Raw genomic sequence first — 55800 nt, 5'->3', positions numbered from 1 at the left:
CGCGAGGCCCAGGTGCAGGGCGTGCTGCCAGAGCCGCGTCCGGGCGGGCGAGCGGAGGGCTGCCACGAAGGCCACGGCGAGCACGAGGACGGCCGCCACCGGGAGCATCCACCAGGCCCTGGAGTCGTATGAGGCGAGGGAGGACAGGTCCACCGTGGAGAGGCCCTCGGTGTCGGTGCGGAGCACCGCGTCGAGGATGGGCGGCATCGGCAGCCCGAACGGCCCTTCGACCGTGCCCTGCCAGGAGCCGCCGATCCCGACCCCGAGGGCGAGCCAGCTGACATTGGGCAGCCCCAGCAGGATGACCGCGAACGTCTCGGCCGCGTGGCCCCGCATGGCGGCCACGACGATGCCGATGACCAAGCCGATGACGACGTACGCGAGGACCAGGAGCAGCATCGCGGAGGCGACCGGCCGGACGGCTTCGTGGTAGCGGACCAGACGCGGCGGGAGCGGAGTCGCGCGCGACACCAGGAGGGCGATCAGGAGCACGCCGAGGATCCACAGGAGCCCGTAGAGCAGCGTGGGGCCGATTTCGGTGCGGAAGCCGACGGTGGGGTTCACCGCGTCGAGGAGTTCGCCGAACAGGTCGGACATCGGGTCCTCGCTCTGTCCGCCGGGGAGCGTGACGGGGAAGTCGCGGCGGGCGAGGGCGGAGAGCCCGGCGAGCGCGGCCAGCCAGAGCACGACGGTGCGCGCGACACGGGCGAGGAGGTCACCCGTCCGGGCGACGGCGTGGTGGCGGAGCGGCAGGAGGAAGCAGAATCCGGTGACCAGTGCGCCCACCAGGGTGACGGTGAGGGGCATGGCGGTCAGTTCGGCGTTCGTACCGGCGAGTGCGCTCGCGTCGCCGGAGAGGCTGATCTGGCCGCCGACGGCCATGACGACGACCGCGGCAACGACGTTGACGAAGCCGCCGGGCAGGTCGGCGGCGCCCGCGGCCCAGAGGCCGAGTGCGGCGACGACGGCCATCGCGAGGAACCCGGCGAGGACGGCTACCAGGGCCTCGCCCCAGTGGCGGGCGAAGTGGCCGGTGTCGTGCGCCGGGCGGGACGTGGTGGGGAGCCGACTGCTCACGCTCACCACGCTAGTACCGGAGGTTCCTGCTCGCAGGGCCTGTGGACAACGTCCGCTTGCGGGCAGGGCCCGTTCCGCGCACACAATGGGCGCGGAACGGAAGAAAGGGAAAAATGTGACTTCCCACCCGCCCTCCGGCCGCCCCTCGGTTCCTCCCTCAGGTCCTCCTTCGGGTCCCCTCTCGGGCCCGAGCACCAGCCCGGGGCAGGCCGGTCCCCCACCACCCCCCGGACCCCCGCACGACGGCTCGGGGGGTGGCTCCGGCGGTTCCGGCGGGCCCGGGGGCGGCGGCGGTACGGGGGGCGGCCAGGGCGAAGGCGGTGGCGGCGGCCCCTGGTGGCGCTCCGTCCCCAAGGTCGCCTCGGTCACGGCGGTGCTGGTCGCGGCCGTGGCCCTGGTGGTCGTCCTCACCCGTCCGGACGGCAACGGCGGTGACACCGGGGGCTCCGGCGGCGGCGAGGTGTTCCTGCAGAATGCCTCGGCGACCGGCCCCGACCCGTTCACCAAGTCGACGGCCCGCGCCTCCAATGCCGCGCAGTCGCCCACCCCGCTGCCCAGCCCGACCGCCACCGGGGACGTCACCGCCACGCGCAGCGTGTCCGGTTCGGCGGCGGGCCTGTACGGCGGTACGCAGAACACGGCGAGCTGCGACGTGGAGCAGCAGGTCCGCTACCTGTCCACCGAGCCGGCCAAGAACGCGGGCTTCGCCCAGGTCCTGGGGATCTCCACCGGCGAAGTGCCCGGGTATCTGCGCTCCCTGACCCCGCTTCAGCTCCGGGTCGACACCCGAGTGACCAATCACGGCTTCCGGGACGGTGCCCCGACCTCGTACCAGGCGGTGCTCCAGGCCGGTACGGCCGTGCTCGTCGACGACCGGGGCGTGCCCCGGGTGCGCTGTGCCTGCGGAAACCCGCTGAAGCCGCCGGTCGCCCAGAAGGATCCGAAGACGACGGGGACCAAGTGGGCGGGCTATCAGCCCTCCCAGGTGGTCGTCGTGACGCCCTCGGTGACCGTGGTGAACGTCTTCGTGGTGTACGACCCCGAGGACGACGGCTGGTTCGCCCGCGAGCCGGGCGACACGGGGAAGCAGGACAAGCCGACGAAGCCGCCGACGGCGCCCCCGTCGCCCTCCGTCTCGGGCTCGGTCACCGACTCCCCCAGTTCGCCGTCGACGTCTTCGCCCACGCCGGTGCCCTGCGTGACGGTGACGGGCAGGGAGCCGCCCGGGCCCAGTGGTGGCGTCACTCCTCCGGCTTGCCCGTCGGCGCCGTCGTCGTCCTCGCCGGCTCCAGAGTCGCCCGCGTCGCCCGAGTCGCCCGCCTCACCGGATTCGCCGAGCCCGCAGTCGGAACCGGCGACCGACGACACGACGGCGACGAACGGAACGCCCTCGGACGACACGACCGGCACCACGGAGCAGTCGGCGTCGGTGAGCCCGCAGTCGGCGGAGATCTCGGATTCGAGTTCCGGGCCGGCCCCGCAGCCCGGGCCGAACGTCGCCGGGCACGTCCTCGCGAACGCTCAGCCGGTCTCCTGAAGGCGGGCGCAGGACGGGGCGGCGGCGGACTCGGCTCTGTCGCCGCCCCTGCGGCGTCGGCCCACCACCGACACGGCCGCGCCGAATTTTCGGATCCAATATCCGATCGGCAGTGGCTCCGCGAGACGTTCCTCCGCCCGCTTCTGCCACAGCCTCTCGTCACGGTCGGTGAGGCGTGCACCCATCACTGTTCCCCTCTCCGCGGCCGCCGGGCCACTGAGACGGAGTCTGTAGCCTTATTGGACTGGACAGCAGAGCCAATGAGGAGTGATTGGCATGGCAGAGGGTCGAGTGGTCCGCAGTGTGGTCCGGACAGTGGTCCACACTGCGGACCGCACCCTGACCGGCCGCCAGCTGGCGGCGCTTCTGACGCGGCCGCCGGAGGGCAGATTCGGCTACCGGGAACTGGCGCGGGCCGTCAGGGAGACCCTGCTCGACGGCCGGGTCGCACTGCGCATGCGGCTGCCCGCCGAGCGGGAGCTCGCCCAGGCGCTCGCCGTGAGCCGTACGACCGTGACCGGTGCGTACGACCTGCTGCGGGAGAGCGGGTACGCGCACAGCCGCCGCGGCGCGGGCACCTGGACGGCGCTGCCCGACGGCCAGACCCCGGTCAGCCTGGCCGCCTTCCACGGCGCCCCCGACGCCGCCATCGATCTCGCGCTCGCCGCGCCCGAGGCCCCCGCCGACGAACTGGCCCGGGCGCTCACCGCCGCCTCCGCCGAACTGCCGCGCTACGCCCGCTCCCAGGGGTACCACCCCTTCGGCCTCCCGGAGCTGCGCTCCGCGATCGCGGACCGCTACACCCGCCGCGGGCTCCCCACGCTCCCCGAGCAGATCCTCGTCACCACGGGAGCCCAGCAGGCCCTCGCCCTGGCCGTGGCACTGCTCGGCGGCCCCGGCGACCGGGCGCTCGCGGAGAACCCCTCGTACACCAACGCCCTGGACGCGATGCGCGGCCGGCGGCTGCGCCTGACGCCCGTACCGGTCACCGAGTCGGGCTGGGACAGCGGGCTGATCGACGCGGCGCTGCGGCAGACCGCACCCCGACTCGCCTACCTGATCCCGGACTTCCACAATCCGACCGGGCAGCTGATGCCGGACGCGCAGCGCCGGGAGGTGACGCGCTCGGCGCGCGCCACCGGCACCTGGCTGGTGGTCGACGAGACGCTCACCGACATGGCCCTGGACGTGCCCGCCCCGCGACCGTTCGCGGCCGCCCCGGCGACCGGCGAGAGCGAGCAGATCATCAGCGTCGGCTCGCTCAGCAAGAGCTGCTGGGGCGGTCTGCGGGTGGGCTGGGCCCGGGCGGCGTCACGGGTGATCACCGAGCTGGCGCGGGTCCGCATCACCGCCGATCTGTCGGGTTCGGTCCTCGACCAGCTGCTGGCCGTCGAGCTGCTCGGCCGTCTCGACACGATCCTGCCGCGCCGCACCGAGGAGCTGCGGGTGCGCCGCGAGGCCCTGACGACGGCGCTCGCCCGCCATGTCCCTGAGTGGCGCTGGACGCTCCCGCCGGGCGGTCTGTGCCTCTGGGTCGACCTGGGCCGCCCCATCGCCTCCGCGCTGGCGGCACGGGCGCTGCGGCACGGCGTACGGGTGGAGGGCGGCACCCGGTTCGGCGTGGACGTGGGCACGCACGAGCACCGGCTGCGGATCCCGTTCGCGCTGCCGCCCGAGGTGTACGACACGGCCGCCGAGCGGCTCGCGGCGGCCCTCGCCGGGGCTCCGGCGCGGTTCTCGGACCCGGATCTGCCGGACTGGGTGGCCTGAGGCGGCGGCCGGCCCGGAGGGAAATCCGGATGCCCGGGCGGCGCGATGTGTGTACGGTCCACCGAGTGGAACCTCTCACCGACCAACAGATCCGCTCGTCGTTCGTGAACTGCACGAAGGGCGAGGCGAGCAGACTCAAGCTCCCGCTGGACTTCGCCGAGCTGCCCTGGCAGGACCTCGACTTCCTCGGCTGGGTCGACCCGGGCGCGCCGCTACGCGCCCACCTCGTCGTGCCGCGCGAGGACGGCCCGCTCGGCATCACCCTGCGGGTGCCGGCCACGAGCCGCACGAGCGCGGTCAAGTCCAGCCTGTGCCAGGTCTGTCTGACGGCGCACGCCTCGTCGGGCGTGACCCTGCTGGCGGCGCCGCTGGCCGGCGCGCGCGGACGCGAGGGGAACACGGTCGGCATCTACGTCTGTGCCGACCTGGCCTGTTCCCTGTACGTCCGCGGCAAGCGCCAGCCCAAGCTGCGGGCCGGCCGCCAGGAGGAGTCGCTGACGGTCGAGGGCCGCGTCGAGCGGATGACGACCAACCTGGACGCGTTCCTCGCGAAGGTGACGGCCGGCTAGGCGCACGCCGTGCCGGTCAGCGGAAGGCCTGTTCGCCCGTGAGCGCCTTGCCGATGACGAGGGAGTGGACCTCGCTGGTGCCTTCGTAGGTGAGGACCGACTCCAGGTTGTTGGCGTGGCGCAGCACCGGGTATTCGAGGGTGATGCCGTTCGCGCCGAGGATGGTGCGGCACTCACGGGCGATGGCGATGGCCTCGCGTACGTTGTTCAGCTTGCCCACGCTGACCTGTTCGGGCGTGAGGCCGCCCGCGTCCTTGAGGCGCCCCAGGTGGAGGGCGAGCAGCATGCCCTTGCCGAGTTCCAGGGACATGTCGGCGAGCTTCTGCTGCGTCAGCTGGTAGGAGGCCAGGGACCGTTCGAAGACGATGCGGTCGCCCGCGTACGCGATCGCCGATTCCAGGCAGTCGCGGGCGGCGCCGAGCGCACCGAACACGATGCCGAAGCGCGCCTCGTTGAGGCAGCCGAGCGGGCCGGAGAGGCCGCGCGCCTCGGGCAGCATCGCGTCGGCCGGCAGGCGGACGCCCTCCAGGACCAGTTCGCTGGTGACGCTGGCGCGCAGGGACAGCTTCCGCTTGATCTCGGGCGCGCTGAAGCCGGGGGTGCCGGCGGGCACGAGGAACCCGCGGACGCCTTCGTCGGTACGGGCCCAGACGACGGCGACGTCGGCGACCGAACCGTTGGTGATCCACATCTTGGTGCCGTCGAGCACCCAGTCGTCGCCGTCGCGGCGGGCGCGGGTGCGCATGGCTCCCGGATCCGATCCGGCGTCCGGCTCGGTGAGTCCGAAGCAGCCGATGTACTCGCCGGCGGCCATCCCGGGCAGCCACTGCTGCTTCTGCTCCTCGGAGCCGTACTTCCAGATCGCGTACATCGCGAGGGAGCCCTGCACGGAGACGAGGCTGCGCAGCCCGGAGTCGACGGCCTCCAGTTCCAGGCAGGCCAGTCCGTACGCGACGGCGTTGGTGCCCGCGCAGCCGTAGCCCTCCAGGTGCATGCCGAGGACGCCGACGCCGCCGAGCTGCCGGGCGAGTTCGCGGGCGGGGATGGCGCCCTCCTCGAACCAGTCGGCCACCTGGGGGCGGAGTTCCTTGTCCGCCATGGTGCGCACCGTCCGGCGGATCTCCCGCTCCTCGTCGGTCAGCAGGCCGTCGATCGCCAGCAGATCGAAGGGGTGGACGGGGGACGACTTCGACGCGGGCGACGGCTGCGACGACTTCACGGACGGCCTCCAGGCTGGTGCGACGATGCGGCGTGCCGAGCGTAGCGGGAGATTGGATTTTGGATCCAGTATTGAATATCTCTTCTCCGATCCCTACGTTCACAGGGGATCCCATCACCGGCGGAGGGCTGCGAGATGCACGCGGATCAGCGGGAATCGTCCGTCCCCGGCGCCCTGTCCGGCATCGTCGTGGCCGACTTCGGGCGCGTCCTCGCCGGGCCGTACATGACCATGCTGCTCGCCGACCTCGGCGCCGATGTGATCAAGATCGAGCGGCCCGGCTCCGGTGACGACACGCGCGCGTGGGGTCCCCCGTTCGCCGACGGCGAGGCCACGTACTTCCTCGGGGTGAACCGGAACAAGCGCTCTATCGCCCTCGACCTCACCGACCCGGCGGACCGCGACACCGCCCGGGCGATCGTCGACCGGGCCGACGTCCTCGTGGAGAACTTCCGGCCCGGCACCATGGAGAAGCTCGGCCTCGGCTACGAGGACGTCCGCGCGTCCAACCCCGGGCTCGTCTACTGCTCGGTGACCGGCTTCGGCGCGGCCGAGGGCGCCCATCTGCCCGGCTACGACCTCCTCGTCCAGGCGATGGGCGGGCTGATGAGCGTGACCGGCGAGCCCGGCGGCCAGGGGACGAAGACGGGCGTCGCGCTTGTCGACGTCATCACCGGTCTCCACGCGGGCCTCGGGGTCCTGGCCGCGCTGCGGCACCGGGAGCGTACGGGTGAGGGCCAGCGGGTCGAGGTCTCGCTGCTCACGTCCCTCCTCTCCGCGCTCACCAACCAGTCGGCCGCCCACCTTGGCGCCGGGATCGTCCCGCGCGCCATGGGCAACCGGCATCCGAGCATCGCCCCGTACGAGGTCTTCGAGGCGCGGGACCGGCCGCTGGTCCTCGCCGTGGGCAACGACCGCCAGTTCCGCGCACTCTGCGCGCGTCTCGGGCTGCCCGCGCTCGCCGACGACGCCCGCTTCGCCACCAACGCGGCCCGCGTCGCCCACCGCGAGGAGCTGATCGCGGCCCTGTCGGCGCCGCTCGCCGAGCGGACCGCCGACAGCTGGTTCGACGAGCTCACCGCCGCCGGCGTGCCCTGCGGCCCCATCAACGACCTCGCCGCGGCCTTCGAGTTGGCCGACCGACTTGGCCTCGCGCCCCGCGTCCCGGCCGACGCGGCGGGACCAGGCCAGGTCGTCAACCCGGTGACGCTCGGCGCCACCCCGCCCTCGTACCGCACCGCGCCCCCGCGTCTCGGCGAGCACACCGCCGCCCTGCTCGACGAGCTGGGACGGGCGCCCGGCGCCCCGTAGGAAGATGTCCGGACACCGGATCGGCGCCCGGCACGGGCGGCCGGCCGGGCAGGAATCAAGGAACGACGAATCCAGGAACGACGGGTCCAGGAACGACGGAAGGGTCACAGGCGATGAGCAGCGCGGTGCAGAAGGAGCGGCCGCCGACCGCCCAGCAGTTCGTCCTCAAGGAGCTGCGGCGCGCGATCTCCGCAGGCGAACTGCGGCCCGGCGGACAGATCCGCCAGGACGCGCTCGCCGCCCGGCTTGACGTCAGCCGTGTGCCCCTGCGGGAGGCCCTGAAGATCCTGGAGGGCGAGGGTCTCGTCGTCCACCACATCCACCGGGGCTACTTCGTCGCCGAGTTGTCTCTCGCGGACCTCGAAGAGGTATACCGGATCCGGCAGTTGCTGGAGACGGAGGCGGTCAGGCTCGGCGTCCGGCGCGCGAACGACGGGCTGCTCGCCTCGCTCGAGAAGATCCAGAGGGAGGTGGAACGGGCCGCCGCGGCCGGGGACGTGACGGCGATGGGCGCGGCCAACCGCCATTTCCACTTCGCCCTGATCGAGGCGTCCGGGATGCCGCGCCTGGTCCGCCTCGTCACCACCCTGTGGGACGCCACCGACGCCTACCGCTCGCTGTACTACACCGAGGTGCCGAACCGGGAGCTGGCCGTGCGCGAGCACCGGGCGGTCATCTCGGCCGTCCGCAACGGCGACGAGGAGGCCGTGGTGCGCGAACTCGACGCGCACCGTGCGCACGCGGTCGCGGCCCTGCACGAGACCCTCGACCTGGAGTGAGCCCCGCGCGGGGCCCAGTCCGAGACGGTCGGGCCCCGCGCCGCCGGGTCCCGTGCCGCCCGCCCCTCGCGCCCTCGCCGGCATCCGGATGCCCCGACGTCCCGGCATCCGGACGTCCCGGCATCCCGACGTCCCGACATCCCCGAACGTCCGAAGCATTGACAGGGTCATCACATCCTCACCATTCTGAGAGCGCTCTCAGAGCGCTCTCAGTCCTCGTTCCCCCACCCCGAGGAGCCCCCACGTGCCTTCCCACCGCCGCCGTCGCGGGCAGCTCACGCTGCTCGCGTCCGTCACCGCCGCCGCCCTGATCGGCACCATAGTGACCCTGGCCGGCCCCTCCCCCACGGTCCAGGCCGCGCCCGCCGGGACCGCCGCCGTCCCGGCCACCATTCCGCTCACGTTCAAGAACAACTCCGGCCGCTCCGACCGGATCTACGTCTACAACCTCGGCACCGAGCTCTCCACCGGCCGCCAGGGCTGGGCGGACGCGAACGGCACCTTCCACCCCTGGCCGGCCGGCAGCCCGGTTCCCGTCCCCGCGCCGGACGCCTCGATCGCGGGCCCCGCGCAGGGGCAGTCCATGACGATCCGGCTGCCGAAGTTCTCCGGCCGGATCTACTTCAGCTACGGCCAGAAGCTCGACTTCAGGCTGGCGACCGGCGGCCTCGTCCAGCCTGCCGTCCAGAACCCGAGCGACCCCAACCGGAACATCCTCTTCAACTGGTCCGAGTACACGCTCAACGACGCGGGCCTCTGGCTCAACAGCACCCAGGTCGACATGGTCTCCGCCCCGTACGCGGTCGGCGTCAAGCGACCCGACGGCAGCGTCGCCACCACCGGCCGGCTCAAGCCCGGCGGCTACCGCGGCTTCCTCGACGGGCTGCGCGCCCGGCCGGGCGGCTGGGCGAACCTGATCCAGACCCGCACCGACGGCACGGTCCTGCGCGCCCTCGCCCCGGGCCACGGCATCGAGGCCGGCGCCCTCCCCGCGAACGTGATGGACGACTACATCAACCGCGTCTGGACGAAGTACACGAACTCGACGCTCACGGTGACGCCGTTCGCCAACCAGCCGTCCGTGAAGTACTTCGGCCGCGTCTCGGGCAACGTCATGAACTTCACCAACAGCGCGGGCGCGGTCGTCACGTCGTTCCAGAAGCCCGACTCCGACAGCGTCTTCGGCTGCTACAAGCGGCTCGACGCGCCCAACGACCAGGTGCGGGGCCCCATCTCCCGTACCCTCTGCGCCGGTTACAACCGCTCCACCCTCCTCACCAACCCCAACCAGCCGGACACCTCCTCGGCAGGCTTCTACCAGGACGCCGTCACCAACCACTACTCACGGGAGATCCACGCACGGATGGCGGACGGCAAGGCCTACGGCTTCGCCTTCGACGACGTCGGCGCCCACGAGTCCCTGGTGCACGACGGCAATCCGCTGCAGGCGTACGTCACTCTCGACCCGTTCGACTAGGAGCTGTCCGGCCGATCACCGCCGTGGGCGGGGTGTGAAGCACCCTGGGTTCATGCCTCCGTGCCGCGGCCGCTCGGGTGCCACTCGCTGAGGAGGATCGTGGCGTCGTCGCGCAGCTTGTGGTGCTGGTGCTCCCGGAGGCCCTGGACGAGGCGCCGGAGGGCTTCGGGAGCGGGATGACCCGCCGCCGTGGCACGGATGACGGTGTCGCCCAGCCGTTCCTCGCCGTACAGGTCCCCCTGGGGCGAGCGCGCCTCGGTGACGCCGTCGCTGTAGAGGAGGATCCGGTCACCGGGCTGGAGACGCTGGGAATGCTCGGTGGGCGGTGATTCGGCGAGGAACCCCCACCCGAGCGGCAGATCGGGCTCCCGGGCCAGCGCCTGCGGGAGGACTCTTCCGTGGCGGATCAGCAGGGGTGGCGGGTGCCCGCAGTTGATCCAGGTCAGCCGTCCCTCGGAGGTGTCCAGATGGGCGACGACGGCAGTCATGAGCCGGTCGGTGAACCACTGGTCCAGGATTCCGTCGATCGAGGTGACGATGTCGGTCAGCGAACCGCCGGAGCGGCGGGTCGCACGGCAGGCGGCGAGCCCCGCGGCGCTGGCTCCACCGGAGGCGAGATCGTGGCCCATGGAGTCGATGACTGCCAGGTGCAGGCCGCGCTCGTCCAGGGTGTGGTCGAAAGTGTCGCCTCCGATGTCGTACGCGGGTTCGAGCACCGCCGAGGACGTCACCTCTGCCGTGCCGATGGTCCGCGGCGGCAGGAAGGCCCACAGCAGTTCGGCCTGCACCGTCATCGCCCGCGAACGCTCCGCCTCGACCAGAAGGTCGCTGTGGGACGACATCGACACCACGAGCAGGGCGGCCACCCCGGCGAGCGTCTCGCTGCGCCTGAGCAGAGCGCCGTCCAGCGAGGGCGCCTCCACCATGAGGACACCGAGGCGCTCGACTCCGTCGATCATCGGCAGCCAGGCGGTGACGCCGTCCCGCGACCGCTGCACCTGCTGCGTACGGTAGGCCAGGCCCGCAAGGGACGAGTCGACTTCCAGTGTTTGGTGCTGCGGGGCATTGGGCTGGGGCAGTGCAATCAGCCGGATCTGCTGCAGATCCGCCACGTACATGGCCGCCCCCTGGAGCCCGATGCGCCGGCCCGCCTCGTTCACGAGGGCCGCGAGCTCCCGCCCGGACACGAGGTGGGAGCGGGCCAGCAGATCGGCCAGTACGTCGTCGTACATCGCCACACGACCTCCGCGGCTCGGGGCTGCTCGCGGCCGGGCGGGGAAAGCCACCCGGGCTCTCTCACAGATGCCCCTGGAGTGGCTCTCAGGCTACGCAGCCCCTCCGGTGATCGCCTCCTCACGGGCGGGCCGGATGCCTCTTCATTCGCCGGCGGTGTCCTCGCACTCCCAGCGCAGCAGGTCACCCGGCTGGCATTCGAGCACCTCGCAGAGCGCGGCGAGCGTCGCGAACCGCACCGCCTTGGCGCGGCCGTTCTTCAGGACCGCCAGGTTGGCGGGCGTGATCCCCACGCGGTCCGCGAGCTCGCCCACGGACATCTTCCGCCTGGCCAGCATCACGTCGATGTCGACGGCGATCGGCATCAGATCACCTCGTCCAACTCGGCCTGCATCTGCGCCGCTTCGACGTCGCGCGCGACGGCCTGGGCGAGCAGCATCCGCAGGAGGAGCACGATGAGCGCGACACCCAGGATGGCCAGGCCGATCCCGGCCATGATGACGGTGACGCCCGGGTCGTCCCGCTGGTCGGGCGCATTGATGGCCGTGACCGTGAACCACAGGAGGGCGGCCGCGACGATCGCGCCGATGATGACGTCCACGTACCGGAAGGCGGCGTGGGAGAAGACGGTGCCGCGTCGCACCATCGTCACCAGGCGCCATACGCAGACCAGGGCGACCTGGGCCGTCCCGATGCCCAGGACCGTGATCACGCGCAGCGGGGTGAGCGGGAGCGACCCGTCCTCCGGGTCATTCCCGCTGACCAACACCCACACCATCAACGCCTGTACGAGCACGCTGCCCGTGAGCACCACCACGAGCACGGCGCGCAGCGCGCCCACCGTCAGCTTTCCCATGACCCATCCTTCGATCGAGCTACGATGGGAATCTATCGACTCTCGATAGATGAAGCAAGGGAGCGGAACGACGGAGCGGAAGGGGTGGACCGCCGCGCTCCGGGCACACGCGGGGCATGGACGTGTTCACGCTGCCGGGTGTCTACGCCCCCCAGGCCGATACGGAACTCCTGCTGGCGCGACTGGGCCGGGAGGATCTGCTCCCCGACACGCGTTCGCTGGATCTGTGCACCGGTACGGGAATCCTGGCGATCGTCGCCGCCCTCAACGGCGCACGGGCGACCGCTGTCGACATCTCACGGTCCGCGATCGCTGCCGCTCGCCTCAACGCGCGCCGGTACGGCTGCCGTGTCCGACTGCTGCGAGGGGACCTGGACACGCCCGTGGCGCGGGAGCGCTTCGACCTCGTGACGGCCAACCCGCCGTACGTACCGAGCGTCCGGCCGGAACAGCCCGCCCGCGGCTCCGAGCGGGCGTGGGACGCCGGGCACGACGGCCGTCTACTCCTCGACCGCATCTGCGCCCGGGCCCCGAGGCTGCTGACACCGACCGGCGTGCTCCTGCTCGTGCACTCCTCGCTGTCCGACGTCTCGACGAGCGTGGAGGCGCTGCGACGGGGCGGCCTGCACACGACCGTCGTCGAGCGCCGTGTCCAGCCCTTCGGCCCGGTGATGTCCGCTCGCGCACGGTGGTTCGAGGCGCGGGGACTGATCCCCACGGGCGCGGACACCGAGGAGCTCGTCGTCATCCGGGCGTCCGCCGGCGCGCATGGGCCGTCGTGGCCCGGGTACCCGCCCGCTCGACAGTTGCGGCACACGCCCGGGAACCGGAACCGATCGGCTGGTCCGACATGACCCTTTCCAAGGAACGTACGACAGGGCCCACCGGCACGGTTGCGCGGGTGAGGCTTCTCGCCGAGGGGCCTCTCCTCGTCGAGGGCCCGGTCGAGATCGTCATGCCGGACGGGACGGTCACGCTCTGCGAACGGCCGATGGTCGCACTCTGCATGTGCCGCCGCAGCTCGCGATCACCCTTCTGCGACACCAGCCATCGCACCCACCTCCGGCGAGCCCGGCCCGCCTCGGGGGAGGCAGGGTGACCGCGTCAGGGCACGCGATGAGGGGCCTCGCGGGGCAGCCGGGACTGCCGGACTCCCGTGGCCCCCTGTCCCACGCTGTGCGCCGCCAACTGCTCGACGGCGCGACCCGTCTGCCGGACCATGCGGCCGTGAGGCGATCCGATCCGTACGGAGAGGACGTCCAACTGGCGCTCCACCTCTGCTACGAACTGCACTACCGGGGGTTCGCCCACGTCCCCGACGACAGGGAATGGGATGCCGGTCTCCTCGGGTTCCGGGCGCTCCTCGAAGCCCACTTCGAAGGCAGGCTGCGCCGCGACTGCCGCCGCTTCCACGACGCGGACGAGGCGTTCGCGGACATCCTCGTGGAGCCGGTCGGGGGAAGCGGCGTCTCCCACCACCTCGTCGAGCAGGGGCAGTTGTGGCAGATGCGTGAGTACGCCGCGCTGCGGTCGATCTACCAGCTGAGGGAGGCCGATCCGCACCTGTGGGTGGTCCCCCGGCTCCAGGGACGCGCCAAGGCGGCGATGGTGGCGGTGGAGTACGACGAGTTCGGGTGCGGCCGCGCGGAGCGCATGCACTCCCAGTTGTGGGCGGACCTGATGAGCGACCTGGATCTCGACCACGCGTACGGACGGTATTTGGAGTCGGCCGGCTCCGAGACCCTGGCGACCGTGAACCTGATGTCGCTGTTCGGGCTGCACCGCCGTCTGCGCGGGGCGCTGGTGGGACACTTCGCGGCCGTCGAGGTGACTTCGTCACCGGGCGCGGCGAGGCTGGCGACCGCACTGCGCCGCCTCGGCGCGGGGCCCGCGGCTCAGCTCTTCTACGACGAGCACGTGGAGGCGGACGCCGTCCATGAGCAGCTCGTGCGCCGGGAGGTCGTCGGAGGACTACTGGAGGAGGAACCGGGCCTCGCCGCGGACGTCACCTTCGGCATCGAGGCCACGGGTTTCCTGGAAGACCGGCTCCACGCGCGCGTGGTGGGCGCCTGGCTCGCCGGCCGATCCGCGCTCCGTACGCCTCTCGGTACTCCGTAGGGCGGCGTGGGACGGGCGCCGCCGGCATCAGGCTCAGGCCGGCGGGTCTCAGGCCGGCAGGTCTCAGGCGGGATGGCCGGGAGAGAAGCCTGCGGCGTCGCTGAGGCTGAGCAGACCGGGCGGGCCGGGTGCCGCGTCCTCCGGATCGCTTTCGGCGATCGGGGCGAGCAGGAATCCGACGTGGTCTCCACCGTCCCACCGGGTCTCCACCTGGCCCACGAACCAGGCGGAGGCATCGGCGAGTACGGGTACGCCGCCGGGACCGGACGTCCAGTCCACGCGGGCGAACTTGTCGATCTCGTCGCCGGTCTCCTCGCCGAACAGCCGCGCCGTGTCCATCCGGTCACGGCCCAGGACGTGCACCGCCAGGTGGGAGGAGCGACAGGCCACACCGAAGGTGTGGTTCCGTCGGGACAGCCACACCGTGAAGCGCGCCGGGCTGATCGAACACTGCGACGCGAACCCCACGAGACACCCCGCCCGCTCACCGTCCGCGGCCGCAGCCGTCACGACGTACAGGGGGTGATCGAGCAGCTCCGTGAAGGCGTCAAGGCCCGACATGGGCGACTCCCCTGGAAGACGCCGCCGAGTTCCCCTGCCCTGCTCCCACGCTCAACCGGGGGCCTCGGCGTCGCCGTACGTGTACGCGGTGCGGACGTGACCGTCGCGGGCGTGGACGACGACCTGCGCGGGTGTGTGGTCCTTGGCCCGGTCGCGTGCCGCGTCGATCGCGTCCTTCTGCGTGCGATGCGGCACGTGCAGCATCCGACGGCCTTCCCTGCCCTCGACCTGCCACTTCACGCCCGCGGCCGCCGCCCGCTCTCCGGACGGTGTGACGTGGTAGACAGTCCGTTTCGCTGCCATGATCCTTCTCCTCGCCGTTGGGGCGGACTCGCTGCGCCGCCGAGAACCCCACCTCTCCTACCAATAGTGCCGTCGGCCACCCACCGCGTGTCCGAGCGCGCCGAGGATCCAGAGGACGGCGCCGAGGACCACGAGAACGATCCCGATGGTCCACAGGACGGCGATGCCTGCGGCGAAACCGATGACGAGCAGAATCACTCCGACGAGGATCATGATCTCGTTCCTCCCTGCGTTGCGTCCGGGGGCGGCCGAGTCGTGCAGCAGCCGTTCACCCTTCACCTACGCACGTCGACTACCCGCATCCCGCTGCCGTATGGGTGGCCGAGGCCCGATCGCGCTCGAAGGTGCCTCTCTCGGCAACCGAAAGGGTGCGGCGCGTCACTCGCTGTGTCAGCGTGACGGGGAACGTTCGGGTACGTCCGCAGCAGGAGAGAAGAACCCGGTACGTCGAGCTGTACCTGCCGGCCGCCGAATGCCCGCCTCGTGCCCGGGTAGGCGCGGTGCACACCGTGGACGGGCCGCCGCACCAGAAGCAGCACGTTCCTTCCTCATCCACACCGCAGACCGCCGACCAAGGAGTGACCATGCCTCGCGGTTCCAGCGCAAAGCGTGAGCGCCAGTACGAACACATCAAGGAGAGTGCCGAGCAGCGCGGCGAGAGCACCAAGCGGGCCAAGGAGATCGCCGCGCGCACCGTCAACAAGGAACGCGCCCGCGCGGGAGAGTCGAAGACCGCGAGCCGCTCGTCCATCCAGGACATGTCGTCCTCCAAGCGCGGCGGTCAGCGCTCCCACAGCCGCTCGCAGGGCCCCACGAAGGAGCAGCTCTACAACGAGGCGAAGCAGCGCAATGTCGAAGGCCGTTCGAAGATGGACAAGGCCGAACTCAAGCGCGCCCTCGGCCACTGAAGCCCGTTCCGGACACTGTGAGGCCCCTCCCATGAACCGCGCGGCGCTCTTCGACGTGGACGGCACCCTGGCCGACACCAACCACCTGCACGTGACCGCCTGGTGGGAGGCGCTCCGGCAAGCCGGGCACCACGTTTCCACGCACGCGATCCACCGGGCTGTCGGCCTGCCCGGCGAAGACCTCCTCGGCCACCTGCTGGGGGAGGACCGCGACCACGGGGACGATGATCGGTTGAGCACCGCGCACGACACCCTGTACGCAACCTACTTCGACCGGCTGGCCGCCCTGCCCGGAGCCGCCCCTCTCCTGCGCGAGCTGGCGGGCGCGGGCTGGAAGATCGTGCTGGTCACCTCGGCCAAGGACCGGGAACTCACGGCCCTGCGCCAGGCCATCGACGCGGACGACGCCATCACCGACACCGCCACCTCGGACGACGTCGAGACCGGGAAGCCGGCGGCCGAGCCCGTCCGGCACGCCCTGGAGCTCGTACATGTTCCGGCCGAGCGAGCGGTGTTCGTCGGCGACACGGTGTGGGACATGAAAGCCGCCACCCGCGCGGGCGTGACCTGCGTCGGGCTGCTCTGCGGCGGGATCCCCCGCGCGGACCTGCGGGAGGCGGGCGCTGCCGCCGTGTACAGCGATCCGGCGGACCTTCTGGCGCACCTCGACACCAGCCCGTTCTCGGCGCGGTGACCGCGACGGCCGAGGAGGGGTGACGACGCGAGCGGTGGGGACAGACCAGCGGGGGCGGTTCGGTGACCGGTCGCCCGGGCCCGACACCGCCCCGCGCTGAAGCGCTGAAACACCGAAAGTGGCGCTAGTCCTTCATCGCGTCCTTGATCTTCTCCTTGGCCTGACGAGCGTCTCCCTTGGCCTGCTCCGCTCGGCCTTTCGCTGTGAGTCGCTCGTTCCCGACGGCCCGGCCGGCCGCTTCCTTGGCCTTGCCCGTGGCCTGCTCCTTCTTGGCACGCATCTTCTGCTCACCCGACACAGCTGGGCTCCTCTCGTGCGACATCGTTCACTGTGGAGCGGCTAGCCCGTTCCGGTGGCCCGTAAACGTGCACGGGCGGCACGCTGGAGATCGCCGGAAGACGGCACGGCACGCTGCCGGGCCCGCACCGCGCCCGCCGTGCCCTGCCGCTACATGTGCGGCTGCCCGTAGTACCGGGCGAACTGCTCGAGATAGGTGGGCTCGCCGGTGTACTTGGCCGCGTCGAACTCGGGGGCGTCCTTGATCTGGTCCTTCGTCCGGTCGACGTAGACCGTCTCCTCCGTGATGTCGATCAGCTTGATCGTCCCGGCCGGCAGGAGAACATGCTTGCCGAAGATCCACACCCCGGTGTCGACGACGATGTGGGAGGCGCCGACCTCCTCGGAATGCTTGCTGACCTTGCCGATCGCACCGTCGGTGGCCTCGACCTTGTAGCCGACGAGATCGGTCCCCTGCTGGTATCCCGCGGCCGGGCGGTAGACCCAGATATCGAATTCGCTCACAGCCATGCCCTTCCGTGCAAGAAGTGCCAGTTCGTGGAGAATCTGCCGGGCTTCACGCGAGGTGAAACGGAAGTGCGGAACTCCCACCCGGCTGCCTGCCCTTCCATCGAGCTTCCGGGCCGGCCACCTCCTGCGTACCGACGCACTCTCCGGTCACACGTCCGTAGTCGCCAACGTTCCTCCCGCGACCGGCGATTCGGGCAGGGGCATGGACGGGGGCGTCGACCGGTTCGGCGGCGGTGGCACGGCGGTGGCGCGTAGGTCGACGGGCGGCGGAACATCCGCGTCGCCGGCCTGCCCGCCATGTGAGGGATCATGGACGGAGAAGCGGGAGAAGGGACGGAACGGACGATGCGCAACCGCAGTGTCGCCGACCTGATGACGCCGACCGCGGTGGCCGTGCAGCCGGGGACGCCGTTCAAGGAGATCGCGCGGCTGCTGGACGAGTACGGCATCACCGCCGTACCGGTCGTCGACGAGGCGAACCGGCCGATCGGGGTGGTCTCCGAGGCGGATCTGCTGCGCCGCCACACCGCGAAGGACGGCCCGAGCACAGCCGGAGCGATGATGTCCAGCCCCGTCGTCGCGGCCCGTCCGTCCTGGACGGCGGTGGAGGCCGCGCGGCTGATGGAGCGGCACCGGGTGAAGCGGCTGCCCGTGGTGGACGCGGACGGGCAGCTCATCGGGGTGCTCAGCCGGAGCGATCTGCTGCAGTTGTTCCTGCGCCGGGACCGGGCGATCCAGGAGGAGATCCTGGAGGACGTGGTCATCCGGATCCTCCGCCACTCCCCCGCCGCGCTCCATGTCGACGTGGACGAGGGCCGGGTCACGCTCAGCGGCACGCTGGAGCGCCGGAGCCTCGCACCCGTCTTCGTACGCCTCTGCGAGAGCGTCGACGGCGTCGTGGAGGTCGTGGACCGGCTCTCGTACAAGGACGAAGACGAGGACGGCAACGGAGGCGGAGACGACAACCGGGGCGGGGACGGCGACCAGAGCGGGAACGAGGACGAGAGCGACCGCGAGGACGACCTCACCCCACGCCCCTGACACGCGACCGGGCCCGTCGGCGGGAAGCCGACGGGCCCGGTGCGCGAGGCGGTTCCGTCAGGAGACCGCCTCCGGCCAGCCGTATCCGGGGCCGGTGTGCTGGGGTACGGTCCCCGCGCCCACCGCTTCCATCTCCCGGTTGGCCTCGCGCATCAGCTGACCGGCCAGGTCCTTCATGGCCCGACTCGCGGCGAGCTCGTCACCGATCGCCGGAACATCCACGTCCGACGGGTTGCAGCGTGCGCTGCCGTGGCCGGTGAGGGTCGACGTACCGGTGTTGAGGTGCGCCTCGGCCTTGGTCCTGCCGTCCTCTTCGACCAGTTCCAGGCCGACCGTCCACTCCAGTGTCCGTGTCATGGTCTGCCTCCTCGTGCCGTCGGGACGCGTAGGACCGCCGCGCGCCCCTTCCTACCTACCAGGATCCGCCCACGCGCGCGTGGGCGCGCGCCGACGGCGGTCCCGCGGGGGCCTGCCTGCCCTTGACCCGGACCCGGTTCAGGGGCGCCGGGGCTATCTGCTTGTGCGCCCTCAGGTAGTCCACGAAGCTCTCGTGGTCGGCACCGTTGCGGACAGGGGCGGTGTAGCCGGCGAAGGCGGTGTAGCCGTCGGCTCCGACGACCGTGTACGCCAGTGCCGCCACCCGGTAGGTGCCCGCCGGGTGGATCGGCAGGCCATTGATCCGTACGTCGCCGAACGCGATGCGCTCGCCGACCGGGCGGGCCGGGTCGTAGCTGTACGAGACGTTCTTCGACACCGCGAGCGGGGCGAACTTCACCGTCCCGTCCGCCTGCCTCTGCCACTGCTGTTCGAGGATCGCGTCCAGCTGACGCCCCTTCACGGTCACGGTGAGGACCGGGTTTCCGTAGCCGTAGGCGTTCCAGGACTCGCCGAACAGGATGCGGCCGTCCGCGTCGGCGGGGTGGCTCCCCTTGGCGTACGGGAGGTCGGTGCGCACCGCGTTGCTGCCCTTGGCGGGCTGCGCGGCGATCAGCGCGAGATCGGCCTTCCCCTCGGGGGTGCGGTTGGCGTTCCAGTACTGGACGTCGGCGAACAGGTCGGCCGCGGTACTCTCGCCGACGGCGTTCGCCGCGCGGGTGAAGGGGCCGGTCTGGGTCGCCAGCGGCTCGGCGAAGCGCTCGGCTCCGCGCGCGGCCCAGTGGTCGACGATCTTCTTGACCTCCGGGTCCGGTGCCACGTCACGGGTGACCGCGTGGTTGACGGAACGGGTACGGTCCCGGAGGACCTCGCCGCTCGCCGGATCGATGGACAGGTTGATCTCGTTGATCAGGGCGCCGTGGTTGCCCGTCTCGACGACCGGGCGGGGAACGCCGGCCGGGTCGGGCACCATGCAGTTGAAGCGCGTGTGCCAGTCCCCGGTGACGACCGCGTCGATCTCGGCGGAGACCTTCTTCGCCAGGTCGATCACCGGCCCGTAGGCGTCGCCGCACTCGTTGTAGCCCAGGTCCGCGCCGTTCCGCGGCGACCCGCCCTCGTGCACGTTGAGGACGATGGCCTCGACCCCGCGGCTCTTGAGCTCCTTGACGTACCGCTCGATCGTGCTCACCTGGTCCAGGGCGCGGAGTCCCGGCTGGAAGGACGTCGAGCCGGTGACGGTGGCCTCGGTGGTGGTGGAGAGGAAGCCGACCGGGACCCGCTTGCCGTCGGCTGAGGTGAACCACTCGATGCGGTACGGGTCCACGATCGGCTTCCCGGTCCGCGCGTCGACGATGTTGCCGGTCAGGAAGTCGAAGTCCGCGCCGTGGAAGCGCTGTCCGGTGGAGTCCGTGAAGCAGCTCTCCACTCCGACCGTACCGAAGCACGTGCCCTTGCCCATGTGATCGACGAGGAAACTCGGGGACACGTCCAGCTCGTGGTTGCCCACGGCCGTGAAGTCCAGCCCCAACTTGTTGAGGACCTCGATCGTCGGCTCGTCCTGGAAGGCGTCCACTTCGAAGGGCCAGCCGGCGAAGCTGTCGCCGGTGGCGAAGAAGCGGGAGTTGGCGTGCCCGGAGCGCAACCGGTCGAGATGGGTGGCGAGATAGGCGGCTCCACCGACGGTCACCTGAGTGCCGCCGCCCGCGGGAATCTGTCCGCCCTGTCCGGGGAGGGGCGGCTGGAGGTAGCCGTGGAAGTCGGTGATGCTGAGGAGTTGGACGTCGAGGGTGTCGTCTGCGGAGGCCGGTGCGACGGACAGTGCGCCGCCGATGAGGGCGGTGCCCGCGGCGATGACGCCGATCCGGCGAAGGACGTTTCTCAAGGCGATGACTCCTTCGGAGTGGAACGAGCACCTCCATCTGAACCGGTGTCGGTGTCATGGCCATGAACTTCGAACAGCGCTCTACGGCATGGGACATGACCGGGCTTCATCGCGGCAGGCCCGAGTCGGTCATGTGCGGAATCGCGCCCCTTCCGCCACAGATCCGTCGATCCGCACGGCGTGAATTCGCGGCGGCGGGGCGGGGGGGCGGCGCGCCGACTCGGCGTCATCCAGGGCGAGCCGCCCCGCCGCGGTCCGCCCGCATCCCGCCGCACCTCACCCAGGCGGACGGATCCGGCATTTCGGGCGCTCCCCGATTCGTTGCACCATGCGCCGGCGTCCGTCGGCGACGACGCTCGCAGCCTCGGGTCCCGTCGGCCGCCCTTGACGCGCGCGTCAAGAGCGCGCGAAACATTTCCGCCGGACGGCCCACAGCGCCCCGACTGGTCGAGGATCAACCCTCAAGGAGTTGATGTTCGGTGACGACACAGACCACGCGGTGGGCCACGGGAAGCGGCGGAGCGATGGAGGGCACCCGCTGGTACGCGGCGAACGGCACCCCGCCGCCCGCGCACATCGTGCCCGCCGAGGAGACCATCAGCGTCGCCGCCGCCCACCAGCTCATGGCCCAGGGCTCCGCCATCCTCTGGCGCGGCGACTACCCGTCGGCGCGCCGGCTCCTCGCCGCGCTCGGCCGCCGGGCCGAGCGCGGGCGCACCGCGCCCGCCCAGTCCCCCGCCGACACCTTCCGGCGCCAGCGCCTCGCCCAGTCCCACCGGGCCGTGTTGCTCGGCCGGTTGCTCGTGCCGTACGAGCACGACTGGTGGATCCCGCTGCGCGGCGCGCCCCGCGTGCGCGAGGCCTGCGTCCAGGCGTACGGCCCCAGCTCGGGCCCCGGCGTCGGCTCACTGCGGGAGCTGCTCGGCGTCATCGGGTCGTACGAATGGCGCCGGAAGGGTGTGGAGATCCTGGCGCTCGGGGGCGACCGCGTCCACCCGCACTACGGCGTGTTCTCGCCGGTCCGCGGGGAGTACGTAGACCTGGTCGCGGAGGCCGAACTGCCCGCCGGAGGCACGGCCTTCGACATCGGTACGGGTACGGGCGTGCTCTCCGTCGTGCTCGCCCGGCGCGGGATGCGCCGGGTCGTCGCCACGGACACGGACGCCCGCGCGGTGCTGTGCGCCCGCGACAACGCGGACCGTCTTGGGCTCGCCGCGCGGATCGATGTGCGCCACGCGCACATGTTCCCCGAGGGCCGCGCGCACCTGATCGTCTGCAACCCGCCGTGGCTGCCCGGTGTGCCTCGCACGCCCCTCGACCGGGCGGTGTACGACCCGGAGAGCCGGATGCTGCACAGCTTCCTGACCGGCCTAGCGGACCACCTGGAGCCGGGCGGCGAGGGCTGGCTGATCCTCTCCGACCTCGCCGAACGCCTCGGGCTGCGCGGTCGTACCGAACTCGTCGACGCGATCGCGGCGGCGGGCCTGCGCGTGGTGTCCCGTACGACCACCAAGCCCCGGCACTCCCGGGCGGCCGACCGCTCGGACCCGCTGCACCGGGCCCGCGCCTCCGAGGTCACGTCGCTGTGGCGGCTGGCGGTGGCCTGAGCCTGGGGGCCCGAGCCTGTGGACCTGAGGCCGGGGGCCCGCGCCCCTGGCCTGGGGTCATTGCCTGAGTGAGAACCGACGGCACCGTCTCCCGCGTGTTGGTGGCCAACGGCCTGTTCCGGTCGTGACACCTGGGAACGGAGTGCGTGCTGTGACGGAAGTGGAGAAGGACTTGGCGGGCGCCGACGCGGAGGCCGAGGCGTCGCCGAGCCTCTGGCGTCAGCGCGACTTCCTGCTGCTGTGGAGCGGCCAGACGGTCAGCGAGATGGGCTCGGCCGTCACCCACGTCGCCCTGCCGCTGCTCGCGGTCGTCGCGCTCCAGGCAAGCACGTTCGAGGTCGGGCTGCTGACCGCCGCCACCACGCTGGCGTTCGCGCTGATCGCGCTGCCGGCCGGTGCGATGGTGGACGGCGCTCCGAAACGTTCCGTCATGATCGTCTGCAATCTGCTCCGTCTGGTGATCGTCGGATCGGTGCCGGTGGCGGCCGCGTTCGACGTCCTGACGATGGCGCAGCTGTACGTGGTCGCGGTGGCGGCCGGTGTGTGCACGGTCTTCTTCGACATCGCATACCAGAGTTACGTACCGTCCCTGATCCGCCCCGACCACCTGATGGACGCCAACGGGAAGCTGGGCACCACCCAGGCGTTCGCGCAGCTCGCGGGGCCGAGTCTGGGCGGCGGTCTGGTCGGTGTGGTCGGCGCAGCGGGCGCGCTGATGGCCGACGCGCTGTCCTACGCGGTCTCGGTCCTGTCGGTCCTCGGGATCAGGAAGCGGGAGGATCCGCCGGCGGCGCGGCAGGCGGACGAGACCCTGCGGCGGCGGATCACCGAGGGACTGCGGTTCGTCCTCGGGCACGGCATCCTGCGCCGGGTCGTGGCATGCACGGCCACCGCGAACCTGTTCTCCGGGATGAGCACGGCGCTGGCCATGGTCTTCCTCGTCCGGGTGCTGCACGTGAGTCCCGCGCTGACCGGGCTCGTCATGGCGGGCGCGGCCGTCGGCGGGATCGCCGGGGGCGCTTTCGCCGGCCGGCTCGCCCAGAGGATCGGCTCGGCCCGGATCATCTGGGTGTCGATACTGGTCTTCAGCGCGCCGCAGGTCGTCGCGGCGGCCGCGTGGCCGGGCTGGGGAGTGCTGCTGTTCCCCCTGGGCTGGGGCGTCGCGTACTTCGCCGGGATGGTCTACAACATCGCGCAGCTCAGCTACCGCCAGTCGGTGACGCCGCCGGAGCTGATGGGCCGGATGAACGCGGCCGTCCGCTGGGTGGTGTGGGGCACGCTGCCGCTCGGCGGCGTCCTCGGCGGGGCGCTCGGCACCCTGATCGGGGTGCGGCCCGCGCTCTGGGTGGCGTTCGTCGGTTCGTGGGCGGCCGGGTGGTTCGTGTTCTTCTCTCCGCTGCGCCGCATGCGCGATGTCCCCCGACCGGAGTCGGCGTCCGCCCCTTCGTGACGCGGTGCGTACGCCCAAAGTCCAAGCCCTCCCACGCGCGCGTCCATGTGCACGGGTTCCCGGGCCGAGGAAGCTGCGGTACGCCCGGTTCCGCGAGGGGCGGCCGCCGCGGCCCGCGCGACGCCCCGGGGAGGAGTGCTCCATGCCCGCTCGAAGATCCCTACTGGTCACCGCGCTCGCCGCCGTGACCCTCACTCTGACCGGCGGTGGAGGCGCTTCCGCGGTTCCACCCGTCGAGTCGGCCCCGGCGGCCGCGCCCGCCGCCACCTACACCGTGACGGTCGGCGCCAAGGGTTCCTGGACCCACCCCGACGACACGCCCGCCGCCCCCTACATCGACAAGGACGGCACCTTCTACTTCCAGCAGGCCCACGCGCTCTACGGAGCGACGCAGCCCCGGAAGTGGACCTTCTTCACCGGGTCCGACTTCGACACGGCCACCCGGTCGAGCGCGATCAGCGACGCCGTCGACCCGGCGAACGGCAACGACCGCAACAACGACACGACCTGGCGGTGCAACAACAGCCCGACGGGCCTGGAGTCCACCGCCCCGCCGGCCGGCTCGGGCTACTCCCAGAAGAACTTCTGCGACCTGGCGGGGGTGTGGGTCGACCCGGACACCGGCGACTGGTACGGCCTGGTGCACAACGAGTTCACCCCGCAGCCCTTCGGTGACGGCGTCCACTACGACGGCATCGACTACGCGGTCTCCACCGACCGGGGTCGGACGTGGCGCATCAAGTCCCATGTCATCACGTCCCCGTACAGCACGAAGCGGGGTGACACGGCCGCCTTCCCGCAGCAGACGTACCACTACGGCGACGGCGATCCGCGGCTGTTCGTCGACACCGCCTCGGGCTACTTCTACGCCTTCTACGGCTCCCGGATCGTGGAGAAGGGCGGCGGTTGGAAGGCCTTCCACGCGCATGTGGCCCGGGCCCCGATCTCCGGCAAGATGGCGCCCGGTTCCTGGCGGAAGTGGTACGACGGTGCCTGGACCGAGCCGGGTGTGGGCGGCCGGGAGAGCAACATGGTGCCGGTCGGCGCCACCAGCACCACCGGCTACACCCCCGTCGCCGACGAGTACGACCCGGCCACCGCGGGCACGGTGAGCCAGCAGGTCGCGGCCGGCTCGATGCCGCCGACCTCGCCGCTGTTCGTCATGGACATCACGTACAACGCGCATCTGGGGCTCTACGTCGGCCAGCCCCAGGCCGTCGACCAGAGCGGCAACGCTCCCCAGCAGTTCTACGCCACAGACGACCTGTCGAAGCAGCAGTGGCGGCTGATCGGGGACACCGGCAGCCACACCAACGCCTCCTGGTACCGCTGGTTCCTGGACAGCACGAGCCGGACGAGTTCGGCGATCGTGGGCAAGAGCTTCCGCTCGTACTGCTCCTTCGGCTGCTCGGGCGGTTCGTCCAGCGAGTACGTCAACGTCTCCATCGGTACATCGGCCCCGGCCGACCCCGTCGACCCGACACGGACCCACCGGATCTCGTCCGACGGCGGGCGCGTCCTCGCCCAGGTCTCCGGCGGCTCCGCGACGACCTCAGTGTCGGCTCCCACCGGAGCGACCCTGGAGTCGTGGACCTTCACGCCGCTGGGCGACGGCGCCTACCGGATCGCGAACGGCGCCACCGGCGGGCTCCTGGGCGTCGACTCCACCGTCACGGGCAGCCGCGCGTGGGGCACCCGGCCGACCGTGACCGCGGTCGGGGCGGGCGGTCCGAGCGTCGGGCAGCAGTGGTTCGTGGTCCCGGGCACCACCGCCTCCGGGGCGCCGACCGGTGCGTACCGGCTGGTGAACCGATACAGCGGCCTGGTGATCGGCATGTCCGCCGACTCCGCGCGGCCCGCCGAGACCACGCCAGGACGCTCCTGGACCGACACGTCCGGCAGCGGGGTCGGCGGGGCGCGTACGGCGGCGGAGCAGACGCTCACCCTGACCCCCGTGGGCGAGGCGCCCGGATCGCTCGACGGCGTACGGACCCTGGTGACCGGCGGCAAGGCGCTGGACAACCCGGGGCACAGCACGACCCCGGGCACCCAGCTCATCACGTACACGGCCAACGGCGGCGCCAACCAGAACTGGCGCTTCACCCGGCAGCCGGACGGGTCGTACGAGCTGGTCAACGTCGAGTCGGGGCTCTGCGCGGACGTCGACGGGGGTTCCACCGCGGCCGGCGCGAAGGTGATCCAGTGGACGTGCACGGGCGGCGCCAACCAGCGCTGGACCGCCACGCGCCGCGCGGACGGCACGTACACCGTCGCCTCACTCAAGAGCGGTCTGCTGCTCACGACGGCCTCGGCGGCTAGCGGCTCCCTGGCGACCCAACAGCCCGACACCGCCTCGCCGTTGCAGCGGTGGACGATCACCTGACCTCCCGTACACCGCGCGCCGAGACCTCGAGTGCCCCCGCCCCACGGCGGGGGCACTCGCCGTAACCGACCAGTAGACCAAGACAGTTCCTCGACTCCCTGCAAGATCTCCGCTCCTCTCCGGAGACCTCCACGGAACAAACACGTTCGCTCGGGCAACCATGTTGATCATCACGCGGAATCTCATGTTCCGCTCACGGAACGAGCGCGGACCGCGGCTAGCGTCCCCTGTTGATCTTGCTGAGCGGCAGGATCGGAAGGGACGACACACCCGTGTCCAGACACACAGCCGGACATTCCGGCGCGCGGCGGCGCAAGGGGCGCATAGCCCTGGCCTCCGCACTGGTCCTGGCGGCCGAGGCCGCCCTCATATCCGGCCAGACCGCCGCGGCGGCACCGGACGAGCCGACCGCACCGGCCGCCACCACCTCCGCCAACTCCCCCTCCCCGCAGGAGATCTGGGAGTCGGACCTGGCCTGGGCGGCCCAGCACGCGAAGGGCTCCATCGCCTGGGCCCTGGCCGAGGCGAAGAAGACCGGGAAGAAGACCGTCGTCACCGACGAGACGACCCCCACCACCTACACCGTCGCCAACCCGGACGGCACCCTCACCACCGAGCTGACCGCCGGCCCCGAACGGGTCTGGAAGAACGGCGCGTGGCAGAAGGCCGACGCCACCCTCACCGAGGCCGCCGACGGCACCGTCACCCCCAAGGCGCACCCGGGCGGCCTCCGCCTGGGCGGCAAGAGCGGCGTCCGGCCGAAGTCGCTGCGCGCCGCGCAGGACGACACCGCCCGCGACCTGGTCACCCTGGGCAGCGGCGAGAGCCAGGTGGCCCTCCGCTGGAAGGGCGGGCTGCCGAAGCCCGAACTGGACGGCACCCGCGCCCGCTACAAGAACGCCGTGCCCGGCGCCGACGTCGTCGTCGAGGCCACCCGTACCGGCTTCGAGCAGTTCGTCGAGGTGCACGAGCGGCCCACCGGCGCGTACACGTACACCCTCCCCGTCACGGCCAAGGGCCTGAAGGCGGAGGCGAACAAGGACGGCTCGGTCACCTTCACCGACGCCGAGACGGGCGCCGAGCGGGCCACCATGCCCGCCCCCGTCATGTGGGACGCCTCCGTCGACGAGCGCTCCGGCGAGCACACCCGCCGCGCCCGCGTCGACATGAAGGTCGTGGACAAGGGCGACGGCGAACTCGACCTCGTCGTCACCCCCTCGGCGGCCTTCCTCGCCGACCCGGCCACGCGGTACCCCGTCACCGTCGACCCGTCCACCTCCGCGCTGTCGAACACCTTCGACACGTACGTGCAGCAGGGCGAGACCGTCGACTGGTCCAACGACACCGAGCTCGACTTCGGCAACCCCGGCACGAAGAACACCGACGGCACCCCGCGTACCGCGCGCTCGTTCATCAGCTGGAACACCACGCCGATCCAGGACGCGCTGATCGTCGACACCAACCTGGCGCTGTGGAACTTCCACTCCGGCAACACCGACTGCGCCGCGCAGTCCTGGACGGTCTGGGACACCAGCGCGCCGTCCACGTCCTCGCGCTGGACCGCGCAGCCCACCTGGAACCAGCAGTACCACTCGTCGACCGAGACCAAGGGCAGCCCGGACTGCGCCGCCCAGCCGGACGGCTGGATCAACGCCGACGTCGACACGCTCGTCCAGTCCTGGGCGTCCGCGAAGGCGACCCGCGGCCACATGGGCCTGCGCGCGGCCACCGACGACATCAGGGCGTGGAAGCGGGTCAACTCCGCCAACAACGCGGCCAACCAGCCCAAGCTGACGGTCACCTACAACTACCGGCCGTCGGACGGCACGAACCGTCAGGCCGGCGCGCCGTTCCGGTCGTACGCGGGCGTGTGGGCGGTCGACTCCACCACCCCCACGCTGCGTGACACCTTCACCGACCCGGACGGCGACCAGGTCAACGGCACCTTCCAGGTCTACGACGCGGCGACCGACACGCCCATCACCACCCCGGCCGGGGAGGGGCTGATCGTCTCCGGCTTAGTGGACTCGGGCAAGCCGGCCTCCGTGACCGTCCCGGCGGGGCAGCTGCAGAACGGCCGGACGTACAAGTTCCGTACGAACGCCTACGACGGCACCCACTACAACCTGAGCTGGTCCCCCTGGACCCAGTTCGTCGTCGACACCACCGCCCCCGGTGTGCCGCAGAGCGTCTCCTCGGCCACCTACCCGGAGAACTGGGGCGGCGGCGGTGCCGGCGTCACGGGCGACTTCGCCGTCACCACGGGTGCGCCGGACGCCTACGAGGTGCGGTACCGGCTCGACCCGTACTCCGACGACGCGGACGACGCCGGCTGGGCCTCCGTGAACACCACCAGCGGGACGGCGGCGGCCAGGGCCGCGGCGGCTCCGGCCGCTCCCGCCGCGCCGGACGCCTCCTACGCGGTCACCCCCGCGGCGGACGGCAACCACGTGGCGCAGACCCGCACCGTCGACCGCGCGGGGAACGTGGGCCCGATCCGGGACTACGGGTTCACCGCCGGGAGCCGGGACTACAACCGCCCGCAGAAGATCGACATCAAGCTCCCGGCCAACGACAGCAGCTCTCAGCAGCCGGACCCCACCGATCCTCCGAAGCCCGCCTGGGAAGGCTGGAAGCAGGGCAGCTCGGCCGCTCGTGCCTTCAAGACCGGTGACGACACCCAGGTCACGGTCACTCCGAAGGACCAGGCGTCCAAGGCGTTCACGCAGAAGGCCGCGCGGGATCTCCGGCTGCGCGCCCCCTCGCGCCCGGATCCGGTCGTCAAGGACGCCTGGTGCCAGCCCGATCTGTTCGGCGAGGCGCAGAAGTCGCTGATGACCCGGACGCAGGCCTGCGTCTTCCTCGACCTGACCTTCATCGCGGAGAGCAAGCTGGAGGACGGCGTCGTTCCGGTCAAGTACCGGGCCGACTTCGAGGTGCACTTCCAGGTCAAGACCGACGCCCATGGCGACGCCATCAAGACGTGGGTGCAGATCAACCCGGTCTACAACGACTTCCCCGGCAACGAGCGCGCGGTGGTCATGGGCGCAGGCAACCCCGGCGCCTGGTTCGACTCGATGTGCGTGAGCGACGGCTGCAACACCGGCGGCGACAGCGGGCGGCAGAACATCGACTTCTACGGCGACCTCACCTGGAAGGGAGGCATGAACGGCAACGACCCGGTCGACTCCCACATGGCGACCGGTACGGCCGACCACAAGTGGAACGGCGCCGTGGACAACGCCGCCGGCACCACCGACGACGCCCAGTCGAAGACCATGCCGGTCTTCTTCAACGGCCGCCCCGTCACCGAGGTGGAGCCCCCGCCGGGCCTGAACGGCAAGAAGGGCGAGTGGCGGGACGACTACGCGTCCTGGCAGTCCCCGCCGCTGTTCGTGACCTGCGACAAGGTCGCCTCCTACGGCGCCCCGGGCTGTGTGCTGCCGCAGTACGCGCCGACGTACGTGTTCAACACCGCCGCGTACCCGGAGGCGGCCGCCCACGCCTGGCTGATCCAGAACAAGTCGAAGGTCAAGGGCCTGGGCCAGAGCTGGGACGCCCCGCTCCGGTACCTGCCGCCGCAGGCCCGGAACAAGCACGACTACGACTCCCAGAAGAGCCGGGACGCGATGTGCACCCGCTACAAGGGGCCGAAGTCGAGCGGTACGGGTTGGGTTCCGCGCAAGACGTTCCTGCCCCACCCGAAGACGGCCCTGCACCACTCGGGACCGCACTTCGACGAGGTCAACTGCGACGAGTTCCCGTTCGCGTCGACGTACCAGTCGGCCGGCATGAAGGCGATCGACGGCGGCAAGAACGAGGCGCCGGGCGGTGGCGCGGACTGCATGCAGACCGTGTCGGCGACGACGGACGACGGAAGCGTCCACTTCCTGGACGACACCCGGTACGACCCTCCGACGTTCGACGAGGTCTGTGGCCGGTCGTCGATGTCCGGTGACGTCAACCAGGGCTCGATGCGGCCGTTCGGCGACTTCGCACGGCAGATGCGGCTCCTGGACGAGCAGGCGTACTTCCTGGATCCGGGCAACGCCTGGTTCAAGGGCTGCGACACCTCGAAGGCCGACCTCATCTGCACGATGACGAAGCCGTAGAACCACTGCGGCGAACACGGCAGGGCCCACCCCGGAGAACCAGGGGTGGGCCCTGCCCGTCCACCCTGCCCGTCCACCCTGACCGTCTAGCCGACCGGGTGGACGGGCCGCCAGTCGGGGAGGGTCTCGTCGAGGGTCGGATACCGCGGTTCCTGCCAGACGAGGCATCCGTACACGATGCCGGGCACGGCGGGGCCCATCAGGTCGGCCGGGCCTTCGCGGAGTGTCCGGACGACGGTTTCCAGGTACGCGGCGATCGACGGAAAGAGCGGGTCCTCCATGAACAGGCCCTCGTAGCTCCTCCACGTGCCGAGGCCGTCGGCCGACAGATAGAGGCCGATGTCGGTCGCCTCGCTGTAGTTCCCGACGGGGGCGGCCCACTCCGCGCCCTCCCAGTAGTCCTTGCCGTGGGCGTCGAAGCCCTCCATCCGGGGCCGGATCGACTGGGCCGGGGTGAGCAGCACCCCGTGGGGCAGGAACGCCCCGGTCGCCACCTCGCCCTCTTCGTCGTACTCCTCGATGTCCAGCTGCTCCACGCCTCCGGCCAGTCCCCAGAGGGCGACCAGTTCGGGCGGGAGGCCGAATCCGCAGTACTGCCTGAGGAGACCCTCCGCCTCCGCGATCTCGGCCTCGGTGGCCGGCGGCAGGACCGAGGCGTACGAGGTGGGGGCGTGCTCGCGCAGCCACGCGGTCAACTGCTGCCAGGCGGTGGCCGTCCGCTCGATGAGTTCGGTGTCCATGGCCCCGACCCTACGCAAGGCGTGCGAGGAGGTGGATCTCCTGGAACTGCCTGCGGTCGGTGGGCTGAGGCTCGCGCACCATCCGGGCCACCTCGGCGAAACCGGACTCGCGCAGCAGCGCGGCGATGTGGTCCGGCCACCAGCGATAGGCCGGCGCGACGGTGTGGTCGAAGACCTGCGTCGGGTGAGCCGCGCCCTCGCTGGCCGAGAAGCCGACCAAGAGGTGGCCACCGGGCGTGAGAATCCGCTCGAACTCCCGCAGAATCAGAGGGAGTTCCTGCGGTGGAGTGTGGATGATGGACCACCGTGACAGGACGCCGCCCAGTGTGCCGTCGGCGATGTCCAGCGCGGCCATCGATCCCACGTCGAACCGCAGGCTCGGGTAGGCCTGTCGGGCCAGCTCGATCATCGCGGGTGAGGCATCCACACCGAACGCCTCCAGCCCCAACTCGTCGAGGTGAGCGGTGACATGGCCGGGCCCACACCCCAGGTCCGCGACTCGACCATTCCCACTCGCCCGTACGGACTCGGCGAAGGCCCCCAGGATCGCGCGGTCCAGAGGGCTCTCCCGCAGCGAGTCGCGGAACAGCCGCGCGTAGGTGGCGGCGGCGTCGTCGTACGCATCGCGGGTGGCGGTGAGGGCATCGTGGTCGACCATGGGCGCAACAGTAGTTACCGCGCGACGTCCACGCGGCGGAGCATCGCCAGTCGGCTGGCCGTGCGGTCCAGGTCGCGCATGAGGTCGGAGCCCTCGGGCAGGCCGGCCAGTGGGTCGGCGCCGAGCAGGAACAGGCGGAGGTCGCGGCCGCAGCACACGTCCACCAGGTTGGCGAACCGCCGGCACCCGTCCGCCGTGCAGGACGCCAACGGCCGTACGCCGTCGAGGACCAGGGTGTCGAACCGCTCCGCGAGGGCCAAATAGTCGGGCACCGCGGTGGCGCCCTCGCACAGCTCGTCGAAGCCGAGCCATACGAGGTCAGCGCGGACCGCCTTGGCCGGCAGCTCGCGATGGTAGGCGGGCACGAGGGCGGCCTCGCCGGGGCGCGGCGCCGACAGGCCCCACTCGTCGAGCAGAGCGGTGTCCTCGTCCGTCAGGCAGGCGCCCTCCGCGAACCTCCGTGATCCGCCGTCCTGTCGGGCGCGGGGGTAGTCGGTCGGGCCGGTCACGACCAGGACGTCCATCCGCTCCTCGATGAGGTGGATCGTGGGCTCGAAGAGGTGGTGGTGAACCGGGTTCGGCATCAGCCCGGTGGGTGGGTAGTCGGACGTGGTGACGAGCGTGACGCGCCGGTCGAGGAGCGTACGGACGAGCCGGGCGACCAGCATCGCGTCGCCCGCGTCGTGCGCGTGGAACTCGTCGAAGACCAGCAGCCTGCAGTCGCCGAGCAGCTCGTCGACCGCGCGGTCGACGGCGCTGCGCCCGCCGTCGTGCGACCGGCCTTCGCGGGCCACACCGTCGTGCAGGGCGCGGAAGAAGTCGTGGAAGTGCAGGCGCCGCTTGCGCGTGATCGGCAGGCCGTCGAAGAAGGTGTCCACGAGCCAGCTCTTGCCGCGTCCCACCGGGCCCCAGACGTAGACGTTGCGGGGCGGCGCGGGTGCACGGCGGAACAGGCCGGTCGGGGCCGTCAGTTCACCCGCGAGCCGTGAGAGCCGCTCGGCGGCGTGCTCTTGGGCCGGTGCGAGGGTGAAACCCCGCTCCTGCGCGGCCTGTTGAAAGTGCCGCCGCATCGACTCGTACGGCTTGCGCATCCTCTGGTTCACGCGTCCGCCGATTCGACGATCTCCACCGTGCCGCGGCCTCCGTCGACGCGGATCCGCCGGCCGGTCCGGATCCGTGTGGTCGCGTTGCCGCAGCCGACGACCGCGTGGATGCCGAGTTCGCGGGCGACGGTGGAGGCGTGCGACAGGTTCGCGCCCACATCGGTCACGATCGCCGAGATCCGGGTGAACAGGGGTGTCCAGCCGATGTTCGTCACCGTCGTCACCAGGATCTCGCCCGGCCGCAGGACGTCGCCCTCCTCGACCGTGGCCACGACCCGCGCGATGCCCTCGACGACTCCCCCGGAGGCGGGCGAACCGCTCCCAGGCGGCCGCCCGCGCCTCGTTCTGACGGCCGAGGCGGACGTCGGCGTCCTCCTCGACGGTGCCGGGCAGCTTCTTGCCGTTGGCGCGGATCCGGCTCACCACCCCGAACGCCTCACCACTGGTGTCACGCCACACCCTCAGTTTCCTGGCCGGGAGGAGCGGGATCTCGACTCCCTTCGGCAGGCGTCCGAAGACCAGCTCGTTGGCCTGGGCGAACTTCCGGCCCTGTCCGAACGCGGCCGCGAGCGTGGCCGTGACGGAGAGGTTCATGTAGAAGCGGCCGCCGATGCTGCCGTACATGGGGCGTCCGTGAAGGGTGGCGCCGACCATCACGTCGCCCATGAACCGACGGACGAACGACCAGGTGGCGGGCGTCATGACGTCCGGGACCGCCTCGCCGAGGTTGGCGCTGGTCCACAGGGAGTCGGTGCCGACGGTGGCGTTCCAGACCTCGGGCGCGGGTGCGACGGTGGTGGTGATGGGGCGGGCTGCAGGATCCGGAACCCTACCTCCTCGCGGGCCCACTCGACGTCGCGGCGCTCTCCGTACAGCTCCTCGATCCGGAGCCCGAGCGCGGCGAGTGCGGAGCCTTCCGCGGGGGTGAGGACGGCCGCTTCACGCCGGCCCTCCGGTACGGGCGCCTCCACAGAGAGGCCCAGCAGTCCCGTACCGCCGTGAGCAGCGCGGCCTCACCCCGGATGTTCAGATAGGTGTCCTGCTGTCCGGCGAACGACAGATCGGGCAGGTCCTCGGCCGTGGCCGACGACCGCACGGCGATCGTACGGCCCCCGTCGCCGAGTCCGGCGTAGGCCGCGAGGATCTCCTCGCGCAGCGCGTCGGGCAGCTCGGCCTCGCCGAAGTACCCGCGGATCCGCGCCCCGGCGTCCTCTTCCTTGAGGGCGGAACGGATCCGCTCCTCCATCCCGGCGGCCGCCACGAACTGCCGGTACGCGGCGGTCGTCACGTGGAAGCCCCCGGGCACCGGGAGTCCGCCGCGGGCGAGCTCCGCCAGCGCCGCCCCCTTGCCGCCCGCGTTCTCGAGCGTCGCCGCCGGATCCTCCAGCGCCATCACCGCATGCACGCCGTCCCCCAACCGCTCCGCACAAATGATCATGGTGAGAGTAGCGGCAGGCCACCCGCACAGGAACACCTGTGGAACGCCGCCACCGGCACGGAACCATCGGCGCTCTCCGCGGCGCACGAGAGGCCGGGAGGGTGGATCTTGACGGTTTCTTGACGCCACTGCCGGGGCTCGGGGGTGACTCGTTCCTTACGCTGGCCCGGCCCGTTCCCACGACGGCCGGAATTCGCCCCCCCCACAGCACACCAGGAGCACCTCTCGATGGCCCCCACCGACGAACCGCGTACCAGTCGATTGCGCGCGTGGATGCTGGAGGGGTTGTCCGACATGGGCAAGGGCCGGCCGTCCGTCCCGAAGGCCCAGGCGGAGCCGGTGCACAAGGGGCAGCGGTGGTGGCGGGTGATGTGCCTGACCGGTGTCGACTACTTCTCCACCCTCGGTTACCAGCCAGGCATCGCCGCCCTGGCGGCGGGGCTGCTGTCCCCCGTGGCGACGATCGTGCTCGTCATCGTGACCCTGGCCGGCGCGCTGCCGGTCTACCGGCGGGTGGCCGAGGAGAGCCCGCGCGGCGAGGGTTCGATCGCGATGCTGTCCCGGCTGCTGTCCTTCTGGAAGGGCAAGCTGTTCGTCCTCACCCTGCTGGGCTTCGCGGCGACCGACTTCCTGATCACGATCACCCTGTCCGCGGCGGACGCCTCGACCCACCTGGTGGAGAACCCGCATCTGTCGGAGGCCCTGCACAACAAGCAGGTCCTCATCACCATGGTCCTGATCGCGCTGCTCGGCGCGGTGTTCCTCAAGGGCTTCCTGGAGGCGATCGGCGTCGCCACCGCCCTGGTCGCCGTCTACCTCGCGCTCAACACGGTCGTCGTCGTGACCGGCGTGTGGCACGTCCTGACCGAGGGGCATGTCGTCACGGACTGGACCACGGCACTGACCGCCGAGCACGGCAACGTCTTCGCCATGATCGGTGTGGCTCTGCTCGTCTTCCCCAAGCTCGCACTCGGCCTCTCCGGCTTCGAGACCGGTGTGGCCGTCATGCCGCACGTGGAAGGCGAGCCGGGCGACACGGAGGAGAAGCCCACCGGTCGCATCCGCGGCACGAAGAAGCTGCTGACGACCGCCGCACTGATCATGAGCGTCTTCCTGATCAGCACCAGCTTCATCACCACGGTCCTCATCCCCCACGAGGAGTTCGAGCCCGGCGGCGAGGCCAACGGCCGCGCCCTGGCCTACCTCGCGCACGAGTACCTCGGCAACGCCTTCGGCACCGTCTACGACGTCTCGACCATCCTCATCCTCTGGTTCGCGGGCGCCTCCGCGATGGCGGGTCTGCTCAACCTCATGCCCCGCTACCTGCCCAAGTACGGCATGGCCCCGCACTGGGCCCGCGCGGTGCGCCCCATGGTCATCGTCTTCACCCTGGTCGCGTTCCTGGTGACGTGGATCTTCGACGCCGACGTGGACGCGCAGGGCGGCGCGTACGCGACCGGTGTCCTCGTCCTGATCTGCTCCGCGGCCATCGCGGTGACGATCGCGGCGCGCAAGGCCGGCCAGCGCGGCTGGACCATCGGCTTCGGCGTCATCTCCGCCGTGTTCCTCTACACGACCGTCGTGAACATCATCGAGCGGCCCGACGGCGTCAAGATCGGCGCCTGCTTCATCGCCGGCATCATCCTGATCTCGCTGCTCTCGCGGCTCGGCCGCGCCTTCGAACTCCGCGTCACGCACGTCGAGCTGGACTCCATGGCGGAGCGCTTCATCCGCGACATCTCCCACCGCACCCCGCGGTTCATCGCCAACGAGCCCGACCACCGGGATCTCGCCGAGTACCGCGAGAAGATCGAGCAGATCCGCACCGACAACGACCTGCCGACCACCGAGGACTTCGTCTTCGTCGAGGTCACCGTCACCGACCCGTCCGAGTTCGAGTCCGGCCTGACCGTCCGCGGCGAGGTCATGCACGGCCGCTACCGCGTGCTGACGGTGGAGAGCTCGTCCGTCCCCAACGCCCTGGCCGCGCTCCTCCTGCAGGCCCGCGACCTCACGGGCACCCGCCCGCACATCTACTTCGAGTGGACCGAGGGCAACCCGTTCGCCAACTTCCTCCGCTTCTTCCTCCTGGGCCAGGGCGAGGTCGCCCCGGTCACCCGAGAGGTCCTACGAGAGGCAGAGCCGGACCGAACCCGCCGCCCCCGCGTCCACGTGGGCTGAGGCGGCGGCTCGCGGGTTGCCCGACCCCGGCTTCACTTCCGACCGACACCCGCGTACATCGCGACGTCCGGCGTCGGCGTCTCCGGCCGCCAGGCGGAGCAGGACACCACACCGGGCTCCAGCAGCTCCAGGCCGTCGAAGTACCGGGCGACGGCGACGGGGGTCCGCTGCGTGAGCTTCGGCGTGCCGTGCTCGTTCCAGAACGCCACGGCCGCGTCGACGTCCGGCATGTCGGGGTGCGTGACCGTATGGGACAGGACGAGGTGGCTGCCGGGGGCGAGCGCGTCCATGAGCCGGCGGACGATCGTGTACGACTCCTCGTCGTCCTCGACGAAGATGACGACCCCGAGTAGCATCAACGCGACCGGCTGCGAGAGGTCGAGCGTCTTCGCCGCGGCGGCCAGGATCGTGTCGACGTCCCGCAGATCGGCGTCCAGGTACTCCGTCCGCCCCTCGGGCGTCCCGACGAGCAGCGCCCGGGCGTGCGCGAGGACGAGCGGATCGTTGTCCACGTACACGACCCGCGCGTCGGGGGCGACGCGCTGGGCGACCTCGTGCGTGTTGTCGGCGCTCGGCAGCCCGGTCCCGATGTCCAGGAACTGCCGGATCCGCTCCTCCTGGGCCAGGTACCGCACGGCCCGCCCCAGGAACAGCCGGTCCGCCTTCGCGTACTCCCCGATCCCGGGATGCAACTCGCGAATCCGGTCACCGGCCTCCCGGTCGACCGGGTAGTTGTCCTTGCCGCCGGTCCAGTAGTTCCAGATCCGGGCAGTGTGCGGCCGGGACGTGTCGATACGCGATTCGATGTCGGTCACGCCCTCAACGTATCGCAGGACCCAGGCCACAACTCCCGTACCCTGACGCCTCCTTGACCTGAGTGCTGCTCTGCGTCACATGTACTCGAAGTACCGGTCGTGCCAGTCGGCCTTGCCCACCTCGCCCTCAGCGTCCTCGTCCTCCGCGACTTCACCCGCGGCCACGAGCGCCGCCAGCAGCTCCGCGTCCCGGTGCGCCTCCAGGACCGTAGGTCCGTCGTACGACTCACAGAGCAGCTCGGCCGGGACGAAGGTGCACCCCGCCGCTGTACAGACGCCGTCGAGCCACGTCACGAACTCCTCGGTCAGGGCCGCCTCGCCGCTGGGAGTCTCCTCACCGACCAGCAGTCGAGCGGTGACGAAGTAGCCGCCGAAGTTGCTCATCACGACACGCATGGGCCGGCCAAGGCCCGTCACGTCCGCCGGGACATCGATGACACCGTAGAAACTGGCGTCCTGAGCCAGGCCGTCCGAGCAGGACGGCCCGAAGCGCTCCTTCAGGGCACTCACCAGCCGGGCGAAACTGTCCCGCGAAGAGTCCAGGTCGAAATCCGCGGGGCGCTCCAGGTGGCGAGGGTCGTCGTGCTCCAGCAGGAGCGCCCGGATCCGGTCCATCGGGAGCATGTCGTGCCCTTCCATCAGTTCTGGTGCGGAGACAGGTGTGGCCACCGTTGATCATCATGAGTTGTCCGGACTGACGATGGGACGGTGGGTCCACCCCGGTGGGCGGTCCACCAGTCCGTGAGGACCTTGACCTTGTCGTCGAAACCGCTGTCCAGGAAGGACGTCGGCGCGCGCAGCACTGTCTGGCGTCCGCCGGACATGTGCACGACGACCGTCCGGATGCCGGCGGTCTTCTGGATCTCCAGGCTGGTGATGTCCCGCCACGCGATCTCACGGCGACCGTCCCCGTGGAGGACGAGACCGTTGTCGTCGAGTTCGACGCGGTAGTGAGGGGGCAGGAGCGGAAAGACCGCGCTCGCGATCACGGCCGCCGAAAGGCACGACCGCAGCTCAGCCTCCGTCATGTGCCCGCCCGTGGCCTCCACGAGGAGGTAGGCCAGAGCGGTGCCGCAGAGCAAGCTGCCCATAAGGAGGGCAGTGGTCCGGATCGTTCCCACCTTGAAGGTCGGGGCCGGCCCGTCAGGGGCGTTCATGTGGATCACCTACCTCAAAGCCTTGGGCGCGGTGGAAGGCCGCCGAAGGGGAAGGTACCTCCGCGCCGGCGGGGCCTGTTGGGCGGGTGCGGAGGGCTGGCCGGGGCGCGGGGGATGATGGGGGTGGAATGACGGAAGCGCGAGGTCAGGAGCCTTCATGGCGAAGCGGGTGCACCAACCCCGTGAGGACGCGGAGTTCGACTTCATCCTGCGGATGAGCGGAGTCCCGGTGTTCGCGTACTTCACCGGGACATGGCCCAAGGCGATCGAGGCCTGCCGTGCCATGGATGTCGTCGTCGGTGACATCGCCGACGAGTACACGGGCCGCCTCACGGCCGTCCGCACCGACATCACGCGCTGTCCGGCCGCGACCGAGCGCTACGGGATCACCGGAGCCCCGTCCTACGTCCTCCTGAAGGAGGGCGAGGCGGTGGCGCACGGCACAGGGCCCATGACCATCACCGAGGTACGGGAGTTCCTCGACGGCCATCTCTGAGCGGTGGCCACGGTGCCACCGCCGCATCCCTGTGCCGCATCCCTATGCCGCATTCCGACCCCGACGCCTCACGCTCTGCGGGCGTGGAGGGCGTGGGCGCCCAGGGCCAGTGGGGTGGTGGTGACGAGTTCGAGGCCGTGGGCTTCGAGTAGGCGCGCGTAGTGGTCGGCCGTGCGTTCGCGGCCTCCCGTGTTGCACATCATGTGGAGGTCCCACGCGGTGGCGAGCGACGGGGTGGCGTCGGCCGGCAGGAGGCGTTCGACGATGAGGAGGTCCGCGTGGCGGGGCATCGCGTCGGCGCAGTGGCGCAGGATGCTCCGGCAGCGGTCGTCGTCCCAGTCGTGCAGGACCCGGGAGAGGATGTAGACGTCGCCGCCCGGGGGTACGTCCGCGAAGTCGCCCGCCCGGTAGGCGCACCGCCCACCGGCGTCGGTGCCGGCCAGGTAGGCGCGCGCCGCCTCCAGGACCTGGGGGCGTTCGAGGAGGATGCCGCGCAGGGTGGGGTGGGCGGTCAGGATGCGGGCGAGGAGTTCTCCGGTGCCGCCCGCGATGTCGACCACGGTACGAGGGTGGCCGGGGGCGGTGGCGGCGGCGGTCAGGACCGGGTGCGCGGGAAGGGCGTCGAACATGGCGGCGCTCGACACCATGGACTGGTCGAAGAGGGCCGCGAGTTCGGGGTCGCGGGCGAAGTGGTCGAAGTGGTTCTCGCCGTAGAGGTGCTCGAAGCCCGGCTGTCCGCTGCTGACGGTGTGGGTCAGGTGGGCGAAGGACTGGTAGAAGGGGCCGCCGTACATCAGCGCCAGGGGCCGCATCGAGCCCGGGGCCTCCGCGTCCAGGAGTGCGCCGACGCCGGTGAGGCGGAACCCGTCGGGGCCTTCGGAGACCACGCCGAGCATGGCGAGGTACCGCAGCAGGGTCGCCAGGCTCTGCGGGTCGGCGCCGACGGCCCGCGCCAGCTCCGCACTGTCGACCCCGGTGTGACGGTTCATGGCCTCCGGCAGCCGGAGCCGCGCGCAGGCCGCCAGGGCCTGGGTGGTCCAGGCGCCGGTCAGCAGCCACAGGAGGGTCTCGGCCGGCCGCGGTCGGTCCGGCTGTCGTACGGGCTCCGCAGGGGCGAGGGACCGGCCGAGGTGCTCGGTCAGTACGTCACGGTGGTCACCGCTCGCGTACAACTCCACGCGCCGGTACGCCGTCTTCGTGTCGGAGGGGGCCGTGAAGTAGAACACCGTGCCGTCCTCGTGCGGGTTGTAGCCGCCTCCGTCGGCGGCCGCGCCGTGCCGCGCGAAGCTCGCCAACAGCCCGCGCAGCACCAGGGGGTCGGGCTGCGCGACGTCGAAAGCGAGGTGCGCCTCGTGGTCCTGACGGCGTTCCTCAGCGGCGATCCCGGCGAGTCCGGACCCCGGCGGCACCGTCAGGGCGAACACCTCGACCGCCCGGACTTCTTCGGCGGGGCCGCGGACCAGCGGACGGAGAATCCTTACGTCAAGATCCGCGGGATCGCGGCGGTGGCGAGAGGCGAGGCGTCCGCGCACGACGACGCTGGGCTGCGCCTCGGCGTCGGTGGACAGCCCGCCCACCGCCAAGTCCCTTCGCAGCGCGGGCTCGTCGGGCGGGAACACGAGCACGGCGGCGTGCGCGAAGCGGCACTGGTCCGTCAGCGCCCGCAGTTCGGGACCGTCGAGACCGGGCAGCACGCGGGAGAGCAGGACGGACGTGTCCTGCTCCCGTACGAATGCGGCCGTCGCGCTCAGCCGCTCCGCGTCGGAGCCGGCGTTCGCCGTCGTCGTGGTCGTGGCTGCGGGCATGGTGAAGGGAGGTTCGGAGTGCATTCCCTGTCCGTGGGTGAAGGAGGAATCCCGGCGCCCGGCCATCGGGGCATGCCGTGCGCAGGCACGGGCAGCCCAGGGCCTGGCCCGGAACGGGACGAGATGAAGAGTGAGGGGGGAGTCGGTCAGATGCCGACGTAGTTCTCGGCGAACCAGTCCTGGTGCGTACGCGACGTGCTCAGCGAGGCGATCCGGGAGCGGCGCAGGCGCTCCCGGAAGAGGGAGGCGCCTTCGGAGTCCGGGATGTCGTGCAGGAGGCGGATCATCCAGTACGAGAACTCCTGGGCACGCCAGATGTGCGCCAGGCAGCGCTCCGAGTAGGAGGCGAGTGGCTCGGGGTCGCCGTGGGCGAGGGTGTCGGTCAGGGCCTGGGCCAGGATCTCCGCCTCGAGGACCGCGAGGTTCGCGCCCTTCGCGGCGGACGGGCTGATGAGGGCGGCGGCGTCGCCCACGAGGAACAGCGAGCCGTGGCGCAGTGGTTCGAGGACGTCGGACTCGAGGTCGATGACGGCGCGCTGGACGACGCGGCCGCGCAGCAGGGGGCCGTACTCGGTCGCGCGCATGCGCAGGTCGAGTTCGTCCCAGACGCGGTCCTCGCTCCAGGCGTCGGCCTGGGTCCCGCGTTCGCACTGGAGGTAGTAGCGGGTGATCTCGGCGGAGCGGGCCATGTGCCCGGCGAAGCCGTGCGGGTGGGTCGCGTAGCCCACGGCGTCGAGGCTGGGCGGTGCCTCGGCGAGCAGGCCCAGCCAGGACACGCCGTGATCACGGTGGTGGCGCCGGACCGCGCCGGGCGGCAGCGAACGCCGCCCCGCCCCGTGGCGGCCGTCGCAGGCGGCGACGTACCGGGCCCGCCACCGCCCGGGGCGCCCGTCTCCCTCCCGTACGGTCACCGTGGGCGTGGGGCCGTCCGCGTCGGCGACGGCGACCGCTTCGGTGCCGAAGCGGATCCGGCCCCCCGCGTCGACGTACTGCGCCAGCAGATCGGTGACCAGTTCGTGCTGGGGATAGACGGTGTGCGGCTCCCCCCGGCCGAGTTTCCGGTAGTCCAGGCGGAAGCGGCCGTCCTCGGTACGGAACTCACAGACGCTGTGCTCGTGCCCGCGCCGGCGCAGTCCCCCGTCCAGACCGTTGCGTTCCAGGATCCGCACGGTGTTCGCGGCGAGGAAGCCCGCTCGTGCGCGGTTCTGGACGTGGTCACGATCGGCACGTTCCAGCACGACGCAGTCGATGCCGCTTCGAAGTAAGAGGTTCCCCAGGACCAGGCCGGCCGGGCCGGCCCCGAGGATGACCACATCGGCCGAGTCCTGGGCGGACCGGGCGTACTGACTCTCTGTCACAACAGTGGATCTTAGGCACGGAAAAATATGTGGACAGTCAAATATCACCCGAATGCGCGGCTTGACGCGAAAAGGATTCTGCCCTGTTCGCGGAAGGCCCTCGCCGCTGTACGGGCGAGGGCCACGGGCGACGGCCGCTACCCGAGGTCCAACAACTGCTCGTAAAAGCCGCCGAAGCCCTTCTCCCGGTTGACGAAATGGAGTTCGAGGATCCAGTGGCAGCGGCGGCCGGAACGGTCGGTGCGGCGCAGCGGGTTGGTGTTCCCGGGGGTGATGTACGACTCCGCCTTCGCGCCCTCGTTGGTCTCGTGCGGGAACTCGCCGACCAGGTGGCCCGCCTGCAGGTGCGGCCGAAGTCGGCCTCGTACTCCGCGAAGATCGGACCGAAGTCTGCGAAGGCGACGTCGTCCTCGCCGATGGAGGTGGCACACGGGGAGGCCGAGGTGAGCGAAGGCCCGGTCGAACAACTCGACCACTGGCGCCCCGCGTTCCAGCGCCCGGTCGAGTTCGACACGCACGTTCTCGGGCAGCGCGTAGCGATCCGTGGTGCGGCGACTGAGCTCTCCCCACTGGCGGAGGGAGACGACCTCGGTGATCGCCCGGAAGCTCGTGTGCGCCGGGACGGCGAGCAGGGCGATCCGGTGCCTGCGCAGGCGTCCGCCAGCTCCGACGGCACGTCGCCGTGCGTCTCTTTCCCGGCGAGGAGCGCCACCGCGTCCGCCTCTCGCAGGGCGGACTCCTTGCGCACCCACGGACTGGGCCCATGTCTCACATTCACTATGTGAGTGCGAGTTTTGACATCGTAGATGCGAAGGCAATGTCCAGACATATCTCTCAGATCATCATCCAGGAGTCGGGCGTCGACGCTGGAGGATTCGGGCACATCGCAGGTGGTGGCGACAGCCGCACTTCGCTCCGCACTTCTCCACTCCCAGATGCGTGGACATCCGGCGGAGGCGGGTGGCAAGAATGGTTCCCGACGGTGTCGGTCGGGGTGTCTCACGGCGCACCCGCCGCACGGACCACCACCCGCCAGAGGACCATAGGCCAGAGGCCAGAGCCATAAGGGGACCGACGATGAGCCGACTGAGCGCCGCGCCCCAGCCTCCGCTCGCGGGCGTCGCGTCCTTCGCTCTCTGGGGCGATGTCGCCCATCCCGTCACCCTGAGCGTCGGCGACCTGCGGGAAGGATGGGAGCAGCACCGTGCGGAGGTCGTCTTCAACTGCGCGAGCGCCGGCCCCCAGCACCACACGTTCCACGGGCCACTGCTGCGCGAGGTCCTGGCCCTGGCCCGACCCGGCTTCGACCCCGCACGACGCAAGGAGCGCTCGCGTTTCCTGCACGCCGTGAACGGCGGGGACGGGCACTACACCGTCCTGTCCTGGGCCGAGATCGACGCCGACTTCGGTGATGCGCCCGTGCTGCTCGCGACGCGCATGGACGACGAGGAACTCGACGCGACCGGCCCTCAGCTCGTCGTACCCTCCGACCGCTGCGGGGCCCGATACATCGGCGCGGTCACCGACATCTGGATCGGCAGCTGCCGTGTACCCGGCAGGTCCGACGAGTGAGACCCCGCCGAGATCACCCCGATTGCGAGAACGACATGACGGAGAACGACACCTCCACCGTGCGCGACTGGCTGCGCGGCATCGAGGTCTTCGCCCGGCAGTTGCCTGAATTCGTCACGGGCCAGGCCCCGGCCGAGCCCGTGGAGCTGTTCCTCAGGTGGCTGGCCGACGCCGTCGATGCCGGGGTCCCCGACCCGCATGCCATGACGCTGTCCACCGTGGACGAGGCCGGAGACCCCGACGCGCGGGTGCTGATCCTGAAGGACGTCGACTCCTCGGGGTTCCGATTCGCGGGCCACGCCTCCAGCCCCAAGGGCGTTCAGCTCACGGGCGCTCCGCGCGCCGCGCTCACCTTCTACTGAGCGGAGTTCGGCCGTCAGGTCCGCGTCCGGGGCCCGGTCAGGCCGGAGCCCGCCGACCGTTCGGCCGCCGACTTCCTCGCCCGCTCGGCCACCGCCAGGGCCGAGGCGCTGCTCGGCCGGCAGAGCCGCTACCTGACCGACCCGGACGCACGCGACCGGGCCCTGCGGGACAGCCTGGCCCGGATCGAGGCGGAGCCGGGCCTCGTCGACCCCGGTTGGACCCTGTACACGGTCCGGCCGGACGTCGTCGAGTTCTGGCAGGCCGCGGCGACCCGCGTGCACGTACGGCTGCGGTACGAGAAGGAAGGCACCGGCTGGCAGCGGCGACAGCTCTGGTCCTGACGTCCCTCGGGACCGGCACGGCGACGCGGGGCCGCGGCCGGACCGGCCCGTCAGCCCTCTCCACCTCCCCGGCCACGCGCGCCTCACCGGGCTTGAGCGGCACGACGGTGGCGGCCGTCGGGGCGCTCGATCTGGCGCCCGAGGACGCCCTGCCCTTCGAGCCGGGTTCCTTCTCTGCCGTGTCGCCGGCGCACCCGGCAAGCGTCGGGAAGAGCAGTACCACGGCTACGGCGGCAGCGGGCGGCGAGACCCGACGATTCATGACAGGCTCCCTCCCCGCCGGGACGTTCGACATACGCCATCTGCACCCCCGCGGGGCCATTTCGGCTGGCGAATACCCGCTCAAAGAACCCGATCGGGCGGGCATCTGCCAGTCTCTCGGAGCAGAGAACCGCATCAGCGAGACCTCATCGCATCATTGCCTCGCAAATGTACCCCGCAGCTGGACTTTAGCCTCTTGGATGATCCGCTGTACCCATGCCCCCAGGTCGGGCTGTTTTCTGTGGCCGAATCCAATCGCCCCCTCGGGGCGAGCCCTGCTTGACTGGCGTATGCCGGTCCGGCGCGGAGAAGTGGCTCGCCGCAACGGGGCAGCCGGCCAGGAGGGCCCTGCGCGTCGTTCCGCGATGTCGGCGTGCAGGGGCCCGCCGCACGCGCCCCGCTCGGCGCGTGGGGTGGGCCCCTGGTCCGCCGGTTCACCGCTCTCGTCGCCGCCCGGGCCGAACACACGGCCACCCGCGCCTTCTTCACGCACCGCGCGGCCGACTGGGAGGAGCGGTTCACCTATCAGTCGACGTGACGCCGGCCATGCCGGCGGCCGCCGCCCGGCACTCCCGCGACCGCGCCGTACGGCGGGGCTGACGGCTTCTACGGACGCGCGGCCCTGTCGACTCCCCCAAAGGAACGAACCACATCTGCGCGCTGAACTAGGTAATCAACCAAGCATTGATGAGCTGATTGCAGGATGGAGACTGCATATGCAGGATGGAGAGCGCGGCGCCGTCGCAGCGGAAGCGACCGATCGGGTCGTCAACGCGAGCCGGCCTTCGGTCCGCTCCCGCTGTTCCTGCTCACAAGGCGAGGTAAGGCAGATGACGACTCGTTCCCACGACGGTAGCGCCGGCGACGTCGACTACGGCGTGATCGGTTCCGGATACTCCGGCTACCGCCGACCGGACGGACGCATCGCCCGCCTCATCGCCAGGGCCTTGGGAGAAGCGGGGACCGTCCTCAACGTCGGTGCGGGGGCGGGGTCGTACGAGAACGTCGCCGGCGTCGTGACCGCCGTCGAGCCGTCCGCCTCGATGCGCGCTCAGCGGCCGACCCGGCTTCCGCGTGCGGTTGACGCCGTCGCCGAGGATCTCCCGTTCGAGGACGGTGAGTTCGACTCCGCGATGACGCTGTTCAGCGTGCACCAGTGGAGCGACGTGGCCACCGGGCTGCGGGAGATGCGGCGCGTGACCGTCGGTCCCGTCGTGGCGCTGACCTGCGACCCCGCACTCGTACGGGACTTCTGGCTGTACGAGTACGCGCCCCATGTCCTCGACACGGAAGCGCGCCGCTACCCTCGCGTCGCCGAGATCGCCGCCGCCCTCGGCGGGACGGTCACCGTCGAGTCCGTGCCGATCCCGTTCGACTGCACCGACGGCTTCAACGAGGCGTACTACGGCCGCCCCGAGATGCTCCTCGACCCCGCCGCCCGCCAGGCGTGCTCCGCCTGGAGCTTCGTCGACGACGACGCCCGCGAACACTTCGACATCACCCTGCGCCGCGACCTGGAGTCCGGGTCCTGGGACGAGCGCTTCGGCCATCTGCGTACGCAGCCGACGTACGAGGGCTCGCTCGTCATCGTCCGCGCGACTCCCTGACCGCGCCGCGGATTCCGACAGCTCCGCGGTCACGCGGCCGTCGGCGATCTCGCCGTTCCGGCCGTCGGGCGGCGAACAGACACCGCCGCCGCTGCCGTTCGTCGATCGTCGATCGGCCCGGTCGCGCGGGCAAGAACGGCAGCGGCGGTGGCTCGCGGTCTGGCGTCGGTCAGTCGGTCAGTCGGTCATGCGGCGGTACTGGGCGGGCGACGTCGCGGTGCGCTTGTCCTCGTACGCGCCGACCCGGCCGCGGTCGACGTGGAACTTCGTCAGCGTCGAGATGCGGGCGTTCGGGTCTCGGCGGTCGGAGACGACCCGCATCTCCGTCGTCCAGCGGCGCGTGGTGACCTCGTGGACGTCGTATCCGTAGCGGTCACCCTCGAAGTACTGCAGATGCGGGTTGAGACTTCCGAGCTCCGGGCCGCGTGCCGCGTTCCACTCGGGGCCGTAGGAGTCCGAGCACACCGAGTGGGCGGTGAACTCGGTGCCGATCACGGGTGAGTCGGGGTTCTCGAAGTCCGGGCGGATGTCGTCGACGAAGGCCGAGTGCCAGTCGCCGGTCACGACCACGAAGTCCTCCGTGCCGAGCCCGTGCAGCTGCGAGAGCACCTCGGTGCGCTCGGCCCGGTAGCCGTCCCACTGCATGTCGTAGTAGTGGTCGCCGCCGGGCTTGTCGAGCTTGGAGAGCATGATCGAGTTGGCCCAGCAGTGCCAGCCGCGGGCTCCGCGCGCCTGGTCGAGGAGCCAGTCGCGCTGGGTGGCTCCGAGGATGGTGCTGTCCGGGCGGTCGGCACGGTTCCGGTACTGCCGCAGGTCGAGGATCGTCAGGTCCAGGACCCCGCCCCAGTTCCGGCGGCGGTAGATCTGCTGGTGCGGTACGGGGTCGCTGCCCACCATGCGGTGGGGCATGTGTTCGTACCACGCCTGGTACGCGGCGTCCCTGCGGGCCAGGAACGCGGCGTCGTCGCGGCCGTCGTAGTAGCCCTGCACCTCGTGGTTGTCCCAGGTGAGGTACCAGGGGTGGGCGGCGTGGGCCGCACGGAGGTCCGGGTCGCCCTTGTAGAGGGCGTGGCGGCGCCGGTAGGAGACGAGGTCGAACACCGCGGGACCCTCGTGGTCGCGCACGGTGCCGGTGTAGTTGCCGTTCTCGTAGATGTAGTCGCCGAGGTGCACGACGAAGTCGACGTCCTCGCGGGCGATGCCCCGCAGCGCCGAGAAGTAACCGTGCGCGAAGTGCTGGCAGTTGGCGGTGGCGAAGCGGACCCTGTCGACGTGCCGGGCGGGTGCGGTCCTGGTGCGGCCGACCCGGCTGGTCCTGCCGAGCGCGCTGAACGCGTAGTAGTACCGGCGGCCCGGCTCGAGACCGTGCACGTCGACGTGGACGCTGTGGCCCTGCGCCGCGGCGGCGGCGACCGTTCCCCCGGCGACCTTCCGCCGCAGCTCCCGGTCGGTCGCGACGACCCATCGCACCGGGACGGCGTCCGGCAGCCGCTGCTCGTCCGCCAGCGGCTGAGGGGCGAGCCGGGTCCACAGCGAGACCGAGTGCTGCAGCGGATCGCCGGACGCGACCCCCAGCGTGAAGGGCGCCGGGTCGTACGACGCTCCCAGCGCCTGGGCGGCCTCCAGGGCTTGAGCGGGGGAGAGCTTCGCGCTCAGCGGCCAGACCGCGCCCAGGGCGCCGGCCACGGCGGCGGATCTGAGCAGGTCGCGACGGTTCAGGGGCATGAAGGTGGCCTCCGGCTCTCGGTTGACGAAAAGTTGTCCAGCCAACTTGAGCAGCCGCGGGTGAACACGGCGGAAAGCGCCTTCTACGAGAGTCGGGCGCGCTGCGGTCCGCGACCTCCGATGCGGCCCGGTGGGGCATGTACGGGTCGCCGACGATCCTGATCGACGGCACCGACCCGTTCGCGCCGCCCGGGGCCGTGCCGAGCCTGTCGTGCCGCCTGTACAGGAACCCCGACGGCGCCGTGTCGGGCGTACCGGACGAGTCCGCCCTCCGCTGGGCCCTCGCCGGGGCGACCCCACAGGTCCGCGACGCGGGAGCTTCGGAGTGCTGCACCCCGCAGCCGCCGGACGCGCTGGACGTGGTCGGCCGCGGCGGCCGCGGGCGACGCGCGCCGGCCGAGAACGGCCTGCGCGCGGTGCACCAGGAGATCCTGCGCCACTTCGCCGTCACCGGGGTCGCCCCCGAGGCGCAGGTGCTTCAGCCGGTGGCGGCCGCTGCCGGGCGGAACGCCACCGAGGTCCTTGCCGAGCGGCGACATCCGCGCCGCCTACCCGTTCTCCGCAGGCACATCGACCAGACCTCCACGCCGCTTTCGAGGCGGACGCGGTGGCGGGTGAGGACGCCATCGACGCCCTGGGGATCCCGGCCATGCTCGGCCAGGACGCCGTGATCTCCTCCACCGACCCGGTCAGCGGCGACCCCGTCACCGTCACCTCCACCACAGGCACCGTCCGATGGGAACCGGCGACCGCGGTGGTGTTCGTCGGGCAGCGTCCGGGCGGAGGGCCCGCCGCCTCCGCCTGCTGTGACGCCCTGAACTTCTTCACCGACGCCGCGACCGCCCGCGCCTGGACGAGCCGGCACCCCGACGTCCCGGGCCAGGTGGTGGACCTGCCGACCGCCGAGCACATCGGCCGCCGGACGTTCGGCCCGCTGCTCGCCCCTTGAAGGCGGTCACCTGGTCAACGACCTCTATCAGGTGGACAGTTGAGCCGCCACGATGACGTTTCCGTACAGGTCCTCGAAGTGGAGGGAGCGGCTGTCGACCTCCTTCCGTTCGTCCCACACCCGCACGCCGTGGGCGCGCAGGTGCTCGGCGGTCTGTTGCGCATCGGCCGTGTACAGGACGAGCAGGGGCTGGCCGCCGCACTGGCGGCCGATCAGGTCGCGCTCCTGGTCCGTGGTCGCGGGCATCAGCCAGAGCCCCGTCGGTGCCTGGCCGGGCAGGCCGATGTGCAGGTAGCGGTAGCCGTCGGTCGTCTCGTCGTGCAGGACCGCGAAGCCCAGGACGTCCCGGTAGAAGGCCAGGGCGGCTTCGGGGTCCTCGACCAGCACCACCATGCGGCCGACCGCGGAGAAGAGCCCGTCACTAGGAGAGGGAGTGGGAGAGGGTGCCATGGGTGAAACCTCCACGTGAGTTCTGTCAGTCGACGCCCAGCAGGCGCCTCCGGTCGTCGGGGCGGGCGGCGAATTCCGCGGAGGGCGCCCGGTGGACGATGCGCCCCTTCTGCATGACGGCCACGTTCTCGGCGACCGAGAGAGCGAGGCCCAGGTTCTGCTCGACGAGGACGACCGTCATGCCTTGCGCGCTCACCTCGCGGACCACCTCACCCACTTGGGCGACGATCGCGGGCGCGAGTCCGTCGGACGGCTCGTCGAGGAGCAGCAGTCGCGGATTGCCCAGCAGGGCCCGGGCGATCGCGAGCATCTGCTGTTCCCCTCCGGAGAGTTGGTCACCGCGATGCCCGAGCCGCTCCCCCAGCCTCGGCAGCAGGTCGAGGATCCTGGCCCGCGTCCACGGCCCCCGCGCGTGGCGCCGTGCGGCGATCGCGAGGTGCTCCGCCACGGTCAGCGGCGCGAACACCCGGCGCCCCTGCGGCACGACGCCCACGCCGGCCCGGGCGATCACATCGACGCGGGCCCCGGCGAGCTCCCGGCCGTCGACGGTGACGCTGCCTCCGTACGGCCGGACGAAACCCATCACGGTCGACATGAGCGTGGTCTTCCCGACGCCGTTGCGCCCGAGTACGGCGAGGATCCCGCCCGGTTCGAGGTCGAGGTCGACGCCGTCGAGGACGACTCCCCCGGCGTAGCCGGAGCGCAGGTCGCGCACGCTGAAGAACGGTTTCACGAGGGGACCTCCACGGTGCCCAGATAGGCGCTCTGTACCTCGGCGGACGCCCGTACCTCGTCCGGCGAGCCGGTCGTGAGGTGGCTGCCGAGGTGCATGACGGTCACGGTGTCGGCGAGTTCGAAGACCATGTCGAGGTCGTGTTCGATGAGGAGTACCGTCACCTCCCTGGGCAGGGCGCCGATCAGCTCCGTCAGCCGTGCTGTCTCCGCCGGCGACATGCCGGCGGCCGGTTCGTCCAGGAGCAGCAGCCGGGGTTCGGTGGCCAGCGCGACGGCGACTTCCAGCTGCCGCCGTTCACCGTGCGAGAGCTCGGCCGCCGCGAGGTCGTGCCGGGCGGGCAGGCCCACGCGTTCGAGCAGGGTGCGGGCCTGTGCGATCGCCGACGCGCGGGCACTCACCCTGCGCCAGCCTCCGAGTCCCGTACCGGTCCGGCGCAACACGGCGAGCAGGACGTTCTCCAGCACCGTCTCCCGCATGAAGAGGCTGGAGTGCTGGAACGTCGCGGCGGCGCCGAGCCCGACCCTGCGTTCCACGGGCAGCCGGGTCACGTCCTGCCCGTCGAGGAGGATCGATCCGGAGCTGGCGGGCAGGGTGCCGGAGATGAGGCCGAACAGGGTCGACTTGCCCGCACCGTTGGGGCCGATGACGGCGTGTCGCGCGCCGGCCCGTACGGTGAGCGACACCTCGTCGACGGCCTTGAAGGACCCGAAGCGCTTGGACAGTTGGCGTAGTTCCAGGAGATCGCGATCGGTCACGCCGTCCTCTTCCGGTTCCGGGTCGGCCTGTGCGGAAGCCGTACGCCGGCCAGTCCGCGGGGCAGGGTGTAGACGGCGATGACGAAGAGCAGCCCGAGCAGCAGCGGCCCGCGTCCGGCGACGGCTTCGAGGTTTCCGAGGTAGTCCCGGGTGAGCCAGATGAGGGCGGCCGCGGCGCAGGCGCCCCGTATCGAGCCCGAGCCTCCGATGACGACGGCCAGCAGGGCAAGGGCGGCGATCTCGAAGCCGGCGTCGCCCGGCGAGACGAAGCGCTGCACCGAGACCCACAGCGACCCGGCGGCCCCTGCGAGCGCCGCGGCGCCGCAGTAGACGGTCAGGGCGTACCGCCGCGTGGGGTAGCCGATCGCCTTCATGCGGGCCTCGTTGTCGCGGATTCCGCGCAGGGCGAGGGCGAAGGGTGTCTTGCCCAGGCGGGTGACGGCCGCGAAGAGCAGCAGGAACACGGCCAGCACATAGAAGTAGACCAGCCCGTCGAGTTCCAGCGCGGGCATGCCGGGCAACGGTACGACGGGCGGGATGCCCGACACTCCGTCGGTGCCGTTGGTGAGCGACTTCCAGTTGACGGCGGCGCTGTAGGCGATCTCGCCGATGGCGAGGGTCAGCATCAGGAAGACCACGCCGCGGGCCCGGACCGCGAGCCACCCGGTCGGCACGGCCACCAGCGCGGAGACCCCTGCGGCGATGAGGAGTTGGAGTGTCCCGATGTCGGTGAGTCGCGTGGCGACGATCGCCCCGGTGTACGCGCCCACGCCGAAGTAGGCCGACTGGCCGAGGGTCGGCAGTCCGGTCAGGCCGGTGAGGAGGTGCACGCTCATCGCGAGCAGGGCGAAGACCAGGATCCGCGACAGGGTGCCGATGGCGTACGGGCCGAGGAGGAAGGGGGCCAGCGTGAGCCCGAGCAGGACGGCGGGCACCGGCAGTCGCCGTACGACGGAACCGACCGTACCGACACCCGCAGCACCGGAGGTTCGGGGAGTGCTCATGCGCGCACCGCCGACTGGACCAGGCCGTGCGGGCGGACCACGAGCACGAGCAGCATGGTGCCGAAGAGGAGGAACGGAGCGTACTCGGGGAGCAGGGCCACGCCGAGTGTCTGCACCTGGCCGATGAGCAGCGCCCCGGCGAGCGCCCCGCGTACGGATCCGAGGCCGCCGACGACCACGACGACGAGCGAGAGGACGAGGACGCTCTCGTCGACGCCCGGCCCTGGACCCAGGATCGGTGCGCCGAGGACACCGCCGACCGCCGCCAGGGCGGCGCCGAACGCGAAGACTCCGTAGAGCACCTTGCGGATGTCGACGCCCTGGGCGCGGACCATGTCCCGGTCCGCGACGGTGGCCCGGACGAGTGCGCCGAGCGAGCTGCGTTCGAAGACGAGGTACACGACGAGCGCGAGGCAGGCGGCGACGGCGATGAACACCAGCCGGTACACGGGATAGGTGTGGCCGAGGAGGTCCACCGTCCCGCGCAGCGGCGCCGGCGGGTCCGTGGGCAGCACCTCGCCGCCGAAGGTCGCGGCGAGGAGGTCGGCGACGATGAAGGTGATGCCGAGTGTGAGCACCGCCTGGTCCAAGTGCCCACGCCGGGCCAGCGGTTGGGTGAGAAGCGTCAGGGCCGCTCCCCCCAGGGCGCCCGTCAGGGCGCCGGCCGTCAGGGCGAGGAGCAGGCCCGTCACACTGCCGTCGGACAGGGTGTAGGCGATGTAGGCCCCGGCGAGGTACAGGGTGCCGTGCGCCAGGTTGAGGACGTCCATCATGCCGAAGACCAGGGAGAGGCCGACCGCGATCGTGAAGAGCAGCAGTCCGAAGGCGACTCCGTCGACGACGCTGACGGCGTTGCCGTTCAGCCATCCGAGCATCTCAGCCGCCCAGCCGGCCGAGGTCGCCGACGACGGTGTTGGCCCCCTGCTTGACCTCGCGCAGGTACCAGGGCTGGATCGGCGTGCCGCCGCCGTTGAACCGCCAGCTGCCCCGCGGGCTGTCGATGTCCCCCACCGTGGCGATCGCGGCGTTGACCGATTCCGGGGTCACGGTGCCACCGGCGGCCTTGATCGCTTTGTCGAGCACCTGCGCCGCGTCCCATGACGCCATCGCGTACGTGGTCGGGGCCATGCCGTAGGCGGACCGATAGGCCGGCGCAAACTTCTTGTTGGCGGCGTTGTCCAGGTCCGCGCTGTAGTTGAGCGCGGTGAGGATGCCGGTGGCCGCGTCTCCCTGCCCCTTCAGGACGCCGCCCTCGGTGAGGAAGCCGGGCGCGTAGAGCGGGATCTTGCCGGCGAGGCCGAAGTCCCGGTACTGCTTCACGAAGTCGACGGCCGCACCGCCCGCGTAGAAGCAGAACACCGCCTTCGCCCCGGAGTTCTGGATCTGCGCGAGGTAGGGCTGGAAGTTCTTCGTGCCGGGGAACGGGGTGTAGACCTCCTTGCCCGCGATCTTGCCGCCGGCGGGGAGGAAGGTGGACTTGAAGCCCTCGATCTCGTCCTTGCCCGCCTGGTAGCCCGCGGCGACGAGGAAGACGGGACCGTCGACCTTCTCGGCGACGTGCTTGCCCAGCGCCTTGCCGGGCTCGTCGTTGACGTACGAGGTGCGCCAGATGTACTCGGTCCCGGAAAGGTTGGTCGGCGAGGCGTTCGAGCCGACGAGCGGGACCTTGCTGGTCTCGAACAGGTCCTTGACCCCGTTGATGGTGGCCGAGCTCACCACCCCGCTGACCGCCAGCACTCGGTCCTGCTTGACCAGCTTCTCCGCCGCGGCCTTGCCCGAGTCGGCGGTCTCCCCCTCGTCCGCGACGACGATCTGCACCTCACGGCCGCCGAGCTTGCCGCCGTGCTGTCGGACGTAGAGCTCGAAGCCCTGCTTCATGTCGTCGCCGAGCGCCTTGTAGATGCCGGACTGCGGGACGAGGAGCCCGATCTTCACCGGCCCGCTCTGCTGTTCGCCGTCGCCGCTCCCGAGGCTGGAACCACCACACGCCGTGGCCAGCAAGAGGCCCGTGGTGACGGTGATGAGTCCTACGGGGCGAAATCGACCTGCCATGGTGACTCCGTACGTTGTCAACCGGACCTGACGGACCGGATGTTGCTGATGCGAATGGTGTGGGGGACGCCGACCGGTGCGGTCCGTTGCGGGGCGGCCGGGCCCGGTTCTGGATACGCGACGAGTCGCTGACCGGCCAGGATCGAAGCCACCGCCGATGTCCTTGGCGCACCTGCGCGCCGACCGCCGACTCGTCGTCGGGCTCTCGTCCCCCTGGGGCAGTACCTGAGGCGGTACCTGAGGTGACACGTATCTATCGCGAGATTGCGACGTCCGTCAAGAGTTCTCGACATTACTGTCCGAAGTTGCGATTCCCCCTTGACCCCGGATTCGCGTGTGCCCTAACAATGGCCACCGTCAAAATTGCTCGATATCGCTGGGGCGGCGAGCCCTCGATCCGTCAGGGAGTGAAGCACCATGACCGACGATCCATCACGGCGAAACATCCTCAAGAACAGCGGGGTGTTGGCCGGCGCCGCACTCATCTCCGGTGTGCCGGGCGGGCCGACGGCACAGGCGGCCGCCGCGCGAGCGAGCGCGGACTCGCCCGTCGTGGAGCTGCCCGCGGGCCGGCTTCGCGGAGTCACCGAAGGGGGTCTTGCCGTGTTCAAGGGGGTGCCCTACGCGGCGCCGCCGGTCGGCGCCCTCCGGTGGCGGCCGGCTCAGCCCCATCCCGGATGGCAGGGAACGCGCGACGCGACCGCCTTCGGCCCGAGCGCACCCCAGCCCTACCGGGAAGGGGGCGACCAGGTCCTCGGCACGCACGGCTCTCCCCCGTTCGACGAGGACTGCCTCACGCTCAACGTCTGGACCCCCAAGGCCGATGGCGCCAAGCGGCCGGTGATGGTGTGGATCCACGGCGGCGGCTTCATCTCCGGGTCCGGCTCGATGCCGAACTACTCCGGCGAGACCTTCGCCCGCAACGGCGACCTCGTCGTCGTGACCGTCAACTACCGTCTCGGCCCGCTGGGTTACCTCTACTTCGGGGAGGACGGCGCCGGCGGCAACTTCTGGCTCACCGACCAACTCGCCGCGCTGAACTGGGTACGGGCGAACATCGCCGCGTTCGGCGGCGACCCGGAGAACATCACCCTCGCCGGACAGTCCGGCGGCGCGCTGTCGGTCGCGGCGCTTGCCGGCGCCCAGACCAAGGGCCGCCCGCTGTTCCGGCGCGCGATCCTGCAGAGCCCGCCGCTCGGGCTGAAGATCCCCACCCGCGCCGAGTCCCTCCAGCGCACCGCCGCCTACCTGGAGATCCTCGGAGCCAAGAACGTGGCGGAGCTACGGGCCGTGCCCTGGCCCCGCCTGATCGCCGCGACCTTCGAGATGTTCGGGCGCACCGCGCGATGGGGCTACTGGTCGACCCCGTACCTGCCGTTGATCGACGGGGTCACCCTGGACCGCGACCCGGCCGAGCTGCTGCTCAGCGGTGCCGGGGCGGGCATCGAGGTCCTGATCGGCTGGACCAGGGAGGAGGCCAACTTCGCCTTCGCGCTGAGCGAGCCGTACGCCGCGTCGACCAAGGAGCAGGTGCTGGCCAGAGCCCGCGACACCTTCGGGAGCAGGGCGGAGCAGGCGTACACCGCGTACGAAGAGGCCCGGCCGGGTGCCCGCCCGGTGGACGTGCTCATGGACCTGATCAGCGACGACCTGTTCCGTATGCCGGCCGTGGCGCTGGCCGAACAGCGGGCGGCCCGCGGGCGTCCGGTGTGGGCGTACCAGTTCAACCTCCCCACGCCCGCGCACGGCGGTCAACTCGCGGCGGCGCACTGCCTGGAGCTGCCGTTCGTCTTCAACAACTTCGACAAGTGGTCGCAGGCGCCGTTCCTGGCGGGTCTTGCCCCCAGGGTCCGTGACGGTCTCGCCGAGACCATGCACGCGTCCTGGATCTCCTTCATCCGCACCGGCGACCCCAACCATGACCCCATGCCCCAGTGGGACCGTTACGACCGGGCGTCCCGCACCACGATGGCCCTCGACTCGGTCACCACCGCCGTCGACGACCTCGCGGGCTACTGGCGGCGCCTGCACCTCCGTAAGTGAGGAACTGTCGGCTGCTTCACGGTCGATCGCCCCGTCCTGGCTCTGCGGCGGCACGGTGAAGCCGGGCCTCGGTCGGGTGACGGAGATGGGGTACAACGCGCTGAACGGCCGCATGGGGATCG

Annotated in this window: 55 protein-coding genes and 1 pseudogene (1 of these 56 only partly in view); 26 read left to right on the top strand and 30 right to left on the bottom strand. The window is 71.2% G+C overall.

Annotated elements, in window-relative coordinates; genetic code table 11:
• Positions 1 to 1077: the 5' portion of a streptophobe family protein gene (locus tag AB0F56_RS33665; RefSeq protein WP_362016741.1), read on the bottom strand. The gene continues 237 nt to the left of window position 1, outside the view; 1077 of the gene's 1314 nt are visible here — the first part of the coding sequence; the start codon lies at positions 1075 to 1077; the stop codon falls past the left edge of the window.
• Between the two features lie 373 nt (positions 1078 to 1450).
• On the opposite strand from AB0F56_RS33665, the gene AB0F56_RS33660 reads away from it, so the two are divergent.
• From AB0F56_RS33660 to AB0F56_RS33650, 3 genes are all read left to right on the top strand, one after another.
• Positions 1451 to 2614: a DUF6777 domain-containing protein gene (locus tag AB0F56_RS33660; RefSeq protein ID WP_362016739.1), complete on the top strand. Its 1164-nt coding sequence runs from the start codon at positions 1451 to 1453 to the stop codon at positions 2612 to 2614.
• Positions 2615 to 2890: 276 nt separating this feature from the next.
• Positions 2891 to 4384, top strand: a complete 1494-nt coding sequence (locus AB0F56_RS33655; protein WP_362016737.1) for a PLP-dependent aminotransferase family protein — start codon at positions 2891 to 2893, stop codon at positions 4382 to 4384.
• A 65-nt stretch (positions 4385 to 4449) separates the two neighbouring features.
• Positions 4450 to 4953, top strand: coding sequence for an FBP domain-containing protein (locus AB0F56_RS33650; protein ID WP_362016735.1), 504 nt, complete (start codon positions 4450 to 4452; stop codon positions 4951 to 4953).
• Between the two features lie 16 nt (positions 4954 to 4969).
• Here the strand turns inward: AB0F56_RS33650 and AB0F56_RS33645 are convergent, their stop codons facing one another.
• Entirely contained in the window at positions 4970 to 6172 is a 1203-nt protein-coding gene (locus AB0F56_RS33645; RefSeq protein ID WP_362016733.1) for an acyl-CoA dehydrogenase family protein, read from the bottom strand.
• Between the two features lie 135 nt (positions 6173 to 6307).
• Here AB0F56_RS33645 and AB0F56_RS33640 point away from each other — a divergent pair, with 135 nt between their 5' ends.
• From AB0F56_RS33640 to AB0F56_RS33630, 3 genes are all read left to right on the top strand, one after another.
• A complete protein-coding gene (locus AB0F56_RS33640) occupies positions 6308 to 7483 on the top strand; it encodes a CoA transferase (RefSeq protein ID WP_362016732.1) in 1176 nt (391 codons plus the stop codon).
• A gap of 113 nt (positions 7484 to 7596) precedes the next feature.
• Positions 7597 to 8262 carry a GntR family transcriptional regulator gene (locus AB0F56_RS33635; protein WP_362016730.1) on the top strand — a complete coding sequence of 222 codons (666 nt, stop codon included), beginning with the start codon at positions 7597 to 7599 and terminating at the stop codon, positions 8260 to 8262.
• A 319-nt stretch (positions 8263 to 8581) separates the two neighbouring features.
• Entirely contained in the window at positions 8582 to 9739 is a 1158-nt protein-coding gene (locus AB0F56_RS33630; RefSeq protein ID WP_362016770.1) for a glycoside hydrolase family 64 protein, read from the top strand.
• A gap of 50 nt (positions 9740 to 9789) precedes the next feature.
• On the opposite strand, the gene AB0F56_RS33625 is transcribed toward AB0F56_RS33630, so the two are convergent.
• The 3 genes from AB0F56_RS33625 to AB0F56_RS33615 form a co-directional block, all read right to left on the bottom strand.
• The gene (locus AB0F56_RS33625) at positions 9790 to 10971 is read right to left on the bottom strand and encodes a PP2C family protein-serine/threonine phosphatase (protein WP_362016769.1); all 1182 of its coding nucleotides are present in this window, start codon (positions 10969 to 10971) and stop codon (positions 9790 to 9792) included.
• A gap of 144 nt (positions 10972 to 11115) precedes the next feature.
• Positions 11116 to 11337 carry a helix-turn-helix transcriptional regulator gene (locus tag AB0F56_RS33620; RefSeq protein ID WP_362016729.1) on the bottom strand — a complete coding sequence of 74 codons (222 nt, stop codon included), beginning with the start codon at positions 11335 to 11337 and terminating at the stop codon, positions 11116 to 11118.
• On the bottom strand, positions 11337 to 11828 hold the full coding sequence (locus AB0F56_RS33615) for a DUF2975 domain-containing protein (protein ID WP_362016727.1): 492 nt from the start codon (positions 11826 to 11828) through the stop codon (positions 11337 to 11339). Before AB0F56_RS33615 ends, AB0F56_RS33620 begins: the two co-directional genes overlap by 1 nt.
• A gap of 116 nt (positions 11829 to 11944) precedes the next feature.
• On the opposite strand from AB0F56_RS33615, the gene AB0F56_RS33610 reads away from it, so the two are divergent.
• From AB0F56_RS33610 to AB0F56_RS33600, 3 genes are read left to right on the top strand one after another with little or no spacing between them, the layout of a single operon-like run.
• Positions 11945 to 12682, top strand: a complete 738-nt coding sequence (locus AB0F56_RS33610; RefSeq protein ID WP_362016725.1) for a HemK2/MTQ2 family protein methyltransferase — start codon at positions 11945 to 11947, stop codon at positions 12680 to 12682.
• Positions 12679 to 12927 (top strand): CDGSH iron-sulfur domain-containing protein, encoded by a 249-nt coding sequence (locus AB0F56_RS33605; RefSeq protein WP_362016723.1) that lies wholly within the window; start codon positions 12679 to 12681, stop codon positions 12925 to 12927. The genes AB0F56_RS33610 and AB0F56_RS33605 overlap by 4 nt, the downstream gene beginning before the upstream one ends.
• A 17-nt stretch (positions 12928 to 12944) precedes the next feature.
• Positions 12945 to 13946 (top strand): iron-containing redox enzyme family protein, encoded by a 1002-nt coding sequence (locus tag AB0F56_RS33600; protein ID WP_362016767.1) that lies wholly within the window; start codon positions 12945 to 12947, stop codon positions 13944 to 13946.
• A 63-nt stretch (positions 13947 to 14009) separates the two neighbouring features.
• Here AB0F56_RS33600 and AB0F56_RS33595 read toward each other — a convergent pair whose 3' ends face one another.
• From AB0F56_RS33595 to AB0F56_RS33585, 3 genes are read right to left on the bottom strand one after another with little or no spacing between them, the layout of a single operon-like run.
• On the bottom strand, positions 14010 to 14507 hold the full coding sequence (locus AB0F56_RS33595) for a flavin reductase family protein (RefSeq protein WP_362016721.1): 498 nt from the start codon (positions 14505 to 14507) through the stop codon (positions 14010 to 14012).
• A 51-nt stretch (positions 14508 to 14558) separates the two neighbouring features.
• The gene (locus AB0F56_RS33590) at positions 14559 to 14810 is read right to left on the bottom strand and encodes a DUF2188 domain-containing protein (RefSeq protein ID WP_362016719.1); all 252 of its coding nucleotides are present in this window, start codon (positions 14808 to 14810) and stop codon (positions 14559 to 14561) included.
• A 57-nt stretch (positions 14811 to 14867) separates the two neighbouring features.
• Positions 14868 to 15023, bottom strand: coding sequence for a DUF6131 family protein (locus AB0F56_RS33585; protein WP_362016717.1), 156 nt, complete (start codon positions 15021 to 15023; stop codon positions 14868 to 14870).
• A 371-nt stretch (positions 15024 to 15394) separates the two neighbouring features.
• On the opposite strand from AB0F56_RS33585, the gene AB0F56_RS33580 reads away from it, so the two are divergent.
• Both AB0F56_RS33580 and AB0F56_RS33575 read left to right on the top strand, forming a co-directional pair.
• A complete protein-coding gene (locus AB0F56_RS33580) occupies positions 15395 to 15718 on the top strand; it encodes a plasmid stabilization protein (protein ID WP_362016715.1) in 324 nt (107 codons plus the stop codon).
• Between the two features lie 31 nt (positions 15719 to 15749).
• Complete coding sequence (locus tag AB0F56_RS33575) at positions 15750 to 16412, top strand: HAD family hydrolase (protein WP_362016714.1); 663 nt, start codon at positions 15750 to 15752, stop codon at positions 16410 to 16412.
• A gap of 124 nt (positions 16413 to 16536) precedes the next feature.
• Here the strand turns inward: AB0F56_RS33575 and AB0F56_RS33570 are convergent, their stop codons facing one another.
• Entirely contained in the window at positions 16537 to 16710 is a 174-nt protein-coding gene (locus tag AB0F56_RS33570) for a CsbD family protein (protein WP_362016712.1), read from the bottom strand.
• Between the two features lie 149 nt (positions 16711 to 16859).
• Positions 16860 to 17219, bottom strand: a complete 360-nt coding sequence (locus tag AB0F56_RS33565; protein WP_362016710.1) for a PRC-barrel domain-containing protein — start codon at positions 17217 to 17219, stop codon at positions 16860 to 16862.
• A 345-nt stretch (positions 17220 to 17564) separates the two neighbouring features.
• Between AB0F56_RS33565 and AB0F56_RS33560 the strand changes: the two genes are divergently transcribed.
• Positions 17565 to 18260, top strand: coding sequence for a CBS domain-containing protein (locus AB0F56_RS33560; protein WP_362016708.1), 696 nt, complete (start codon positions 17565 to 17567; stop codon positions 18258 to 18260).
• Positions 18261 to 18317: 57 nt separating this feature from the next.
• On the opposite strand, the gene AB0F56_RS33555 is transcribed toward AB0F56_RS33560, so the two are convergent.
• Both AB0F56_RS33555 and AB0F56_RS33550 read right to left on the bottom strand, forming a co-directional pair.
• Positions 18318 to 18617 carry a DUF1876 domain-containing protein gene (locus AB0F56_RS33555; protein WP_362016706.1) on the bottom strand — a complete coding sequence of 100 codons (300 nt, stop codon included), beginning with the start codon at positions 18615 to 18617 and terminating at the stop codon, positions 18318 to 18320.
• Positions 18618 to 18672: 55 nt separating this feature from the next.
• A complete protein-coding gene (locus tag AB0F56_RS33550; protein WP_362016704.1) occupies positions 18673 to 20517 on the bottom strand; it encodes a bifunctional UDP-sugar hydrolase/5'-nucleotidase in 1845 nt (614 codons plus the stop codon).
• Between the two features lie 524 nt (positions 20518 to 21041).
• Between AB0F56_RS33550 and AB0F56_RS33545 the strand changes: the two genes are divergently transcribed.
• The 4 genes from AB0F56_RS33545 (at position 21042) to AB0F56_RS33530 (ending at position 30069) form a co-directional block, all read left to right on the top strand.
• Entirely contained in the window at positions 21042 to 22124 is a 1083-nt protein-coding gene (locus AB0F56_RS33545) for a class I SAM-dependent methyltransferase (RefSeq protein ID WP_362016765.1), read from the top strand.
• Positions 22125 to 22275: 151 nt separating this feature from the next.
• Positions 22276 to 23574: an MFS transporter gene (locus AB0F56_RS33540; RefSeq protein ID WP_362016702.1), complete on the top strand. Its 1299-nt coding sequence runs from the start codon at positions 22276 to 22278 to the stop codon at positions 23572 to 23574.
• Between the two features lie 142 nt (positions 23575 to 23716).
• On the top strand, positions 23717 to 25957 hold the full coding sequence (locus AB0F56_RS33535; protein WP_362016700.1) for an RICIN domain-containing protein: 2241 nt from the start codon (positions 23717 to 23719) through the stop codon (positions 25955 to 25957).
• A 272-nt stretch (positions 25958 to 26229) separates the two neighbouring features.
• On the top strand, positions 26230 to 30069 hold the full coding sequence (locus AB0F56_RS33530; RefSeq protein WP_362016698.1) for a DNRLRE domain-containing protein: 3840 nt from the start codon (positions 26230 to 26232) through the stop codon (positions 30067 to 30069).
• Positions 30070 to 30155: 86 nt separating this feature from the next.
• Here the strand turns inward: AB0F56_RS33530 and AB0F56_RS33525 are convergent, their stop codons facing one another.
• The 5 genes from AB0F56_RS33525 to AB0F56_RS33505 all read right to left on the bottom strand — a co-directional run bounded on the left by AB0F56_RS33525 (position 30156) and on the right by AB0F56_RS33505 (position 34008).
• A complete protein-coding gene (locus AB0F56_RS33525; protein WP_362016696.1) occupies positions 30156 to 30809 on the bottom strand; it encodes a hypothetical protein in 654 nt (217 codons plus the stop codon).
• Positions 30810 to 30819: 10 nt separating this feature from the next.
• Positions 30820 to 31467 carry a class I SAM-dependent methyltransferase gene (locus tag AB0F56_RS33520; RefSeq protein ID WP_362016694.1) on the bottom strand — a complete coding sequence of 216 codons (648 nt, stop codon included), beginning with the start codon at positions 31465 to 31467 and terminating at the stop codon, positions 30820 to 30822.
• Positions 31468 to 31481: 14 nt separating this feature from the next.
• Positions 31482 to 32570 carry a cell division protein ZapE gene (gene zapE / locus AB0F56_RS33515; protein ID WP_362016692.1) on the bottom strand — a complete coding sequence of 363 codons (1089 nt, stop codon included), beginning with the start codon at positions 32568 to 32570 and terminating at the stop codon, positions 31482 to 31484.
• A complete protein-coding gene (locus AB0F56_RS33510; protein ID WP_362016691.1) occupies positions 32567 to 32842 on the bottom strand; it encodes a PEP-utilizing enzyme in 276 nt (91 codons plus the stop codon). The genes zapE and AB0F56_RS33510 overlap by 4 nt, the downstream gene beginning before the upstream one ends.
• Positions 32843 to 33399: 557 nt before the next feature.
• A complete protein-coding gene (locus AB0F56_RS33505; protein ID WP_362016689.1) occupies positions 33400 to 34008 on the bottom strand; it encodes a PEP/pyruvate-binding domain-containing protein in 609 nt (202 codons plus the stop codon).
• Positions 34009 to 34236: 228 nt separating this feature from the next.
• On the opposite strand from AB0F56_RS33505, the gene AB0F56_RS33500 reads away from it, so the two are divergent.
• Positions 34237 to 36189 (top strand): amino acid transporter, encoded by a 1953-nt coding sequence (locus tag AB0F56_RS33500; protein ID WP_362016687.1) that lies wholly within the window; start codon positions 34237 to 34239, stop codon positions 36187 to 36189.
• 32 nt (positions 36190 to 36221) lie between these two features.
• On the opposite strand, the gene AB0F56_RS33495 is transcribed toward AB0F56_RS33500, so the two are convergent.
• The 3 genes from AB0F56_RS33495 to AB0F56_RS33485 all read right to left on the bottom strand — a co-directional run bounded on the left by AB0F56_RS33495 (position 36222) and on the right by AB0F56_RS33485 (position 38161).
• Positions 36222 to 37004, bottom strand: a complete 783-nt coding sequence (locus tag AB0F56_RS33495; protein WP_362016685.1) for an SAM-dependent methyltransferase — start codon at positions 37002 to 37004, stop codon at positions 36222 to 36224.
• A 75-nt stretch (positions 37005 to 37079) separates the two neighbouring features.
• Entirely contained in the window at positions 37080 to 37628 is a 549-nt protein-coding gene (locus AB0F56_RS33490) for a hypothetical protein (protein ID WP_362016683.1), read from the bottom strand.
• A gap of 14 nt (positions 37629 to 37642) precedes the next feature.
• A complete protein-coding gene (locus tag AB0F56_RS33485) occupies positions 37643 to 38161 on the bottom strand; it encodes a hypothetical protein (protein WP_362016682.1) in 519 nt (172 codons plus the stop codon).
• A 157-nt stretch (positions 38162 to 38318) separates the two neighbouring features.
• On the opposite strand from AB0F56_RS33485, the gene AB0F56_RS33480 reads away from it, so the two are divergent.
• Positions 38319 to 38657 (top strand): thioredoxin domain-containing protein, encoded by a 339-nt coding sequence (locus tag AB0F56_RS33480; RefSeq protein ID WP_362016680.1) that lies wholly within the window; start codon positions 38319 to 38321, stop codon positions 38655 to 38657.
• A gap of 68 nt (positions 38658 to 38725) precedes the next feature.
• Here the strand turns inward: AB0F56_RS33480 and AB0F56_RS33475 are convergent, their stop codons facing one another.
• The 3 genes and pseudogenes from AB0F56_RS33475 to AB0F56_RS33465 form a co-directional block, all read right to left on the bottom strand.
• On the bottom strand, positions 38726 to 40462 hold the full coding sequence (locus AB0F56_RS33475) for a methyltransferase (protein ID WP_362016678.1): 1737 nt from the start codon (positions 40460 to 40462) through the stop codon (positions 38726 to 38728).
• A 146-nt stretch (positions 40463 to 40608) separates the two neighbouring features.
• Positions 40609 to 41820 (bottom strand): 4-hydroxybenzoate 3-monooxygenase, encoded by a 1212-nt coding sequence (locus AB0F56_RS33470; protein ID WP_362016676.1) that lies wholly within the window; start codon positions 41818 to 41820, stop codon positions 40609 to 40611.
• A 137-nt stretch (positions 41821 to 41957) separates the two neighbouring features.
• A pseudogene (locus AB0F56_RS33465) lies at positions 41958 to 42238 on the bottom strand (aminopeptidase); the annotation flags it as partial.
• 659 nt (positions 42239 to 42897) lie between these two features.
• Between AB0F56_RS33465 and AB0F56_RS33460 the strand changes: the two are divergent.
• The 5 genes from AB0F56_RS33460 (at position 42898) to AB0F56_RS33440 (ending at position 45964) form a co-directional block, all read left to right on the top strand.
• Positions 42898 to 43392, top strand: coding sequence for a molybdopterin-dependent oxidoreductase (locus tag AB0F56_RS33460; protein WP_362016674.1), 495 nt, complete (start codon positions 42898 to 42900; stop codon positions 43390 to 43392).
• A 35-nt stretch (positions 43393 to 43427) separates the two neighbouring features.
• Positions 43428 to 43754 carry a pyridoxamine 5'-phosphate oxidase family protein gene (locus AB0F56_RS33455; RefSeq protein ID WP_362016672.1) on the top strand — a complete coding sequence of 109 codons (327 nt, stop codon included), beginning with the start codon at positions 43428 to 43430 and terminating at the stop codon, positions 43752 to 43754.
• 108 nt (positions 43755 to 43862) lie between these two features.
• The gene (locus tag AB0F56_RS33450) at positions 43863 to 44096 is read left to right on the top strand and encodes a pyridoxine 5'-phosphate oxidase C-terminal domain-containing protein (protein WP_362016763.1); all 234 of its coding nucleotides are present in this window, start codon (positions 43863 to 43865) and stop codon (positions 44094 to 44096) included.
• Between the two features lie 634 nt (positions 44097 to 44730).
• Positions 44731 to 44895 carry a hypothetical protein gene (locus AB0F56_RS33445; protein WP_362016670.1) on the top strand — a complete coding sequence of 55 codons (165 nt, stop codon included), beginning with the start codon at positions 44731 to 44733 and terminating at the stop codon, positions 44893 to 44895.
• Between the two features lie 292 nt (positions 44896 to 45187).
• Positions 45188 to 45964, top strand: a complete 777-nt coding sequence (locus AB0F56_RS33440) for a methyltransferase domain-containing protein (protein WP_362016668.1) — start codon at positions 45188 to 45190, stop codon at positions 45962 to 45964.
• A gap of 177 nt (positions 45965 to 46141) precedes the next feature.
• On the opposite strand, the gene AB0F56_RS33435 is transcribed toward AB0F56_RS33440, so the two are convergent.
• Entirely contained in the window at positions 46142 to 47689 is a 1548-nt protein-coding gene (locus AB0F56_RS33435; protein ID WP_362016666.1) for an alkaline phosphatase D family protein, read from the bottom strand.
• Positions 47690 to 47826: 137 nt separating this feature from the next.
• Here AB0F56_RS33435 and AB0F56_RS33430 point away from each other — a divergent pair, with 137 nt between their 5' ends.
• Entirely contained in the window at positions 47827 to 48360 is a 534-nt protein-coding gene (locus AB0F56_RS33430; RefSeq protein WP_362016664.1) for a hypothetical protein, read from the top strand.
• The gene (gene merB / locus AB0F56_RS33425; protein ID WP_362016662.1) at positions 48339 to 48638 is read left to right on the top strand and encodes an organomercurial lyase; all 300 of its coding nucleotides are present in this window, start codon (positions 48339 to 48341) and stop codon (positions 48636 to 48638) included. Before AB0F56_RS33430 ends, merB begins: the two co-directional genes overlap by 22 nt.
• Positions 48639 to 48665: 27 nt before the next feature.
• Here the strand turns inward: merB and AB0F56_RS33420 are convergent, their stop codons facing one another.
• The 6 genes from AB0F56_RS33420 to AB0F56_RS33395 form a co-directional block, all read right to left on the bottom strand.
• Entirely contained in the window at positions 48666 to 49031 is a 366-nt protein-coding gene (locus AB0F56_RS33420; protein WP_362016660.1) for a VOC family protein, read from the bottom strand.
• Between the two features lie 82 nt (positions 49032 to 49113).
• A complete protein-coding gene (locus tag AB0F56_RS33415; protein WP_362016658.1) occupies positions 49114 to 49821 on the bottom strand; it encodes an ABC transporter ATP-binding protein in 708 nt (235 codons plus the stop codon).
• Entirely contained in the window at positions 49818 to 50579 is a 762-nt protein-coding gene (locus AB0F56_RS33410; protein WP_362016656.1) for an ABC transporter ATP-binding protein, read from the bottom strand. The genes AB0F56_RS33415 and AB0F56_RS33410 overlap by 4 nt, the downstream gene beginning before the upstream one ends.
• Positions 50576 to 51583: a branched-chain amino acid ABC transporter permease gene (locus AB0F56_RS33405; RefSeq protein WP_362016654.1), complete on the bottom strand. Its 1008-nt coding sequence runs from the start codon at positions 51581 to 51583 to the stop codon at positions 50576 to 50578. The genes AB0F56_RS33410 and AB0F56_RS33405 overlap by 4 nt, the downstream gene beginning before the upstream one ends.
• The gene (locus AB0F56_RS33400; RefSeq protein ID WP_362016652.1) at positions 51580 to 52458 is read right to left on the bottom strand and encodes a branched-chain amino acid ABC transporter permease; all 879 of its coding nucleotides are present in this window, start codon (positions 52456 to 52458) and stop codon (positions 51580 to 51582) included. The genes AB0F56_RS33405 and AB0F56_RS33400 overlap by 4 nt, the downstream gene beginning before the upstream one ends.
• A gap of 1 nt (position 52459) precedes the next feature.
• On the bottom strand, positions 52460 to 53635 hold the full coding sequence (locus AB0F56_RS33395) for an ABC transporter substrate-binding protein (protein ID WP_362016650.1): 1176 nt from the start codon (positions 53633 to 53635) through the stop codon (positions 52460 to 52462).
• A gap of 417 nt (positions 53636 to 54052) precedes the next feature.
• Here AB0F56_RS33395 and AB0F56_RS33390 point away from each other — a divergent pair, with 417 nt between their 5' ends.
• Positions 54053 to 55678 (top strand): carboxylesterase family protein, encoded by a 1626-nt coding sequence (locus AB0F56_RS33390; protein WP_362016648.1) that lies wholly within the window; start codon positions 54053 to 54055, stop codon positions 55676 to 55678.
• Positions 55679 to 55800 lie beyond the last annotated feature (122 nt).

Origin of the sequence: Streptomyces sp. NPDC026092, assembly GCF_040638605.1 — a bacterium.
In the GTDB taxonomy this organism is placed as follows: domain Bacteria; phylum Actinomycetota; class Actinomycetes; order Streptomycetales; family Streptomycetaceae; genus Streptomyces.
Note: the sequence above shows the minus strand (reverse complement) of the source record. Positions and strands in the feature narration are given on the sequence as shown.

Coding starts and splice junctions, on each gene's coding strand:
- AB0F56_RS33655 (WP_362016737.1), top strand. CDS start 2,891: ATGGCAGAGGGTCGAGTGGTCCGCAGTGTGGTCCGGACAGTGGTCCAC.
- AB0F56_RS33640 (WP_362016732.1), top strand. CDS start 6,308: ATGCACGCGGATCAGCGGGAATCGTCCGTCCCCGGCGCCCTGTCCGGC.
- AB0F56_RS33635 (WP_362016730.1), top strand. CDS start 7,597: ATGAGCAGCGCGGTGCAGAAGGAGCGGCCGCCGACCGCCCAGCAGTTC.
- AB0F56_RS33625 (WP_362016769.1), bottom strand. CDS start 10,971: ATGTACGACGACGTACTGGCCGATCTGCTGGCCCGCTCCCACCTCGTG.
- AB0F56_RS33620 (WP_362016729.1), bottom strand. CDS start 11,337: ATGCCGATCGCCGTCGACATCGACGTGATGCTGGCCAGGCGGAAGATG.
- AB0F56_RS33615 (WP_362016727.1), bottom strand. CDS start 11,828: ATGGGAAAGCTGACGGTGGGCGCGCTGCGCGCCGTGCTCGTGGTGGTG.
- AB0F56_RS33610 (WP_362016725.1), top strand. CDS start 11,945: ATGGACGTGTTCACGCTGCCGGGTGTCTACGCCCCCCAGGCCGATACG.
- AB0F56_RS33605 (WP_362016723.1), top strand. CDS start 12,679: ATGACCCTTTCCAAGGAACGTACGACAGGGCCCACCGGCACGGTTGCG.
- AB0F56_RS33600 (WP_362016767.1), top strand. CDS start 12,945: ATGAGGGGCCTCGCGGGGCAGCCGGGACTGCCGGACTCCCGTGGCCCC.
- AB0F56_RS33595 (WP_362016721.1), bottom strand. CDS start 14,507: ATGTCGGGCCTTGACGCCTTCACGGAGCTGCTCGATCACCCCCTGTAC.
- AB0F56_RS33590 (WP_362016719.1), bottom strand. CDS start 14,810: ATGGCAGCGAAACGGACTGTCTACCACGTCACACCGTCCGGAGAGCGG.
- AB0F56_RS33585 (WP_362016717.1), bottom strand. CDS start 15,023: ATGATCCTCGTCGGAGTGATTCTGCTCGTCATCGGTTTCGCCGCAGGC.
- AB0F56_RS33580 (WP_362016715.1), top strand. CDS start 15,395: ATGCCTCGCGGTTCCAGCGCAAAGCGTGAGCGCCAGTACGAACACATC.
- AB0F56_RS33575 (WP_362016714.1), top strand. CDS start 15,750: ATGAACCGCGCGGCGCTCTTCGACGTGGACGGCACCCTGGCCGACACC.
- AB0F56_RS33565 (WP_362016710.1), bottom strand. CDS start 17,219: ATGGCTGTGAGCGAATTCGATATCTGGGTCTACCGCCCGGCCGCGGGA.
- AB0F56_RS33560 (WP_362016708.1), top strand. CDS start 17,565: ATGCGCAACCGCAGTGTCGCCGACCTGATGACGCCGACCGCGGTGGCC.
- AB0F56_RS33555 (WP_362016706.1), bottom strand. CDS start 18,617: ATGACACGGACACTGGAGTGGACGGTCGGCCTGGAACTGGTCGAAGAG.
- AB0F56_RS33545 (WP_362016765.1), top strand. CDS start 21,042: ATGGAGGGCACCCGCTGGTACGCGGCGAACGGCACCCCGCCGCCCGCG.
- AB0F56_RS33535 (WP_362016700.1), top strand. CDS start 23,717: ATGCCCGCTCGAAGATCCCTACTGGTCACCGCGCTCGCCGCCGTGACC.
- AB0F56_RS33525 (WP_362016696.1), bottom strand. CDS start 30,809: ATGGACACCGAACTCATCGAGCGGACGGCCACCGCCTGGCAGCAGTTG.
- AB0F56_RS33520 (WP_362016694.1), bottom strand. CDS start 31,467: ATGGTCGACCACGATGCCCTCACCGCCACCCGCGATGCGTACGACGAC.
- AB0F56_RS33505 (WP_362016689.1), bottom strand. CDS start 34,008: ATGATCATTTGTGCGGAGCGGTTGGGGGACGGCGTGCATGCGGTGATG.
- AB0F56_RS33500 (WP_362016687.1), top strand. CDS start 34,237: ATGGCCCCCACCGACGAACCGCGTACCAGTCGATTGCGCGCGTGGATG.
- AB0F56_RS33490 (WP_362016683.1), bottom strand. CDS start 37,628: ATGCTCCCGATGGACCGGATCCGGGCGCTCCTGCTGGAGCACGACGAC.
- AB0F56_RS33485 (WP_362016682.1), bottom strand. CDS start 38,161: ATGAACGCCCCTGACGGGCCGGCCCCGACCTTCAAGGTGGGAACGATC.
- AB0F56_RS33480 (WP_362016680.1), top strand. CDS start 38,319: ATGGCGAAGCGGGTGCACCAACCCCGTGAGGACGCGGAGTTCGACTTC.
- AB0F56_RS33475 (WP_362016678.1), bottom strand. CDS start 40,462: ATGCCCGCAGCCACGACCACGACGACGGCGAACGCCGGCTCCGACGCG.
- AB0F56_RS33460 (WP_362016674.1), top strand. CDS start 42,898: ATGAGCCGACTGAGCGCCGCGCCCCAGCCTCCGCTCGCGGGCGTCGCG.
- AB0F56_RS33455 (WP_362016672.1), top strand. CDS start 43,428: ATGACGGAGAACGACACCTCCACCGTGCGCGACTGGCTGCGCGGCATC.
- AB0F56_RS33440 (WP_362016668.1), top strand. CDS start 45,188: ATGACGACTCGTTCCCACGACGGTAGCGCCGGCGACGTCGACTACGGC.
- AB0F56_RS33435 (WP_362016666.1), bottom strand. CDS start 47,689: ATGCCCCTGAACCGTCGCGACCTGCTCAGATCCGCCGCCGTGGCCGGC.
- AB0F56_RS33430 (WP_362016664.1), top strand. CDS start 47,827: ATGTACGGGTCGCCGACGATCCTGATCGACGGCACCGACCCGTTCGCG.
- merB (WP_362016662.1), top strand. CDS start 48,339: ATGCTCGGCCAGGACGCCGTGATCTCCTCCACCGACCCGGTCAGCGGC.
- AB0F56_RS33420 (WP_362016660.1), bottom strand. CDS start 49,031: ATGGTGGTGCTGGTCGAGGACCCCGAAGCCGCCCTGGCCTTCTACCGG.
- AB0F56_RS33405 (WP_362016654.1), bottom strand. CDS start 51,583: ATGAGCACTCCCCGAACCTCCGGTGCTGCGGGTGTCGGTACGGTCGGT.
- AB0F56_RS33400 (WP_362016652.1), bottom strand. CDS start 52,458: ATGCTCGGATGGCTGAACGGCAACGCCGTCAGCGTCGTCGACGGAGTC.
- AB0F56_RS33395 (WP_362016650.1), bottom strand. CDS start 53,635: ATGGCAGGTCGATTTCGCCCCGTAGGACTCATCACCGTCACCACGGGC.
- AB0F56_RS33390 (WP_362016648.1), top strand. CDS start 54,053: ATGACCGACGATCCATCACGGCGAAACATCCTCAAGAACAGCGGGGTG.